The organism is Rhodovastum atsumiense, from assembly GCF_937425535.1.
In the GTDB taxonomy this organism is placed as follows: domain Bacteria; phylum Pseudomonadota; class Alphaproteobacteria; order Acetobacterales; family Acetobacteraceae; genus Rhodovastum; species Rhodovastum atsumiense.
Genome location: NZ_OW485601.1, coordinates 2990344 through 3046346, shown reverse-complemented (window position 1 = coordinate 3046346; position 56003 = coordinate 2990344). Strand labels below are relative to the sequence as shown.

Below are 56003 nucleotides of genomic sequence, written 5' to 3'. Positions count from 1 at the left end.
CGACCGCCCGGTCCGCTCGGCCCCCACCATCGCCGAGGGCCGCCTGTTCGTCGCCATCATGAACGACGAGCTGCTGGCGCTCGCCACCGATGACGGGCGCAAGCTCTGGTCGTACCAGGCCCGCACCCCGGAAACCAGCGTGCTCGGCCTGCCCGCCCCGGCCTATGCCGACGGGGTGGTGGTGGCCGGGTTCGGCTCGGGCGAGTTGGTCGGGCTGCGCGCCACCTCCGGCACCGTCGCCTGGAGCGACAGCCTCGCCTCGGCGCGCGGGCGCAACAGCATGCTCGACCTCTCGGCGATCCGGGGCCTGCCGGCCCTGGCGGACGGGCGGGTCTATGCCGGCAGCCTCGGCGGGCTGACCATCTCGCTCGACCCGCGCACCGGCCGGCGGCTGTGGGAACGCGACGTGGCCACCGGCGACACGCTCTGGGTGGCCGGCGAGTGGCTGTTCCTGCTGGGGACCGAGGGCCAGCTCGCCGCGATCTCCCGCAGCGAAGGGCGCGTCGCCTGGGTCACCCAGCTTCCCCGATTTGAGGACGAAAAGAAACAGGAGGACCCGATCCGCTGGATCGGCCCGGTGCTGGCCGGCGGCCGGCTGCTGCTCGGCGGCAGCGACGGCACCCTGGCGATGATCAATCCCATCACCGGCGAGGTGCTGGGTCGCCAGGAATTGCCCGGGCCACTTTCGGTGTCGCCGGCAGTGGCCGGCGGCATGGTGTATTTGGTAACGCAGGACGCGACGCTCGTCGCGCTGCGGTAAGAGGCTTATGCTCCCCATCGTGGTGATCGCCGGACGGCCGAATGTCGGCAAGTCCACCCTGTTCAACCGTCTGGCCGGGCGCCGCGCGGCGCTGGTGGCCGACACCCCTGGCGTGACCCGCGACCGCAAGGAGGCCGAGGCGACGCTGCGCGGCCGGCGGGTGCGCCTGGTCGATACCGCGGGCCTGGAGGAATCGGCGCCCGAGACACTGTACGGGCGGATGCGCGCCTCCTCCGCGACCGCGGTTTCCGGGGCGGACCTGGTGCTGTTCGTGGTGGACGCGCGCGCCGGCATCACCCCTCCCGACGCGCATTTCGCCGACTGGCTGCGCCGGCAGGGTCGGCCGGTGCTGCTGGTGGTCAACAAGGCCGAGGGCCGCGCCGGCGCCAATGCCGCGCTGGAAGCCTACGCGCTCGGGCTCGGCGATCCGGTCGCCGTCTCGGCCGAGCACGGCGAGGGCCTCGCCGACCTGATGCGCGAGATCGCCGACCGCCTGCCGGCCGAGGACGCGGCCGAGGGCGACGCCGACCGCCCGCTGAAGCTCGCCATCGTCGGCCGGCCCAATGCCGGCAAGTCGACCCTGCTGAACCAGTTGGTCGGCGAGGAACGCATGATCACCGGCCCGGAGCCGGGGCTGACCCGCGACGCGGTGGCCGTGCTGATCACCGACGAGCAGGGCCAGGTGGTCGAGGTGGTCGACACCGCCGGGCTGCGCCGCCGCGCCCGCATCGAGCAGGCGCTGGAGAAGATGTCGGTCTCCGCCGCCATCGAGGCGCTGAAGATGGCCGAGGTGGTGGTGCTGGCGGTGGACGGCACCGAGGGCCTGCACGAACAGGACCTGCAGATCGCCCGGCTGATCGAGCGCGAGGGCCGCGCCTGCGTGCTGGTGCTGAACAAATGGGACGTCGTCCCCGATCGCGCCGCCGCGCGCAAGGCGGTGGCGGACCGGCTGGAAACCAGCCTCGCCCAGTTGAAGGGGCTGCCGGTGGTGACGATGTCGGCGCTCACCGGCCACGGCGTGGACAAGCTGCTGCCGGCGGTGCGGCAGGCGCATGCGGTGTGGAACATGCGTGTCGCGACCGGCGCCCTGAACCGCTGGTTCGAGGCGGCGCTGGAGCGCCACCAGCCGCCGCTGGTGGACGGCCGGCGGCTGAAGCTGCGCTACATCACCCAGGCCAAGGCGCGCCCGCCCACCTTCGTGGTGTTCGGCACCCGCGCCGAGCAGACGCCGGACGCCTACCAGCGCTACCTGGTGAACGGCCTGCGCGAGAGCTTCGAGCTGCCGGGAACGCCAATCCGGCTGCAGTTCCGCGGCACCCAGAACCCCTACGCGGAAACCTGAGCGGCGCTTCCGGCGCCGCCCCGGTTACTGGAACGTCCGGTCGAGCTTCCGACCTGCGGCCTCGGCGGGGCCGGAGGGCGGATCGACCGTGTCACGCAGGTTCTGCCCGGCTTGGTCGAGGCTCTTGCCGGTCCGTTCGGCCGGGCCTTCGCTCTGGCAGGCGGCCAGCGGCAGCATCAAAGTGACCAGCAGGACGGCCGTCAGGGCGGTCAGCGTAGTGCGACGCATGCGTCTTGATTCTCCGGTTGTGGCAGACTGCGGCCAACGCGGCATCGCCATCCAGGTTCGCGGGCAATGCCCAAAAGCCGCCAGAGGAGCGTCCCCATGCCCCCCATCGAGGCACGCACGATCCGCAAGGTCTCGCTGCGCCTGATCCCGTTCCTGATGCTCTGCTACTTCGTCGCCTATCTCGACCGGGTGAACGTCGGTTTCGCCGCGCTGACCATGAACCAGGAGCTCGGCCTGACCGCGACGATGTTCGGCTTCGGCTCGGGCGTGTTCTTCCTGGCCTATTTCCTGTTCGAGGTGCCCTCCAACCTGTTCCTCGACCGGTTCGGGGCCCGCCGGTGGATCGCCCGGATCATGGTGAGCTGGGGCATCCTCTCCGGGATGATGGCCTTCATCCCGCAGATCGGCGCGGCCACCGGGCTGGGCAACGAATATGCCTTCTACCTGCTGCGCATCCTGCTCGGCGCCGCCGAGGCGGGGTTCTTCCCCGGCATCATCTTCTATCTCACCCTCTGGTTCCCCTCGCTGTACCGGGCGCGGATCATCGGCATGTTCATGGCGGCGATCCCGATCTCATCGGCCATCGGCTCGCCGGTCTCGGGGATGATCCTTGGCCTGCACGGCCTCGCCGGGCTGGCAGGGTGGCAATGGCTGTTCCTGATCGAGGCGGCCCCGGCGGTGATCCTGGCAGTGGTCACCTATTTTTACCTCACCGACCGGCCGGCCGATGCCGCCTGGCTCGCCCCGGACGAACGCGCCTGGCTGGCCACGCGACTGGAGGCGGAACGGCGCCAGCGCGAGGCGGTGCACGATCTCTCGGTGCGGGAAGCCATGACGCATATCCGCGTATGGGCGCTCGCGCTGGTCTATTTCGGCGCGGTCGCCGGGCTCTACGGCGTCGGCTTCTGGCTGCCCCAGATCATCAAGACCTTCGGCCTTTCCAACGCCCTGACCGGCTGGGTGGTCGCGATCCCCTACGCGGTCAGCGCCCTCTGCATGGTCTGGTACGGCCACCGCTCCGACGCACGGCACGAACGCAAGGGACACGCCGCGGTCGCCCTCGCGGTCGCGGCCGTGGGCATCGCCGCTTCCACCCTGACGCAGAATCCCATCCTGACCGTGCTCGCCTTTACCCTTGGCTCCTGCGGCGTGTTCGCCCTGCTACCGGTGTTCTGGACCCTGCCAACCGCCGTGCTCTCCGGCACCTCGGCCGCGGCCGGCATCGCCGTGATCAACTCGGTGGGGAACCTCTCCGGCTTCGCCGGCCCCTACGCCATGGGGTGGATCCGGGACGCGACCGGCAGCTTTGCCGGCGGGCTGCTGCTGATCGCCGGACTCGCCATCCTGGCCATGATGATCGTGCTGGTACTCGGGCATGACCGGGACCTGGAGAAGGCACCGCACCAGGCATCGGCGGCGGAATAACCAAAGCGCGGGGCGCCGCCCCGCCCCCGCCAGGGCGCTGCCCTGGACCTGCCAGGGGCCACAAGGCCCCTGGACCCCATTTCTGAAGATCCTGGCTTGCCTTCCCGCGGACGCGGGCCTGCGCTAAGACGCCGCGTCGGTCGGGAGGACTACCTTGGACGATCCCTTGATGCCTGGCACCCCCGGGGGCGCCAATTCCCTGCGAAACGGCCCGGACGGCCGCGGCAGGTTCGGAGAATTCGGCGGGCGCTTCGTCGCCGAAACGCTGATGCCGCTGATCCTGGAAGTCGAACAGGCGTACGAGGCCGCCAAGGCCGACCCGTCCTTCCAGCGCGAACTCGACGGCTACCTCAAGGATTACGTCGGCCGGCCCAGCCCGCTGTGGTTCGCCGAACGCCTGACCCAACACCTTGGCGGCGCGAAGATCTACTTCAAGCGCGAAGAGCTGAACCACACCGGCTCGCACAAGGTGAACAACACGATGGGCCAGATCCTGCTGGCCCGCCGCATGGGCAAGACCCGCATCATCGCCGAAACCGGCGCCGGCCAGCACGGCGTCGCCACCGCCACCGTCTGCGCCCTGTTCGGCCTGCCCTGCACCGTCTACATGGGCGCCACCGACGTCGAACGGCAAAAGCCCAACGTGTTCCGCATGCGCCTGCTCGGCACCGAGGTGAAATCCGTCACCTCCGGCGCCGGCACGCTCAAGGACGCGATGAACGAGGCGATGCGCGACTGGGTCGCCAATGTCCGCGACACCTACTACCTGATCGGCACGGTCGCCGGCCCGCACCCCTACCCGGCCATGGTCCGCGACTTCCAGAACATCATCGGCGTCGAGGCCCGCGCCCAGATGCAGGCCGCCGAAGGCCGGCTGCCGGATGTCTGCGTCGCCGCGATCGGCGGCGGATCCAACGCCATGGGCCTGTTCCACCCCTTCCTCGATGACGCCACCGTCCGGCTGATCGGCGTCGAGGCAGCCGGGCGCGGCGTGGAAACCGGCGAACACGCGGCGAGCCTCGCCGGCGGCCGGCCGGGCGTGCTGCACGGCAACCGCACCTACCTGCTGCAGGACGACGACGGCCAGATCATCGAGGCACACAGCATCAGCGCCGGCCTCGACTACCCCGGCATCGGCCCCGAACATTCCTGGCTGCACGACATCGGCCGCGTCGAATACGTCGCCGCCACCGACACGGAAGCGCTGGAGGCGTTCCAGCTCTGCACCCGCACCGAAGGTATCATTCCGGCCCTGGAGCCGGCCCATGCCCTGGCGCAGGTGATGAAGCTCGCCCCCACCCTCTCCCCGGACAAGATCGTGCTGATGGGTCTCTCCGGCCGCGGCGACAAGGACATCTTCGCCGTCGCCGAGCATCTGGGAGTGAAATTATGAGCCGCATCGCCGCCAAATTCGCGGCCCTCCGCAAGGAAGGGCGCGGCGCGCTCATCACCTTCCTGGAAGCCTGGGACCCCGACCCCGCCACTTCGATGGCGCTGCTGCGCGGCATGCCGGCGGCGGGCGCCGACCTGATCGAGATCGGCTGCCCCTTCACCGACCCGATGGCCGACGGCCCGACCATCCAGCTCGCCGGCAAGCGCGCCCTCAGCGCCGGCGCCAACATGGCGCACACCCTGGCGATGGTGCGCGAGTTCCGCCGCGAGGACGACACCACCCCCATCGTGCTGATGGGCTACCTCAACCCGATCCTGTCCTACGGGACGGAAAGCTTCTGCACCGACGCCGCGGCGGCCGGGGCGGACGGGCTGATCGTGGTCGACCTGCCGAGCGAGGAAGCCGACCTGCTCGCCCCGCACGCGGCGGCGCGCGGCCTGGACATCATCCGCCTGATCGCCCCCACCACCGACGACGAACGCCTGCCCAAGGTGCTGCACGGCAGCTCGGGCTTCGTCTACTACGTCAGCATCACCGGCATCACCGGCACGCGCACCGCCAGCGCCGACGAACTCGCCGCCGCGATCCCGCGCATCCGCCGCCACACCGACCTGCCGATCGCCATCGGCTTCGGCGTGCGCAGCCCCGCCCAGGCCGCCGCCGCGGTGCGCGCCGCCGACGCCGCCGTGGTGGCGTCGTCGCTGATCGACACCCTGGCGGGGCACCTGGACGAGAAGGGCCATCCCCGCCCCGACGCCATCCGCCTCGTGCTCGACCAGGTCCGCGACCTTGCCGAGGGCGTCCGGTCCGCACGGGTAACCGCCTGACAGAAGACCCCCCTTCCCCACGGGAAGGGGCTGGGGCGGGATCGTTCCCGCCCCCGAGGAGAAGACTATGAGCTGGCTGACCGAATACGTCCGCCCGAAGATCCGCACCCTGCTCGGCCGCCGCGAGGTGCCCGACAATCTCTGGGTGCAATGCCCCGCCTGCCAGCAGATGCTGTACCATACGGAGCTGGCCCGGAACCTGAAGGTGTGCAGCCATTGCGGCCACCACCTGCGGGCCTCGGCCGAGGAACGGCTGGCCTGGACCTTCGACGGCGGCGCCTATACCCGCATCGAGCTGCCCAAGGTGCCGCTTGATCCGCTGCGCTTCCGTGACGGCAAGCGCTACACCGACCGCCTGCGCGACGCCCGCGAGAAGACCGGGCTCGATGACGCGCTCGCGGTGGCGCACGGGCTGGTCGGTGGCCAGAAGACCGTGGTCGCGGCCATGGCCTTCGAGTTCATCGGCGGCTCGATGGGCGCCGCGGTCGGCGAAGGCATCGTCGCGGCGGCGAAGCTCGCCGTGCTGCAGGAAGCGGCGCTGGTGATCTACACCGCCTCGGGCGGGGCGCGCATGATGGAAGGCGCGGTCAGCCTGATGCAGATGCCGCGCACCGTGATCGCGGCGCAGATGGTGAAGGAAGCCGGCCTGCCCTTCATCACCGTGCTGACCGACCCGACCACCGGCGGCGTGACCGCGAGCTTCACCATGCTCGGGGACGTGCACATCGCCGAACCGAACGCCGAGATCGGCTTCGCCGGCGCCCGCGTGATCGAGCAGACCGTGCGCGAGAAGCTGCCCGACGGCTTCCAGCGCGCCGAGTACCTCTACAGCCACGGCATCGTCGACATGGTGGTGAGGCGCCAGGACCTGCCGTTGACGCTCGGACGGCTGATCGGCCTGCTGCGGGTGAAGGAACTGCCGCCGCTGCTGGAAGGCCCGGAAGAGCCGCCGGCACAACCGGCGCAGCCGGCCGCCGCCTGACCCGTCCCGCCACCACGCCATGAGCGACAACCCGCCCCGGGAGGGCCGCTTCGCCGAGATCGTGGCGCGGCTGCACGCGTTGCATCCGCGCCTGATCGACCTCAGCCTCGGCCGGCTGGAAGCGCTGCTGGGCAAGCTTGACCATCCCGAGCGGCGCCTGCCTCCGGTGATCCACGTCGCCGGCACCAACGGCAAGGGCAGCACCTGCGCCTTCCTGCGCGCCATCGCCGAGGCGGCGGGGACGCCGGTGCACGTCTTCACCTCGCCGCACCTGGTGCGCTTCAACGAGCGCATCCGGCTGGCCGGCCGCATCGTCGACGACGACACCCTGGCCACCGCCATCGAGGAGGTGGAGCGCCGCAATGCCGGCGCGCCGATCACCGTCTTCGAGGTGATCACCGCCGCCGCCTTCCTGCTGTTCTCCCGCGTCCCCGCCGGGCTGGTGGTGCTGGAAGTGGGACTGGGCGGACGCTACGACGCCACCAACCTGATCCCGCCCCCCGCCGCCGCGGCGATCACCTCGATCTCGTTCGACCACCGCGACTTCCTCGGCGACACCATCGCCCAGATCGCCGGCGAGAAGGCCGGCATCATGAAGCCCGGCGTGCCCGTCGCCACCGGGGTGCAACTGCCGGAAGCGGCGGAGGTGCTGCGGCAGGAAGCCGCCCGCACCGGCGCCCGCCTGCTGCAACGCGACCGCGACTGGCGCATCGCCCGCACCGCGTCCGGACTGCTCTACGCCGACGCGGCGGGCTCGCTCGAGCTGCCGCCGCCGGGTCTGCCCGGCCCGCACCAAGCCGACAATGCCGGCATCGCCGTGGCGGCCATCCGCGCTGCCGGGCTGGGCTTCGGCGCCGAGGCGATCGGCCGCGGCCTCGCCACGGTCTCCTGGCCGGCGCGGCTGCAGCGCCTGACCGGGCGCCTCGCCGCGACGCTGCCGCCGGGCTGGGAGCTATGGCTGGATGGCGGGCACAATCCCGGTGCCGGGCAGGTCCTGGCCGAGCATCTCGACACCTGGGGCGACCGCCCGGTGCACCTGATCGTCGGCATGAAGCAGGGCAAGGATTCGGGCGAGTTCCTGCGTCCGCTGCTGCCGCGCGCCGCCGGCATCTGGGCAGTGGCCGAGCCGGGCCAGCATCTGGCCATGCCGGTCGCCGACGTGATCGCGGCCTCTGGCGGCGTCGCCCATCCCGGCCCCACCGTCGCCGCCGCCCTCGCCGCCATCCCGAAGGACCGGCCCGCGCGGGTGCTGATCTGCGGCAGCCTCTACCTTGCCGGCGAGGTGCTGAAGGCCGACGGGACCGAGATCACGTAGCGCGGCCCTTCCCCTCATCCCTTGACCGCGCCGGCGGTCAGGCCAGCGACGATGCGGCGCTGGAACACCAGCACCAGCACGATCAGCGGCACGGTGACCAGCACCGAGGCCGCCATGATGTTGCCCCAGGGCAGCTCGTACTGGCTGGCGCCGGTCATCTGCGCGATCGCGACCGGAACGGTGCGGGCGCGGTCGAGGGTGAAGGTCAGGGCGAACAGGAATTCGTTCCAGGCGGTGATGAAGGCCAGCAGCCCGGTGGTGACCAGGGCCGGCGCCAGCACCGGCAGGAACACGCGCAGCAGTACCTGCAACGGCGTGGCGCCGTCGATCACCGCCGCTTCCTCCAGTTCACGCGGCACCTCGCGCATGAAGGTGGTCAGCACCCAGATGGTGAAAGGCAGGGTGAACAGCATGTAGCTGAACACCAGCCCGGCCAGGGTGTTGTACAGGCCGAAGGCCCGCAGCAGCTCGAACATGCCCGCCAGCACGGCGATGCTGGGAAACATCGACACGCCCAGCACGATCAGCAGCAGCACGCCGCGGCCACGGAAGCGCACCCGCGCCAGCGCGAAGGCGGCGCCGAGCGAAAGCGCCAGCGACAGCATCACCACCGACAACGCCACCACCACCGAATTGACGATGTTCCGGCCGAAGGGCTGCTCGCGGAAGATGGCGAGGTAGTTGCCCCAGGCCGGGTGCAACGGCAGCAGATCGGCGCGGAACAGGTCGGAGCCGGCCTTCAACGAAGAGACCACCGCCCAGTAGAACGGGAACACCGCGTAGAGAACGATCGCCGCGAGCAGCAGGGCGAAGCCGATGCCACGCAGCCGGGAGCGCCGGCGATACGCCATCTCAGTCCTCGTCGAAGCGCACCCGGCCGACCACGATGTAAAGCGCGGTCAGCAGGATGATGATCAGGAACAGGCAGGTCGCCGCGGCCGAGCCGGCGCCGACGTCCTGGAAATCCACCAGGCGCTGCCGGGCGAACATCGACATCGACATGGTGTTCTCGTTGTTGCCGGTGAGGACGTAGATGATGTCGAAGACGCGCATGGCGTCGAGCAGGCGGAAGATCACCGCCACCGCCAGCGCCGGGCGGAGCAGCGGCAGGGTGATCAGCCGGAAGGTCTGCACCGGCCCGGCCCCGTCGATCGCCGCCGCCTCGTAGCATTCCTCCGGAACGAGCTGCAGCCCGGCCAGCAGCAGCAGCGCCACGAAGGGCGTGGTCTTCCAGACATCGACCAGGATCATCGCCCCGAGCACGAGATGCGGATCCGCGGTCCAGGCCAGGGGTGCGCCGATCAGCCGCAGGTCGAGCAACACCTTGTTGATGACGCCGTAGATGTCGTTGAACATCCAGTTCCAGAGCTGGGCGGAAACGATGGTGGGGATCGCCCATGGCACCAGCACGGCGGCGCGGACCAGCCCGCGCCCCGGCATGCGGGCATTCATCACCAGCGCAATGACCAGGCCCAGCACCGTTTCGATGGCGACCGACACCAGCGCGAAGATCAGCGTGTTGCCGACCGCGCGCCACCAGCCCGGATCGGCGAACAACCCTGCGTAATTCTCGAATCCGACGAAATGCGGCGGCTGATCCGACACCAGCCGGGCATCGGTGAAGCCGAGCCAGACGGTGCGCAGCAGTGGCCAGCCCGCCACCAGCAGCAGCACGAAACCGGCCGGGGCCAGGAAGCGGCGCGCCGCCCGCCGGTTCTCCGCCTGCAGCCCGCCGCGCCTGGCCGGCGCGGGTGCCGCGTGCAGGACCGGAATTCGCCTCAACCGCGACAGGCCGCCGCTCACCAGCGCCCGCCGCGGCTGAGCCGCTCGAGCTGACGCGCCAGCGCCGCCAGCCGCTCCTGCGCGCTGCCATGTCCCTCCAGCACGGCATGCACCGCGTTGAAGAACTGGCTCGATGCCTGGTTGTAAAGGGCGCCCGTCGCGCGCGACGGGCGCGCCACCGCGGTGTCGAACACGCCCTCGACCTGGAAAGGCAGCGCCCGCAGCACCTCCGGATCGCGATAGAGCGCCGGAATCGTGGGCTGGTAGCCATAGGCAACGGCGTGGCGTTTCTGCTCCGCGGCCCCTGTCAGGAATGTCACCAGGGCGATCGCGGCCTCCTGGTTCCGGGAGTATTTCGACACCGCGAGTTGCCAGCCGCCGAGCACCGCCCGGGGCCGGTTCGCCGCCCCGTCCGTGGGCAGCGGCACCACGCCGACCTTGCCCCTGACCGGGCTGCCCTCGCCCTGTGCCAGCGCCCAGGCATAGGGCCAGTTGCGCATGAACACCGCCCGGCCCGACTGGAAGACGCCCCGCGCCTCTTCCTCGGCATAGTTGAGCACGCCGGTCGGGCTGATGCCGCCCACCCAGGCGGCGGCGCGCTGCACGGCCTGCACCGCCCCGGGATTGTCGATGGTGATTGTCCCGTCCGCCTCGACGATGGTGCCGCCCCCGGAGGAAGCGATCCATTCCAGGGCGTTGACGGTCAGCCCCTCATAGGCCTTGCCCTGCCAGACGAAGCCCTGCAGGTCGCGGTTGCCGGTGGCGCGCTCGGCGGCAAGCACCTGCGTCGCCTGCGCGGCCAGTTCGTCCCAGGTGGCGGGCGGCCGCAGGCCGTATTTGTCCAGCAGGTCGGCGCGATAGAACAGCAACGCGGCATCGGTATAGAGCGGCAGCGCCACCAGCCGGCCCCGCACCGTGCTGGCCGCGATGATGGCGGGGAAATGCGCCTCCAGGGCGGCCGGATCGACGCGCCGGGCGAGATCGATGAAATGGGAGGCGAGCAGGCCGGGCCAGATGACGTCGATCGCGTAGGCATCGATGTCGGGCGACCCGGCGGCGAGAACCTGTTGGTAGAGTGCCAGACGTTCGGTGGCCGAACCCGGGGACGCCACCACGATGACATCGTGACCGGTCTCCCGCCTCCAGGCAGCCGCGCCGCCCTGGCAGATCTGCAGTTCCTGGCCGACGCTGCCGCAGGAGAGCACGACCGTTGCCGCCTCGGCGTGCAGGACGCAGGCTGTCGCCAGCAGAACGAGGGCACCGAGACATCGGTGTGTCCGGGCCATGTTGCGTTCCTCCGGTTTGCTCCGGAGGAATTATCCCTCACGCCGATGCCGATGGCGCAGCGTGATAGCGATAGCCCGCCAACACGTTATTCCGCGCTGTGCCGCGCAGCGAGACTGGGGTGCAGGGGCCCTGTGGCCCCTGCCGGGTCCAGGGCAGAGCCCTGGCCTTCCTTTTCCCTTACGCCAGCGAAGTCTCGACCCACTGCTTCAGCGCGCTCTTCGGTGCCGCGCCGACCTTCTGGCTGACCGGCTTGCCGTCCTTGAACAGGATCAGCGTGGGGATGCCGCGAACGGCGTAGGTATTCGGCGTAATCGGATTGTCATCGATATTGACCTTGGCGACGGTCAGGCGCCCGGCGTATTCGCTGGCGATCTCGTCGAGGGCCGGTGCGATCGCCTTGCAGGGTCCGCACCACTCAGCCCAGAAATCCACCAGCACGGCCTCCTTGGCCGCCAGCACCTCGGTCGAGAAGCTGTCGTCCGTTACGGCCTTGGTGTTTTCGCTCATCCCGGATTTGCCCTTTCCTGGCTTCTGCCGCCATGTACGAACCCGAAATCGCCGGTCAAGCCGCGCCGGGAGCATGGCCGTCCAGCAGCGCGTCGGGAAGCATCATCACCTGCACCCCGGTGGTCCACACCAGGATGCAGGACACCTCCCGCCCCGGCAATGCCGCGCGCAGCACGGCGCGGTAGGCCGCCATCTGCCGCAGGTACATCACCGGCACCTCCTCGACGCCGGATGGCGGCCGGCGATTCGTCTTGTAGTCCGCGACCAGCACGCGGCCCGGCAGCACCGCCAGCCGGTCCACCAGGCCGCCCACCACCACGCCGTCGATGATACCCGTCAGCGGCACCTCGGCGCGGCCTTCCGGTCCGAACAAAGGCGCGAGGTCGGGGTGGTCGAGCACGGCCATCACCTGCCCGGCCAGGGTCGATGCATCGTTCACCCCGAGTCCCGGCCGCGCCAGGTAGCGCAGGGCGGCGGCGTGCCGGATGGGGGGCGGCAGCGTCGGCAGGTGCTGCAACAAGGCATGCGCCACCTGGCCGCGGCGGAAGCGCGCGCCGCTGGGATCGCGGGCGGCGAGTGGGCTGGCCGCTTCCGGCACCGGGCCCAGTTCGATGCCTTCCGGACGGCTCGGCGCCAAAGGCTGCGGCGGTGCCGGCTCGTCCGGCAGCCGCCCCGGCAGCCAGCCGGGGGCGTGGCCGGCCCAGGCGGGCAGCGTCGCCACCGGGGCGTCGGCCTGTTTCGTCGTGGCGCGTTCGGGCGGGCGGGCCTGGGCGCAGCCATGCGCGACCATTTCGCCTTCCCAGGGATCCGGCACCGCGTCGAAGGCCGTGGCCGTCACCCCCAGCCGCTCGAAGCCCCGCCGCACCAGCCGGTGCCAGGTGCCCTCGGGCGGTTCGCGATAGGGTTGCCAGCCGCACACCACCAGCCGGTCCTCGGCGCGGGTCAGCGCGACGTAGAGCAGCCTGTTGTGCTCCTCGCGCCGGCGCCGGGCCGCCCGCTCGCGCAACTGGTCGGAGGCGATGCAGCGCAGTTCCTTGCGCGGCGACCAGATCGGCACGTCGGGACCGCCATCGGGGTCCTCGGCCCAGACCAGCGGCCCGTCCTCGGGCGGCAACGCGGTGGTGTCGGGCAGGATGACCAGCGGCGCCTGCAGCCCCTTGGCGCCGTGCACCGTCATGATGCGCACCAGCCCGCCGGCGCCTTCCGCCTCGCGCTTCACCTCGGCGCCGGACTGGCGCAGCCAGTGCAGGAAGCCTTGCAAGGACGGCGGGTGCGAGCGCGCATAGGCCAGGGCGGCGGCCAGCAATTCATCCACCGGTTCGGCCGCCTCCGGGCCGAGCCGCGCGAACAGCTTCGCCCGCCCGCCCAGCCGGCCCAGCGCCTCGACCAGCAGCGCATGCGGCGAGGCGTAATCCACGCGCCCCAGCAGCACCGTGATGAAGTCGTGTGCCTGCGCCCAGTCCGGCCGCTCATGCGCCCGCGCCCGCAGCGCCGCCCACAGGGATCCGCGCCGCCGCAGCGCCAGCGCCATCATCGAGTCGTCGGTGAGCCCGCCGAGCGGGCTGGTCAGCACGGCGGCGAGCTGCAGGTCATCCTCGGGCAGCAGCAGCACGTCGCACAGCGCCAGCAGGTCGGCGACGGCGGGCTGCTCGGTCAGCACCAGCCGGTCGAGCCCGGCCACCGGCACGTCGCGCGCCTTCAGCGCCCGCACCAGCGCGCGGGCAAAGGCGTTGCGCCGGCGCACCAGCACCAGCACGTCGCCCGCCCGCAACGGCCGGCCGCGACTTTCCAGCATGGTGTCGCCCGCGGTCTCGCGCGCGATCCAGTCGGCCAGCGCCACCGCGAGGCGCTGCGGCGCGCTGGTCTGGCCCAGGTTGCGGTCGGGCACGCTCCAGGGCTCGGAGGGCGGCGCCTCCGGCTCCGGGGTCAGCGGCCATAGCTCGACCCGGCCGGCATGGCCGGCACGGTCGGGCAGATGCCGCAGCGCGCCGGCCTCGGTGACGCCCTCGGCGGCATCCGGATCGGCGAACACCGCATCCACCAGGTCCAGCACCGGCGCCACGGAACGGAACGACACGTCCAGCGTCACGTCGCGCCAGGACTGGTCCACCGCCTCCACCCGCTCGCGCAGCAGGCCGCGCCAGCGCTCGAACTCGTCCGGGTCGGCGCCCTGGAAGGAGTAGATCGACTGCTTGCGGTCGCCGACCGCGAACACCGTCCGCCGCTGGTCCTCCCGCGCGCCGCCGCCGGCGAAGAACTCCTCGGTCAGCTTTCCGGCGATCTGCCATTGCGCCGGCGCGGTGTCCTGCACCTCGTCCAGCAACAGATGATCGAGCCCGCCATCCAGCTTGTAGAGCACCCAGGCAGCGCCGGGATCGACCAGCAGCCGCCCGGTGCGGCCGATCAGGTCGTCGTAGTCGAGCTGCGCCCCGGCTTCCTTGCGCCCCGCATAGAGCTGCGCCACCGGCCCGGCCAGCCGCACCAGCGCCGCCGAGGCCGCGGCGGCACGGGCCGCCCGGCAGGCATCCTCGACCGCCAGCACGCGCTGCTGCTCGGCCAGCAGCGCCTCGGCGAGATCGGGGCGCTGCTCGGCCAGCTTCTTGTTGACCAGCGTGGTGGGGCCGCGCGGCGAACCATCCTCCAGCAGGAAGGCCAGCCGCCAGGCGCTCCATTGCCCGACCCGCTCCTGTTCCGGGCCGGACAGCCATTCCAGCAGGAACACCGCCTTCTCGGCGCAGGTCGCGGCGCCCTTCTTCGCCACCACCTCCAGCGCCGCGCGCAGGGCCGAGCCATCCCAGGCGCAGGCGGCGGCCAGCACCTCCGCCTCTTCCCCGGTGACCGCCAGCACACGCCGCTGCGCCGCCGCCACCGCCGCGTCCTCCATCGCCAGCAGCGCGGCCAGCCGCTCACGATCCTGCTGCAGGTCGCGCACCAGCCGGCCGAACTGCTCGGCCGAGGCAAGCCCGGCCAGCGCCGCCAGCGCCGCACGGCTCTCCTCGCCCTGGGCACCTTCCAGCATGGCTTCCCGCGCCTCGCGCCAGGCAACGTCGGCGTCGATGTCCTCCAGCAGGCGGAAATGCGGGGATAGCTGCGCCTCGATGGGGAAGCGCCGCAGCAGCGACTGGCAGAAGGCGTGGATGGTGCCGATGCGCATGCCGCCGGGCAGGTCCAGCACCTCGGCGAACAGGGAGCGGGCCTGGGCGAGACGCTCCGCCGTGGGCAGCACCGACACCGCCTGCAGCTCCGCGCCCAGCGTGGCGTCGTCCATGGTGACCCAGGCACCCAGCCGGCGCTGCAATCGCACCGCCATTTCGGCGGCGGCCGCCTTGGTGAAGGTCAGGCACTGGATGCGCGCCGGCGGGGCCCCCTGCAACATCAGCCGCAACAGGCGGTCGGTCAGCAGCTTGGTCTTGCCGGACCCGGCGGAGGCGGCGACGAAGGCCGAAACATCGGGGTCCGAGGCGAGCCCCTGGTTGGCGACGGCACGGTCGCGGGGGGGTTCACCTGATGGCGGGCGAAAGGCCAGGATCGGCGCGCTCATCGGGGCGCTGCCCGGCCATGCGCAGGGGATCCCGGGGGACGTAGGGCGGATAAGCGTAGCGCCATCCGCCATTGCAACGCCCCGCGAGGTTGCCACCTTGCGTTGGCGGATGGCGCTGCGCTTATCCGCCCTACGTTTGCCGTGCCGCGCGGCGCGATCATTCCCCGCCTCCCGACAGGTCCCACTCGGCGACCCGCGCCAACTGGGCGTAATCGGAGAAGCGCGGCACGCGACCGGGATGCGGCTGCGACAAATAGGGCCGCTTCGGGTCGTCGAACGCCGTCACCAGGGTCATCAGCTTCTCCCGCGCGGTGGCCACCGCCGCGGCGATGCGGGTGGCATCACCGCGGAGGATGCTGCGCTCCTCCGCCGGCACGAAGCCGCCGCTCAGGTGCCAGTAGACCAGCTCGGCAGCGGTCCCGGTCAGCTCCGGGCCGAAGGCACCCGCCTCGGCCATCGCCGCTTCCAGCGGCAACTGCGGACGGAACCCCGCCTCGACATCCTTGTCGGACGGGGGCGCCCCGGTCTTGTAGTCGATGATCGTGAGTCGTCCATCGGCCCGGCGCTCGATGCGGTCGGCCCGGCCGACCAGGGTGAAGCCACCCGGCACCGCCAGGGTCCACTCGCCCTTGACCTCGCCACGGATCAACTGCGGCCCGGCGACGCGGCGCTCGCGCTCGTGCGGGGCGAGCCAGACGGCGATGCGCGCCAGCCTGGGCCGCCACCATTCCTGCAGCGCCGGCCGCAGCCCGGCCTCGGCCAGCGCCCGGTCCATCGCCGCCGCCAGACGCTGCGGCGCATCCGCCGGCCAGTCGGCGCCGACCTCGTCGAGGAAGATCTGCATGCCCCGGTGCACCAGGGCGCCGTAATCGGCGGCGTCGGTCGCCTCCTCCAGCGGCTTGAGCGGCCTCAGCTTCAGGATGTGCTTGGCGTGGATGGCGTAGGGATCGGTGAGCCAGGTCTCGATCTCGGTGACGCTCAGCCGGCGCGGGCGCAGCCGCACCGGCGGACAGGGCGCCGGCGGACGCACCGGCGCGGGCGGCCCGGCGGGCTGGTCGAGCAGCCGCGCCCAGCCGGCGGCCGGATGCGACGGAAGACGCTGCCCCTGCCCGGCCAGGAAGGCTTCCAGCCGGGCGAGCCAGCGCGCCGGCACCGCCGGGGCACGGTCACGCCGGCGCGGGCAGGACAGCACCACGGTCGGCGCCGAACAGGCGGCCATCAGGAAATCATGCGCGGCCAGCCCGACCACCTCCTCGGTGCCGGGCAGCCCCGCCTTGATGCGCATCGGCCGACTCATCCACGGCCCCGGATCGGTGGCCGGCGGCCAGACGCCCTCGACCAGCCCGCCGAGCACCACCACCTCGGCGGTCTGCAGCCGGGCTTCCAGCAGGCCCCAGATGAAGACACGCGGATGCTCGGCGCCCTCGCGGCCACGCAGGGCGCGACGGCTGCGCACCACCGCGCCTTCCAGCAACGCATCCAGCAGGCCGGGCAGCACCGTGGGCGGCGCATCCGGCAGATGCGCCAGCGCCGGCTGCGCACCGGCCAGCAGCACCGCCAGCGCCTCGCCTTCCTCGTGCGCCCAGAGCCGCGCCGGCCCCGGCAGGGCCTCGCTGGTCGCCAGCGCCTCGCCGGCTTCGATCAGGGCGGCGAGCAGGGTGGCGGGGGGCAGCGCCGCCGCCGTGGCGGCGCGCAGCAGCGGGTCGAGGCAGGTCTCCAGGCGCGCCAGCAGGTCGCGCGCCGGCTCCGGCGCCGCCTGCGCGCGCTGCCGCAGCCCGCCCAGCCCGGCGGCGGGCCGGGGGCCGCGCAACGCTTCCACTTCCAGCAGGCGCGCCGCCATCCGGCAGGCGACCGGCTCCAGCCCCGCCGCGGCGAGCGGATGCTTGAGCAGCCCGAGCAGGGGCACCGGCGCGAAGCGGGAAGTGACCGTCTCGGCCAGCAGGCGCAGGAACACCGCCGGCGGGGACTCGGCCAGTGCCTCGCCGGCACTGTCATCGGCGACCACGCCCCAGCGCAGCAGCTCCGAGGACACCCGTCCGGCAAGCTGCCGGTCGGGCGTGACCAGCGCCGCGCGGGCGCCGCGTCGCTCCAGCGTGTCGCGCAGGATCAGCGCGATCGCCGCCGCTTCCTCCTGCTCGTCGGCCGCTTCCAGACGGAACAGGCCGGTGGTGGCGACCGGGCCGGCCTCGCGCCATGTCGGCAGGGCGGCGGCCGGCAGCAATGCCCGCGCCAGGGTGCGGACCCGGCCGGCCGGCGCCGCCGCCGCGCCGTCCCAGGACACGACATCGCCGCGGGTCGCCCCGAGCCCGGCCAGCAGACGCTGCAGGCCGCATTGCGGATGCGCCTCCCCGATCGCCTCCCAGGCCTCCTGCGGCAAATCGAGATCAAGTCCGGGCAGCACCACCTGCCCGTCCGGCAGCCCGGCGACCACGCGCAGCAGCGCCGCCACCGCGGGAATGCCGGCGGTGGTGCCGGCAGCCCAGACCGGCTCGGCGGGCGGATGCGCCGCCCATTCCGCCGCCTGCGCCTGCAACAGCGCGACCTGGCGGGCGGCCGGGTTGAGCACCCCCTGCGCGGCCAGCCAGTCCGGCCAGTGCCGGGTGACGATCTCCAGGAAGCGCAGCGTCGCCTGCCAGTGCTCGGCATGCGCCGCATCCGCTGCCTGCTGCAACGCCGAGGCGAGGTCGATCTCCGCCCGCTCGGCCTCGTCCATCAGCCGCGCCAGTTCGCGCGCCAGCATCAGCGCCCGGTCGACGCTGCCCGCCCCGCCCTGCTCCGGCGGCAGCTTCATCACCAGCGCGGCCAGCGCCGCCAGCCGCTCCTGAGGGTCGATCGCCGGCAACAGGTCGAGCGCGCCGGTCATGGTCAGCGGCGCCTCGTCCAGCGCGCCGAAGGCGGTGATGCGCGGCAGCACCAGCGCCCGGCCGCCGCTCGCGCGCAGGAACGCCTCGGCGAGCGCGCGGGCGGCGCGGCGGGTCGGCAGCAGGATCAGCCCGCGCCCGAGCGCGTCCCCGCCATGCTCGGCCAGCCAGCGTGCGGCCAGCACGTCGAGGAACGGCACGTCGGGGGGGATGGTCGCCAGGCGCAGACGGCGCGGCGACGCGGCCGCCTCTGTCACTTCGTCTGGCCCGTCCGGCGCTCGTAGAGCATGAACTCGGCCTCGGCGAGGTCGGCGGGGGTGGAGAGGTGCCACCACAGCCCGTCATGCACCAGCGCCCGCACCCGCCCGGCCTCGATGGCGCGGTCCCACAGCAGGTTCATCGAGAACGCTCCCTCCGGCGCGTCGGCGAGCAAGGTGGGAGACAGCAACTGGATGCCGGCGAAGATGTAGGGGACGATCTCCCGCTCCTCCGGCCGGCGCACCATCCCCCAGGGATCGAGGGCGAAATCGCCGTTGCCGACCTCCGCCTGGGTCTGGAAGGTGCGATGCACCAACAGCACCGCGTCGTGCTGCTCCGGGTCCCAGGCGGCGGCGAGCCGCGCCAGCGCCGGCGTCGGCCCGTCCAGCCAGAACGAATCACCGTTGACGACGAAGAACGGGTCGCTCCCCAGCACCTCCCGCGCCGCGCACACGGCGCCGCCGGTATTCAGCAGCGTCTCCTCGCGCAGCAGCACCGGCCGCGGCAGCGCCTCGCGGGCCTGCAGATGCGCGGCGATGCGGTCGGCATGCCACCAGGTGTTCACCACCACGCGCTCCACCCCGGCCGCCTGCAGCCGGTCCAGCGCGTGGTCCATCAGCGGGTGGCCGCCCAGCGGCAGCAGCGGCTTGGCGGTCCCTTCGGTCAGCGGCAGCATGCGGGTGCCGCGCCCGGCGGCCAGCAGCATGGCCGTATGCGGCCGGATCATGCCAGCGCCCCGATGCGGCCGGCCCAGCCCGAGAGCGTGGCGCGGCGGGCCTCCCCCGCCAGCAACGCCAGGTCCACGCCGAGCGCGTCGGCGGGGCGCAGCGCGCCCAGGCGCTGCGGCCATTCCACCAGGACGATGTCATCCCGCATCTCGTCCCAGCCCAGCTCGGTCAGTGCGGCCGGCCCGTCGAGCCGCCAGAGGTCGAAATGATGCACGCGGCCTTGCCTCGTCTCGTAGGTCTGCACAAGGGTGAAACTGGGGCTGGGCACGTCCAGCGCGGCATCGCCGGTGGCGGCGCGCAGGAAGGCGCGGGCAAAGGCGGTCTTGCCGGCGCCGAACGGCCCGTCCAGCAGGATGGCGTCGCCGGGACGCGCCAGCGCGGCGACCGCGGCAGCGAGCGCCGCCGTGGCATCGAGATCCGGCAGCTCGCGCAAAACGGTCGCACTCGGTTCGGACATGGCGGCAATCTGCTCCGGGTTCGGCGTGGCCTCAACTGCCTGCTTGCCTCGGCGGCGCACCAGTCTAGTTTCCGCGCCATGACGCAGCAGATCGAGACCGATGTCGCCATCGTCGGCGCCGGGCCGGTGGGCCTGTTCGCCGCCTTTGAACTGGGCATGCTGAAACTGTCCAGCGTGCTGATCGATGCCCTTTCCGAAATCGGCGGCCAGTGCACGGCGCTGTACCCGGAAAAGCCGATCTACGACATTCCGGGACATCCCGCGATCGAGGCCGGCGATCTGATCGCCAATCTCGAGCGCCAGATGGCACCGTTCCGGCCGGCCACCCTGCTCGGCCGCCGGGTGGAGACGCTGGAAGGGACGCAAGGCGGCTTCACCCTCGGCACCGACCGCGGCGAGTCGATTCGGTGCAAGGCCGTGATCCTGGCCGCCGGCGCCGGCGCCTTCGGGCCGAACCGGCCGCCGCTCGCGGGGCTGTCGGCCTACGAGGGCAGCGGCGGCGTGCAGTACTACGTGCGCCGGCGCGAGGACCTGCGCGGCCGGCGCGTGGTGATCGCCGGCGGCGGCGATTCGGCGGTGGACTGGGCGCTGGCGCTGCGCGGCATCGCCGCCTCGATCCAGGTGGTGCACCGCCGGCCGAAGTTCCGCGCCGCCCCGGAAAGCGCGGCGCAGCTCGACCGCGCCGCCGAGCGCGGCGAGGTGGAAATGGTGATCCCCTACCAGTTGCACGCCCTGCACGGCACCGACGGGAAGCTGGAAGCGGTGGAAGTGGCCGACCTGGATGGCGGCACGAAATTGTTGCCGGCCGACGTGCTGCTGCCCTTCTTCGGGCTGTCGATGGATCTGGGGCCGATCGGCGGCTGGGGGCTCGACCTTGAACGCCACCACCTGAAGGTGACGCCGGCCACCTGCGAGACCTCGCGCCCCGGCGTGTTCGCGATCGGCGACATCGCCACCTATCCGGGCAAGCTGAAGCTGATCCTGCAGGGCTTCTCCGAGGCAGCGATGGCGGCGCATGCCATCCACCCGATCGTGCGCCCGGATGTCGCGCTGCATTTCGAATACTCGACCAGCAAGGGCGTGCCGGCCGGCACCGATGCTGCGCCTCACTGAACTCCGCCTGCCGCTCGACCATCCGCCGGAAGCGCTGGCGGACGCGGTCGCGCGCCGGCTCGGCGTGGCGGAGACCGCGCTGCGCGGCCTGACCGTTGCCCGGCGCGGCTATGACGCGCGGCGGAAAAGCGCGATCGTGCTGGTCTACACGGTGGATGTCGAAGTCACCGGGGAAGCGGCGGTGCTGCAACGCTGCGCCGGCGATCCCCATCTCGGGCCGACACCGGACACCCGGTACCGCTTCGTCGCCCGTGCCCCCGAGGGCTTCGCCCGCCGCCCGGTGGTGATCGGCGCCGGTCCCTGCGGGCTGATGGCGGCGCTGACCCTGGCGCAGATGGGCTTCCGCCCGATCATTCTCGAACGCGGCACCATCGTGCGGGACCGCACCAAGGACACCTGGGGCCTGTGGCGGCGTGGCGAGCTGAACCCGGAATCGAACGTGCAGTTCGGCGAAGGCGGCGCCGGCACCTTCTCCGACGGCAAGCTCTATTCCGGCATCAAGGACCCGCAGCACCTGGGCCGCCGCGTGCTGGAGGAATTCGTCCGCGCCGGCGCGCCGGAAGAGATCCTGTATCTCTCCAAGCCGCATATCGGCACCTTCCGCCTGGTCTCCATGGTCGAGCACATCCGCGCCACCATCGAGGGCCTGGGCGGCGAGTACCGCTTCCGCACCCGCGTCGCCGATTTCGACATCGAGACGCAGCCGGACGGCACGCGCCGCCTGCGCGGGCTGCATCTGGCCAATGGCGAGCATCTGCGCACGGATTGCGTGGTGCTGGCGATCGGCCATTCCTCACGCGACACATTTGCCGCCCTGCACGCGCGCGGCGTGTTCCTGGAAGCCAAGCCGTTCTCGATCGGCGTGCGCATCGAACATCCGCAATCGCTGATCGACCGCGCCCGCTTCGGCAGCTTCGCGAAGCATCCGTTGCTCGGCGCCGCCGACTACAAGCTGGTGCATCATTGCGGCAACGGCCGCAGCGTCTACAGCTTCTGCATGTGCCCGGGCGGGCGCGTGGTGGCGGCCACCTCCGAACCGGGCCGCGTCGTCACCAACGGCATGAGCCAGTATTCGCGCGCCGAATTCAACGCCAATGCCGGCCTCGTCGTCGGCATCACGCCCGCGGACTATCCGGGGCATCCGCTGGCCGGGGTGGATTACCAGCGGCTGTGGGAATCGCGCGCCTTCGCGGCGGGGGGCGGCAGCTACGCGGCGCCGGCGCAGCGTGTCGGCGATTTCCTCGCCGCCCGCGCCTCCACCGCGCTCGGTGAGGTAACGCCGTCCTACAAGCCGGGCACGACGCCGGCCGACCTCGCCGCCTGCCTGCCGGATTTCGCCATCGCGGCGATGCGGGAGGCGCTGCCGCGCTTCGACCGCCAGATCGCCGGCTTCGCCATGGCGGATGCGGTGATGACGGGGGTGGAGACGCGCACCTCCTCGCCGGTGCGCATCCGCCGCGACGCCGACTGCCAGAGCATCAACACGCGCGGCCTGTTCCCGGCCGGCGAGGGCGCGGGCTATGCGGGCGGCATCCTCTCGGCCGGGGTCGACGGCATCCGGGTCGCCGAGGCCGCGGCGATGGCGCTTACCGGCGAGCTGCCCCACAGACCAGAGCCGGCCTGAATGAAACCGGGCTCCCGCAGCCGTGCATGGCCCCGGGAGCCCGATACCGGCGTGGTCTCCGCGCCGGCGGCGGCAGGCGCATTTCCAACCGCCCGTCTCGACGCGGGCTTGGGTTGAAAAGCCGTGTGAAACCGCGGCGTCAGCGGGCCGGCGTGCAGGACGCCCGGCGGTGCTCGTGCACCGGCCCCTCATCGTGGCTGGCCTCGGAGCGGGCACGGGTGCGGGCGCGGGCCGTGGTCACCGCGGACACCGTGGATTTGCGCGGGCTGTAACCAAGCGGCTCGCTCGCCCAGCGATGCCCATGCACCAGCCCGTCGTCATACCCATGATCTTCCATAATTCCCCTCCTGAACGGCTGCACCGTCAGCGTGCTTTGGATGTCGACCCATCCAACAGACCTAGCTGGCGGGTCGGGATCAGTGAAGTATTGACGTGCCACGTGGGAAAAGGTGAGCGAAAAACCCATCGGCGCGCACGAAAACTGTGCGCAGACCGACAGACCCGCCTGTAAATCCGAAAATTTTGTAAAGGCCGGCGCGTCAGTGCGCCATCACCACCGGCAGCGCGGCCTGTTTCAGCACATCGGTGGTCATCCCGCCGCGCAGCAGGTGGCGGATGCGGCCATGCGTGTAGGCGCCCATCACCAGCAACGAAACCCCGGCCTCGACGGCGGCGCGCAGCAGCGCCGGGCCAGCCTGCGCATCCGCGTCCTGGGTGGTCACCGGCGCGGCCACCAGGCCATGCCCGGCCAGGTACGCCACCAGCTCGCCCGCGCAGGCGGGGCTGGCCCCTTCCTCCTGGGCCGCGGTGAAAACGGAAATCCGCCCGGCGCCCCGCAGCAGCGGCAAGGCCCCGGCGACCGCACGGGCCGCCTCCAGGCTGCCGTTCCAGGCGATCATCACGTGCCGCAACATGGCATCGGCGGGCGGCACCGGGGCCAGCAGCACCGGGCGCCCGGTTTCAAGCAACGCGACGTCGAAGGCATGGCCGGTCACCAGATGCGGCATGCCCGGGAACCCCAGCACGATCAGGTCGGCAAGCCGGCCGGCGCGCGCCAGCACCGTCTGCAGGGGGCCGACCCGGCTGGACCAGCCGGCCGAGACCCCGTCCGCCCCGGGTGCCTCGGCGGCGAGGCCCTGGCGGGCGCGCCAGGCGGCGAACCCGGCTTCCGCCTGGGTGGCTTCGGCGCTGGCCTCGGCCTCGTAGCGGGCCCGCTCGGCGCCCGCGGTCAGCAGGGCTTCGGGAATGGTGGCGAACAGCGCCTCGGGATCGGGGCGGATGTGCAGGGCGGCGATGTGGGCGCCCAGGGCCCGCGCGAGCTGCAACGCCGCATCGAGCTGCGGCGAAGGCGGCACGTCGGGCAGGACCGGGACCAGGATGCGACGGAGTGACATGGCGCGACCTCTTTCGCGACAGCATTCCAGCGACGGGACGAGACCGCCTTGATGCCGGTCAAGCGCCGGCCCGGCCGCCATGCCCGTCACATCAGCCATTGGATGCCGAAGGCGCCCGGTGCCAGGATTCCAGCCGCCCACAGCAGGGCCGAGGTGACATTGGCGAGCTGGAACGGCAGCGGCTTCATGCCGGCGATGCCGGCGGCCAGCGGCACCGTCGCCCGCAACGGCCCGAAGAAGCGGCCGAAGAACACCCCCAGCACGCCCCAGCGGCGGAAGAACGCCTCGCCACGTTGCAGCAACCCGGGATGGCGCGACAACGGCCACAGCCCGGTGATGGCATAGTCGTAGCGCCGCGCCAGCCAGAACGACAGCCAGTCGCCCAGCGCCGCCCCGACCGCCGCGGCCAGCCAGTTCACCCAGAAGCTCAGCCCGGCCGCGCCGATCAGGCCCCCCGCCCCGATCAGGATGACGGTCGCGGGCACCAGCAGGGAGATGAAGGCCAGGGACTCGCAGAACGCCAGCGCCCACACCACGATCGGTGCCCAGGCCGCGTGATCGCGGATCCAGGCGAGCAGCAGATCGGAAAACCCGGAGATCGGCACCTCCCACGCGTCCACCGGTCGGGTCGGTCCGCTGGTGTGCCGATCGCGACGGAATCGTCCTTTCTGTTGCGTGGATCAGGCCGCCGGATCAAGGCCCCGTTGCCGGATCAGGTATGCGGCGGCGGCACGAACCCGCCGATCTGCCGCTCCACCATACGCGCGAAGCCGATGGCGGTACGGTCGCGCCCATGGCCGGCGATCGCCTGGTAGCCGACCGGCAGGCCGGAGCGCAGCACTCCGGCCGGCCCCACGCTCGCCGGCAGGTAGGCGAGGCTCGCATGGGCCGCCCAGAACAACTGGTCGGTGCCGGGCACGCGCGTGCCGTCGACCTCGATGGTGCGCTGCCAGCGCTCGCCGTCCTGGTCATGCGGAAAAGCCGCCGAGGACGCCACCGGACAGAACAGCACGTCCCATTTCTCGAAGAAGGCGGCAAAGGCCTGGCGGATCAGCTGGCGTTCGTTGTCCAGCGCCAGCCATTGCCGGTGCGACAGGCCGTTGCCTTCCACCAGCGCCTTCAGGAAACGCGGATTGGCCTCGGGCTGCGCCGCCCGGATCGCGCGCCAGCGTTCGATCTCCTCGTCACGCACCCGGGCCGAGGTCGCCGCCCGCAGCAGCAGCAGATACACTTCCAGCAGGCGCTCCGACTCCACCTTGGGCGCCACCTTGTCCGACACCTTCGCCCCCGCCCGCGCCAGCGTCTCCACCACCGCCTGCAGCCGCGCGGCATATTCGGATTCGATCGGGGCACAGGGGTCGTCCAGCTTCACCGCCACCCGCACGCCGCGCAACGACCGCGGCGGGAATTTCGGCAACTCGACCGTCCAGGCAGCTTCCTCGGGACCATCCGGCCCGACCAGCGCATCAAGCAGCACGTCCAGGTCGCGCGCGCTGCGCGCCATCGGTCCCGCCACTTCCATGTCCTTGCCGGCCACCCAGCCCGGCAGGGCCTGGCCCCGCAAGGGCACCAGCCCCCCGCTCGGCTTGTGGCCGAACACGCCACAGTAATGCGCGGGGTTGCGGATCGAGCCGCCGATGTCGCTGCCCAGCTCCGCCCCGGTCAACCCCGCCGCCAGCGCCGCCGCCGCGCCACCGGAAGATCCCCCCGGCACCCGATCCGGGTTCCAGGGGTTGCGGGTGGTGCCATGCACCGGGTTGAAGGTCTGCCAGTCGGCCAGCATCGCCGGCACGTTGGTCTTGCCGAACACCACGGCGCCGGCCGCCTCCAGTCGCTCCACGGCGGCGGCATTGGCGGCGGCGACGTTGTCACGCAGCTCCGGCAGCCCCCAGGTGGTGGGCGCACCGGCCAGGTCGAAGCTTTCCTTCACGGTGATGGGAACGCCATGCAGCGCGCCCCAGATCTCGTCCCGCGCCAGCGCCGTGTCGGCGCGGCGGGCGCGCCGACGGGCACGGGCGCGATCGCTCCAGACGATCGCATTCAGGGACGGATTGAGCCGATCGATGCGCCCGAGAAAATGATCGAGCATCTCGAGGCAACTGATCTTCCTGGCACGAAGCAGAGCGGCCAACTGCGTGGCGGAGCGATGATGCAGCTCGGTCACGGAACGTTCCCCTGTAGTCCGCAGTCCAGGGTCATCCCATTCCGCGCGGCGAATCAAGTGAGCATCGAGCGTCACCCACCCGGCCGCCAGCAGGGGCACGGTGGCCCCTGCCAAGGCTCAAACAACCTGGAAGTTTCTGATATCATTCAGCTCTGACGTTGCCGACTCTGTGCCGTCTGCCCCCCTTTGCGACCAGCCCGGGCCGCGAGTTCGTGATTCCGCGCAAAGGGTCTTTTCTCTGGCGGAACACTCGATCCCCCCTTCGAGGCGATCTCCCGCTGCCGGGCGGCATCCATCGAGGCAAAGCCCTGTCGTCCGCGCCGCCCCGTTTCTTCCGGCATCAACTCCTCCTGCATGACCCGATCCTCCTGCCGGAGAGAAACGGGATTTCAGCCGGCGGGGTTGCCTGATGCGACGGAAAGCACGGCATGCGATATGATGCAGGGCGTGCCGCGGCCCCCGCGAGGGACGTATGGGGCACATGCCCGCGCGGCGCTTCCCACGAAGGACCCGGCACGCCACATGCAGACGATGATCCCTTCCCTCCTCCTGAACCGCCGCGCCCTGCTGTTGCTGCCGCTGCTGGCGCCGGCGGCGGCGCGGGCCCAGGGCATCGCCGCCGCGCCCTCGCCGCGCGACCGGGCCGATCTCGCGCGCATCGAAACCTATCTGGACGGGCTGCGCAGCCTGAAGGCCCGCTTCCTGCAGGTCGCCCCGGACGGCAGCACCGCCGAGGGCACGGCCTGGCTGGAACGGCCGGGCCGCATGCGCTTCGAATACGATCCGCCCAGCCCACTGCTGATGGTCGCCGGCCACGGCCTGTTCTTCTTCCATGACAGCCAGCTCCGGCAGACCACCAACCTGCCGCTGAGCGCCACGCCGCTCGGCCTGCTGCTGCGCGACAACCTCCGGCTGTCGGGGGACGTCACCGTCACCGGCGTGTCGCGCCTGCCCGGCCAGATTCAGGTTGCCATGGTGCGCACCAATTCGCCGCAGGACGGCAGCCTCAGCCTGGTGTTCGCCGACAATCCGCTGCAACTGCGGCAATGGTCGGTGGTGGACAGCCGGCGGCAGGAGACGCGGGTGACGCTGTTCGACATCCGGCTCGGCGGCAGCTTCGACCCCAAGCTGTTCACCTTCACCCCGCAGGACGGCAGCGGGCAACCCAACGGCGGCGGCTGAGGGATCGCCTGCCGGGGGCAGGACGGCAGCCGATGAGTGCGTGGATGCCACACCCTGCCCCGGCCGGCGGTGCATTTGCGCCAGGGCCGCACGTTTTGCTTCATTTTGCGGCCACTTTCCCTGATCATGATCTGCATCATGAAGCCTCTGGTTGGTATTTCCTGCTGCACGAAACTGTTCGGCGCGTACGGGATGCCGAATCACGCGGCCTCGGACACCTATGTCCGGGTGACCGATCTGGTGGTCTGCGGCGTTCCCGTGCTGATCCCCGCCAACGGCACCAAGGCCGACATCGCCACGCTGCTGGCGCGGCTTGACGGGCTGATCCTGACCGGCAGCCGCTCCAACGTGTGTCCCAGCCTCTATGGCGGCCCGCCGCATGCCGAAGGCACGCCGGAGGACGCCATGCGCGACGCCGTGACGCTGCCGCTGATCCGCGGCGCCGTCGCCGCCGGCATCCCGGTGCTGGCGATCTGCCGCGGCATGCAGGAATTCAACGTGGCGCTTGGTGGCAGCCTGCACCAGCGCCTGCAGGACCTGCCCGGCCGGCTCGATCATTCCACGCCGCTGCAACCCAATCCGCTGGTGCGCACCGGCAAGGCCCACAAGGTCCGGATCACCCGCGGCACCTGGCTGCACCGGCTGGCCGGCGCCGCCGAGATCGGGGTGAATTCGCTGCACAACCAGGGCGTCGATGGCGTCGCCCCCGGCCTGGTGGTGGATGCCGTCGCCCCCGATGGCACCGTCGAGGCGATCCGCGCGGTGAACACCCCCGGTTTCGCCATCGGCGTACAATGGCATCCCGAATATGACTGGGACCACGATGTCGTGTCCCGGGGGATCTTCGAAGCCTTCGGGCAGGCCATCCGCGACCGGCTCGCCCCGCCGGAGGTCGCCGCCGCCGACTGATCGCGTCTTGCCGACGCACCGCCGGCCGCCAATGTGAGCGGCCCTGTACCGCCCGGCGGAGACCGCTTGTGACTCATGTCGTCCTGATCGCCCCGCCTTACGTCGGGCATATCACCCCGATGCTGGCGATCAGCGCGGCGCTGGCGGCACGCGGCGCGCAGGTGACCTTCCTGCACGATTTCGACCTGCCGGCGCCGCCCCCCGGCGTGGCGACGCTGCGCGTGACACCGGCCCCGGCCCGCGAGGTACCGTTCTCGCCGCTGCCCGCGGTGCGCGGCACCGCGACCCGCACCGCGGCCCTCGCCGATCCGCTGCTGGCGGCGCTGCGGCTGCTGGCACCGGACGTGGTCGCGGTCGACCAGTTGGAGCCGGCGGGCGCCCTGGCCGCGGCGACGCTCGGCCTGCCCTGGGTCTCGGTCGCCAATGCACTGGCGATCAACCGCGAGCCGGGCGTGCCGCCCCCCTTCACCGCCTGGCGCTGGCGCGATTCCCGTTTCGGGCGATGGCGCAATCACGGTGGCTGGCGCGTGCATGACCTGCTGATGCACCCATTGGACACCGTGATCGCCCGCCGGGCTGCCGCCGCGGGACTGGAGATGCGGGGCATCGACGACACGCTTTCTCCTTTCGCCCAGGTCAGCCAACTGGTGGCGGGGCTGGACTTTCCCCGCCGCGCCCTGCCGGATGGCTTCCACTATGTCGGGCCGATCCGTGCGCCGGAGCCGGCACCGGCCTGGCCCCCCGGTGGCGGGCGCAGGCTGGTGTTCGCCTCGCTCGGCACGCTGCAGGGCCACCGCGCCGGAATTTTCCGCGCCATCGCCGCCGCCTGCGCCGGGCTGGGGCTGGAACTGGTGATCGCGCATGGCGGCCGGCTGCCGGCCGAGGCGATCGCGACCCTGCCGGGCACCCCGCAGGTGCACAATTTCGTGCCACAACGCGCCGTGCTCGCGCGCGCCGCCGCCCTGGTCGGGCATGGCGGCATGAACACGGTGATGGACGCGATGGCGGCGGGGGTGCCGGCGGTGATCCTGCCGCTGGCCTACGAACAGGGGGCGATCGCCGCCCGGCTGGAGCGCGCCGGGGCCGGCATCGCCCTGCACGGCCCCTTCGACCGCGCCCGCCGGCTGCGCGCGGCACTGGCGGCGGTGACCGGCGATCCGCGCTTCCGAACGGCGGCGGCCACGCTGCAGCGGGAATGCACTGCGGCGGGCGGGGCCGAGCGCGCCGCCGAAATCATCCTGCGCACGCCGGGCGCCGCAAGCCGGGTGGCCGCCTGACATCCCGGCTCCGCGCGACCGTTCCGGGCCACGGACGGCCCCCTATATCATGACCGACATCAACGATCCGGGGACCGAACGCGCCATGAGCCTTGCCTTCAACCTGCTGCTCGGCATCGCCGCCTTCACCGCCATGGAGGTGGCGGCCTGGGCCACACATCGCTGGATCATGCACGGCTTCGGCTGGGGCTGGCACGAATCCCACCACCGGCCACGCACCGGCCCGTTCGAGCGCAACGACCGCTTCGTGCTGATCTTCTCCGGCATCGCGGTGGCGCTGTTCGCGATCGGGAAATATGGGACGGACTGGGCCTGGCCGCTCGCCTGGGGCGTCACCGCCTATGGCATCGCCTATTTCCTGATGCACGACGTGCTGGTGCACCGGCGCATCCGCCTGCCCTTCCACCCGACCCGGGGCTACCTGGGGCGGCTGGTGGCGGCACACCACCTGCACCACGCCGTGAACACCAAGGACGGCGCGGTTTCCTTCGGCTTCCTCTACGCCCCGCCGTTGCCGCGGCTGCGCGCGCAACTGCGCGCGCTCAGGCATCCCGCGAGCCAGGCGTAACCAGCGCGGCGGCAAGTCCGGCCGGCTGATCGCGCGTCGGCATGCGGAACGGCGGGGCGGTGATGCAGCGCACCGCCTCGCCGATCGGCACAGGCGGACGGCCGGTCAGCACGCGGGCACGATCGAGCGCCGTGCTGCGTCCGGCAAAGAAGCGTTCCACCAGCGGCTGGCGCAGGGTGAAGAAGCGCTCGAACACCCGCCAGCGCTGGTCCGGCCGGCCGGCCTGGAACAGCAGCCGGCTGAGCAGCCGGTAAAACCCCTGGTCACGCCAGCGCACGCGCGAGGTGTGCTCGATCATGTCCCGCAACGCCTGCGGCCGCATCGGCGTCACCCGCGCGATGACATCGGCCATCATCACCGCCGAGGGCAGGGAATAGCCGGTGAGCGGATGGAACAGCCCGGCCCGCATGCCCATCGGCGCGGCCGGGCCCGCCTCGGCCCAGAACGCGGCGATGTCGCCGTCCAGCACCACCGGCAGAACCCCGTGCTCCTGGGCCAGCAGCTCGGCCACCTCCCAACCCTGGGCGGCGATGTAGGCGGCGATCTCGGCCTGGGCCATGCCGGGGGCGAGGACCGGGGTGTCGCTGTAGCGGGTATCCTCGACCAACAGCCGATCCGGGCCGAACGGCAGCAGGTACATGAACCGGAACCCGTCGAACTGGTCGACGCAGGCATCCATCAGCACGGGATGGCGCAGCCCGTGCGGCCGGGTCAGCCGGATCTCCTGGCCCATGAATTTCTGCCAGCCGCACTGCAGCGCCTCGCTCGGGCGGGCGCCACGGCCATCCAGAACCATCCCCGCCTCGATCACCGCGCCATCGGTCAGGATGACGTGATCGGGATGCACCTCGCGGATCTCGCCATGATGGACGATGCCGGTCAGCGCCTGCTGCAGCGCCGGCCCGGAGAGGGTGCAAAGCGGCGTGTCCAGCAGCCGCCGCAGGCCGGGGAAGCGCACCTCGTAGGCCGGCCATTCCTGCCGCAGCAGCGGCCGCAGCCAGGCGAGCTGCGCGGGCGTCACGTCGGAGGCGAAGAACGACCAGGTGCGGCCGGCGCCAACCGCCGGGTTGGGATCGAAGCCAGCGATCCGCAGATACGGATGCCGGGCGCGAATGCGCAGCGCGGTCAGCGCGTTCGCCAGGCCCATGCCTGCGAAGACGACGTCGTATCGGTGCGTCCGCTCATGCGCGGACGGCCACGGCGCCTGTGCCATGCCGGGCAACCCCCTTTCTCTTGTCCTGCCCCGACATAAGCCGGGACCAAACACGTGAGACGGTTCGGCCGAGTGTCAATCTCCGGGCGGCGCCGTGCCGTCGAGACGTGACAATGATTGGACCGGCCTGGGGTTCCCAAAAAGCGCGGGGCGCTGCCCCGCCCCCGCCAGGAGGCTTTGCCTCCTGGACCTCCACCAAGGGCTTCGCCCTTGGAACCCGCCGCGCAGCGAGAATGGGCTTGGGCCGCGAAGCGGACCAAGGGGCCGGCCCTTGGTGGGTCAAGGGCGAAGCCCTTGCCTTAAATCTTACCTGCCATTGCCTTCGAAGAATTCCCGCACCTTGGCGAAGAACCCCTCGGATTCAGGGCTGCCCTTGGCGTTCCCCTTGGCTTCGGCCTCGAATTCCTCCAGCAGTTCGCGCTGGCGGCGGGTGAGGTTCTGGGGCGTTTCCACCGCGACCTGGATGTACATGTCGCCGCGAGCGGCGCTGCGCAGCACGGAGAAGCCCTTGCCGCGCAGGCGGAACTGGTCCCCGGCCTGGGTTCCCGGCGGGATCTTCACGCGGGCCTTGGTACCATCGATCGCCGGCACATCGATCTCGGCGCCGAGGGCCGCCTGGGTCATGCGCAGGGGCACGCGGCAGAAGATATTGGCGCCGTCGCGCTGGAAGATGTTGTGCGGGCGGATGGAGACGTGAACGTAGAGGTCGCCGGCCGGTGCGCCGGGGCCGCCGGCCTCGCCCTCGCCCGGAAGGCGGATACGGGTGCCGTCTTCCACGCCCGCGGGCACCTGCACCTGCAGGGTGCGCTCGCGCTGGACGGTGCCGGCGCCGTGGCAGATGCGGCACGGGTTGCGGATCACCTTGCCCTGGCCGCCGCAGGTCGGGCAGGTGCGCTCGATCAGGAAGAAGCCCTGCTGGGCCCGCACCTTGCCGGTGCCACCGCAGGTGCTGCAGTTGTCGACGCCGCGATCCTTGCTTTCCGAACCGGTGCCGTTGCAGGCCTCGCAGCCGACGCGGGTGGGCACGCGCAACTGCGTCCTGGTGCCGGCGAAGGCTTCGGCGAGGTCGATCTCGATCGCGGCGCGGATGTCGTTGCCCTGGCGCGGGCCGCGGCCACCGCCGCGACGGCCGCCCATGAACTCGCCGAACATCTGGTCGAAGATGTCGCCGAGCCCGGCGCCGCCGCCGAAATCGAAGCCGCCGGGCGGGGCGCCGCCGCCCTGCTCGAAGGCGGCATGGCCGAAGCGGTCATAGGCGGCGCGCTTCTGCTCGTCCTTGAGGACGTCGTACGCCTCGTTGATTTCCTTGAACCGGGCCTCGGCCTTCTTGTCGCCCGGGTTGCGATCCGGATGATGTTGCATGGCGAGCTTGCGGTACGCCTTCTTGAGGTCATCCGCGCTCGCGTCGCGCGCGACACCAAGGGTCGCGTAGTAATCCTGCTTCGCCATTTCAGCCCTCTGCCCGGCGCCGAAAGAAGCGACGCGCCCGCCTCTCCAGGAAGCGCGGGCGCGTCACCGTCTGCATGTCCGCGATGACCGAAATCAGGCGGACTTCTTCTTGTTCGGGTCGACTTCCTCGAATTCGGCGTCGACCACCTTGTCGTCCTTGCCACCCGGCGCCGCGCCGGCGTCCGGACCAGGGCCGGCCTGCGGGCCGGCGGCACCGGCATCCGCCTGCGCCTTGTACATCGCCTCGCCGATCTTCATCGCGGCCTGACTCAGGCGCTCGGTCGCCGACTTCAGGGCCTCGAGGTCGCTGCCCTCAAGCGCCGACTTGGTGGCGGCCAGGGCCGCCTCGGCCTCGCCTTTGTCCTGTGCCGAGATCTTGTCGCCGTGATCCTTCAGGTTCTTTTCCACCTGATGGACCAGGGCGTCGGCGTGGTTCTTGCCCTCGACGAACTCACGACGCTTCTTGTCGGCCTCGGCATTCGCCTCGGCCTCGCGCACCATGCGCTGGATGTCGCCTTCGGACAGCCCGCCGCTGGCCTGGATGCGGATCTGCTGCTCCTTGCCGGTGGCCTTGTCCTTGGCCTGCACCGAGACGATGCCGTTGGCGTCGATGTCGAACGTGACCTCGATCTGCGGCACGCCGCGCGGGGCGGGCGGGATGCCGGTCAGGTCGAAATTGCCGAGCAGCTTGTTGTCGGCCGCCATCTCGCGCTCGCCCTGGTAGACCTTGATGGTCACCGCGGTCTGCCCGTCATCGGCGGTCGAGAACACCTGGCTCTTCTTGGTCGGGATCGTGGTGTTGCGGTCGATCAGCCGGGTGAACACGCCGCCGAGCGTCTCGATGCCCAGCGAAAGCGGGGTCACGTCGAGCAGCAGCACGTCCTTGACGTCGCCCTTCAGCACCGCGCCCTGCACGGCGGCACCGATCGCCACCACCTCGTCGGGGTTGACGTTGCGGGCCGGCTCGCGCCCGAAGAAGGTCTTCACCGTCTCGATGACCTTGGGCATGCGGGTCATGCCGCCGACCAGGATCACCTCGTCGATCTCGGAGGCCTTCACCCCGGCATCGCGCAGCGCGGCGCGGCACGGGTCGAGCGTCTTCTGAATCAGGTCGTCGACCAGGCTTTCCAGCTTGGCCCGGGTCAGCTTCATCACCAGGTGCTTCGGCCCGGAGGCGTCGGCGGTGATGAAGGGCAGGTTGATCTCGGTTTCCTTGGAGGAAGACAGCTCGATCTTGGCCTTCTCGGCGGCTTCCTTCAGCCGCTGCAGCGCCAGCTTGTCGCGGCGCAGGTCGATGCCCTGCTCACGCTTGAATTCATCGGCGAGGTAGTCGATCACGCGGGCGTCGAAGTCCTCGCCGCCGAGGAACGTGTCGCCGTTGGTGGACTTCACCTCGAACACGCCGTCGCCGAGTTCGAGCACGGAGATGTCGAAGGTGCCGCCGCCGAGGTCATAGACCGCGATGGTGCCGCCCTTCTTCTTGTCCATGCCGTAGGCGAGCGCCGCGGCCGTCGGCTCGTTGATGATGCGCAGCACCTCGAGCCCGGCGATGCGGCCGGCGTCCTTGGTGGCCTGGCGCTGGGCGTCGTTGAAGTAGGCGGGCACCGTGATCACGGCCTGGGCGACCGGCTCGCCGAGATAGGCCTCGGCGGTCTCTTTCATCTTGCCGAGCGTGTAGGCGCTGATCTGGCTGGGGGCGTAGCGCTCGCCGCGGGCCTCGACCCAGGCATCGCCGTTATCGCCACGGGTGATCTTGTAGGGGACCAGGGACATGTCCTTGGACACCATCGGGTCCTCGAAGCGGCGGCCGATCAGGCGCTTCACCGCGAAGAGGGTGTTCGTGGGGTTGGTGACGGCCTGGCGCTTGGCGGACTGGCCAACCAGCCGCTCGCCGCTGTCACTGAACGCCACGATGCTCGGCGTGGTGCGGGCCCCTTCCGCGTTCTCGATCACGCGGACATCCTTGCCCTCCATGATCGCGACGCAGGAATTCGTGGTGCCCAGGTCGATGCCGATGACCTTGCTCATACGTTACTCCTTTCAGCGGATCCTGGCAGCCCGAAGCACCGCGCTGGATCCCCGGTGTGATGTCCCCGATGTATTCACCAACGCGGTGCGGGACAAGGGCGCCGCGCCTCTTTCCTTTGCAGTCCTGTGTCGCCGGCCGGTCCGATCGGTGAAGGTGGGGCCGATCAGCCGGGCGTAGCCGGCGCGTTCAGCTCCGGCGCCGGCGCCCTGGACACCACGACCATGGCCGGGCGCAGCAGCCGTCCGTTCAGGGTCCAGGCCGCCGTCCAGGCCTGGATGACGGTGCCGGGCGGGTGCTCGGCGCTTTCCTGCTCGGCCATGGCCTGGTGCAGGTTGGGATCGAACAGCGCGCCGGTCGGGTCCTCGCGGCGGATGCCGTTGCGCTCGAGCAGGGAGACGAAGCTGCGCTCGACCCCCTCGAAGCCCTGGCGCAGCTTGGCCACCAGCTCCGGCTCGTCTTCGCGCACGGGGGGAATGGAATCGAGACCGCGACGGAGGTTTTCCGCCGCTTCCACCACGTCGCGGGCGAATTTCTGCACCGCGTACTGACGGGTCTCGTCCACCTCGCGCTTGGCGCGGGCGCGCACATTGGCGATCTCCGCCTCCGAGCGCATCCAGCGGTCCTTGGTGTCCGCCAGCTCGGTTTCCAGCGCGGCGATGCGCGCGAGCAGCGCCATCGCCCCCTCGGGAGCGGGGGCCTCAGGTGCCTCGGCCTGGGGCGGGGCTGCGTCCGCCGGGGACGCGGTTTCGACAATCGACTCCACCGCGGGCGCTTCGGCCCCGGTGGGGACGGTTTCGGGAGAAGTGTCCTGCGTGCTCATGGCGCCATCAGTTAGTCGGCCCCCTGCACGGACACAAGCGGGACCATGCGGGACAAGTCCTGCGGGCCGGTAACACCCGCCGGCATGGGATCACCCGAGCAGGCGGCCGATCACGCGCGCCGTGTAGTCCACCACCGGGATGATGCGGCCGTAGTTGATGCGGGTCGGGCCGATCACGCCGATGGCACCGACGATGCGCCCGTTGGCGTTGCGGGCCGGCGCCACCACCATCGACAGGCCGGAGGCGCCGAACAGGCCGCTCTCGGCGCCGATGAAGATGCGCACCCCCTCGCTGCTCTCGGCCAGGTCGAGCAGGCGCAGCATGGTCTCCTGCGTCTCCAGCCGCTCGAACAGCACCTGGATCGCCGAAAGCCGCTCGATCTGGGTGACGTCCTGCAGCAGTCGCGCCTGGCCGCGCACGATCAGCGAGCCGCCGCGGGCATCGCCGGTCCAGGTCGCCAGCCCCGCCTCGACCACCTGCGAGGACAGTTCGTCCAGCTCGGTGCGGTTGGCCGCCATTTCCTCGACCACCAGGCTGCGCAGATCGGCGATGCCGCGGCTGCCGATCCGGGCATTGAGGTAGTTGCCCGCCTGCTGCAGCGCCGAGGGAGGCACGCCGGCGGGGATCTCGATGATCCGGTTCTCCACCTGCCCGTCGGCATTGACCAGGATGACCAAAGCGCGACCGGAGCCGAGCGGCACGAACTCGATGTGCCGCAGCGCCCCCTCGGATTTGGGCGCGAGCACCAGCCCCGCCGCCGCCGACAGCCCCGACAGCATGGTCGAGGCCTCGGCCAGCGTGTCCTCCAGGCTGCGGCCGGCGGCGGCCAGGGCGGCGCCGATCGCCTCGCGGTCTTCCTCGCCCAGCTCGCCGAACTGCAGCAGGCCGTCGACGAACAGGCGCAGCCCCTGCTCGGTGGGCAGGCGGCCGGCGGAGGTGTGCGGCGCGAACAGCAGCCCCGCCTCCGTCATGTCGGCCATGACGTTGCGGATGGTGGCCGGCGAGAGGTTCATCGGCAGGCGGCGCGAGAGCGTGCGACTGCCGACCGGCTCGCCGGTTTCCACGTATTGTTCGACGATCTCGCGCAGCACCGCCGCCGAGCGGGCATCAAGGGTCGGCGGCAGCGAGGCCTGCCGGCCGGAAATCTTGGCGCGCAGGCCAGGTGCGCCGAGAGGCGTGTCGGGCGGGGTCACGGGCCGCACCATGTCAAGTAACGGAATCCTATGGTCACTAGGTAGGAAATGGCGCTGACGCGTCAATGTCCATCCTCGGCCAGAATGGCTTCCACCACCGACTGCACCTCGAACGCCTCCGCGAGCGTGGCGAGGGCATGCGGCTCGCCGGCGACCAGGTGCGCCACCCCCTCCAGCTGCCGGCGCAGCACCAGCGGGCGGATGCGGGCATTGGGCAGGGCATCCGGGTCGGGATGCCAGGTGCCGGCCTGCAGCCGTTCGGCGATCGACCAGTCGCGCAGCCGCACCGATCCCAGGCTGCCGGTCAGGGTGAAGACGTTGTGGTCGTCATGCACCGTGGTACCCACGGTGCCGCTGAGCGTGACCGGCACCCCGCCCGCCGTCAGCCGCGCCGACAGCCCGCGCTCGCTGAGACCGGGCTCGGGGAAGCGCGCGCGACCCGATTGCAGCACCAGCTCGCCCAGCAGCCGGCGGGCCAGGAACAGGAAATGCGACACCACCTCGCGGGTGAAGCCGCCCTGCGCCGGGCCATCCAGCCAGGCGGCGGCATCGCGCTGCCAGGACCGCGGCCAGGTGGCGAAGGCGACCTCGATGCCAAGCGAGCGCGGGGTGCCGATCACCCCCTCGGCAATCCAGGACTGCAGGTGCTGCACCGCGAAGGAGGATGCGAAGGGGAAATTCACCGCCGCCCGCGCCGCCCCGGCCTCGGCGACGAAGGCGCGCGCATCGGCCGGATCCACCGCCAGCGGCTTCTCACAGAACAGCGCGCGGCCGGCGGCCAGGGCCCGCCGGGCATGGCCCAGGTGCGACGCCGGCGGCGAGGCGACATAGACGCAGTCCGCCGCCGCGACCACCGCTTCCGGAGAGTCGAGCAACGGCACCGGCGGCAATTCGCGGGAGATGCGTGCCAGGGATGCCGGCGAGGGATCCCACACGCCGGCCACCCGCACCACGTCGGCCGCGTGCTCAAGGGCGGCGCGCATCAGGCGCTCCCCCATGATGCCCGCGCCGATGACGCCGATGGAGATCAACCTGTCTGCCATTCACGTCTCCATCCGCCGGGTCCGGGCCGGGCGGGAAGGGTTGCGCATCGCCGGAAACAACGCCCCCGTCCATGTCGCGGCCAATCCGGGGATACCCCGGAGTCCGACAGGCGCGGCAGGTTGCCCCCGCGCAGGAACATGGCACATCGGCGTCGAAATCCGGTCCACGATGACAATATCATTTTCCCCGTGTGACAGCGGCTTGTCCATGCCAAGGCTTGCCTCCCCGGCCGCGGGCGGCCATAGCGCGCGCACACAGCCAGCAACGGACCTGCCCATGCGCCCCTCCGGCCGCGCCACCGATGCGCTTCGCGACGTTTCCATCACCACCGGCTTCGCCCATCACGCCGAGGGCTCCTGCCTGATCCGCATGGGCGGCACCGAAGTGCTCTGCACCGCCAGCGTCGAGGCCAAGGTGCCCCCCTTCATGCGCAATTCCGGCCTCGGCTGGGTCACCGCCGAATACGGCATGCTGCCCCGCGCCACCCATACCCGCGGCGACCGCGAGGCAGCCCGTGGCAAGCAGTCCGGCCGCACCCAGGAAATCCAGCGCCTGATCGGCCGCTCCCTGCGCGCGGTGACCGACCGCACCGCCATGGGCGAGATGTCGATCACCCTCGACTGCGACGTGCTGAACGCCGATGGCGGCACGCGCTGCGCCTCGATCACCGGGGCCTGGGTGGCGCTGAATCTCGCCTTCCGCCACCTCGTGCGCATGAACGTGCTGAAGGCGGTGCCACTGATCGGCCAGGTGGCGGCGGTGTCCTGCGGCCTGGTCGACGGCACCGCGGTGCTGGACCTGGACTACGCCGAGGATTCCGGGGCGGAGGCGGACGCCAATTTCGTGCTGACCGACGCCGGCGGCATCGTCGAGATCCAGGGCACGGCGGAGAAGGCCCCCTTCACCGAGGCCCAGTTCCAGGAACTGCTGACGCTGGCGAAACTGGGCACCACGCGGCTGTTCGCCGCCCAGCGCGCGGCGCTGGAGGTGGGCTGATGGCCCGCCGGCTCGCCCGCGGGTCACGGCTGGTCATCGCCACCCACAACAACGGCAAGCTGCGGGAGATCGCCGAGCTGCTGGCGCCGCACGGGATCGACTGCGTCTCGGCCGGGGAACTCGGACTGCCGGAACCCGAGGAAACCGCGGACGACTTCCTCGGCAACGCCCGCATCAAGGCCACGGCCGCGACCCGGGCGGCGGGGCTGCCGGCACTCGCCGACGATTCCGGCTTCTCGCTCGCCGCCCTGGGCGGCGCCCCCGGCGTGCTGTCGGCACGGTGGGCGGGGCCAGGGAAGGATTTCACGCTGGCGATGCAGCGGGTGCAGACGGAACTGGGCGACACCACCGACCGGCGCGCCTGGTTCACCGCCGCCCTCTGCCTGGCCTGGCCGGATGGAGAGACGGCAACGTTCCTTGGACGAGTCGAAGGTGCCGCCGTGTGGCCGCCGCGCGGGGAACGCGGCTTCGGCTACGACCCGATGTTCGTGCCGATCGGCGGGCACCAGACCTACGGAGAAATCGAGCCGGCGGCCAAGCACGCCAGCAGCCATCGGGCGCGGGCCTTTGCCCAGTTGGTGAAGGCCTGCTTCTGACGCGGGGCGCCGCCCCATAGGCGTTCGAAGGGGGGAATGTAGGGCGGACGCAGTCCGCCAACGCAAGGTGGCCATCTCGTGGTGGCATGCGGTGGCGGATGACGCTGCGCTTATCCGCCCTACACCTTCCTCTCCGTTCCCGTTCCACCACAGCACGAGGATCCACAGACCATGCCGGACGAGACCGAACTGCCGAGCGAACCCCGGGGAGAACTGTCCGTCCGCACCCTGGCGATGCCGGCCGACACCAACCCGGCCGGCGACATCTTCGGCGGCTGGATCATGTCGCTGATGGACGTGGCCGGCGGCATCAGCGGCGCCCGCATCGCCGACGGACGCGTGGTCACCGTGCGCGTCACCGACATGACCTTCCATCTGCCGGTCAAGGTCGGCGACGTGGTCTGCTGCTACACCGACCTGCTGCGCGTCGGCACCACATCCCTGACCCTGCGGGTCGAGGCCTGGGTGCTGCGCCAGCGCCGCGGCGAACGCATCCGGGTGACCTCCGCCGAGTTCACCTACGTCGCCCTCGACGAGAACGGCCGACCGCGCCGGGTCAAGCGGGATTAAGCAACCGACGCGGGCGGGGCCGCGCCGGCCAGTAACCTCAGCCGATCTGCACCAGACGGTGCAGCTTGCGGCCGGAGGACAGCTTCACCCCGGCCCGCAGCGCCTCCAGCGGCACCACCTGGCCCTCGTCGCTGACGACCGCATCGTCCAGCCGGGCACCGCCGCCACGGATCAGCCGCCGCGCCTCGGCATTGCTCGCGGCCAGCCCGGCCAGGGTGAACAGGCGGAACACCGGCACTCCCTCGCCTGCTTCCGCCGCCGGGATGGTCACGCGCGGCAGGTCCCCGGCCGCCTGCCCCTGCTCGAAGGTGCGCCGCGCCGTTTCCGCCGCCGCCTCGGCCGCCGCGCGCCCGTGCACCAGCGCGGTCGCCTCGGTGGCCAGCACCTTCTTCGCCTCGTTGATCTCCGCCCCGCCCAGCGCCGCCAGCCGGGCGATCTCGTCCAGCGGCAATTCAGTGAACAGCCGCAGGAAGCGGCCGACATCGGCGTCCTCGGTGTTGCGCCAGAACTGCCAGTAATCGAACACCGGCAGCTTGTCGGCGGCGAGCCACACCGCCCCCTTCGCCGTCTTGCCCATCTTGGCGCCCGAGGCGGTGGCGAGCAGCGGCGTGGTCAGGCCGAAGACCGTCTTGCCCTCGGTGCGGCGCACCAGGTCGATGCCGGAGACGATGTTGCCCCACTGGTCGGAGCCGCCCATCTGCAGCACCACCCCGTAGCGGCGGTTCAGTTCCCGGAAATCATAGCTCTGCAGGATCGAGTAGTTGAATTCCAGGAAGGTCAGCCCCTGCTCGCGCTCCAGCCGGGTGCGGACGCTGTCGAAGCTCAGCATGCGGTTGACGCTGAAATACACGCCGACATCGCGCAACAATTCGATATAACTGAGCTTGTCGAGCCATTCCGCGTTGTTGGGCATCACCGCATCGGTCGGGCCGTCGCCGAGGCGCATCAACTGCTCGATGTTGCGGCGGATGCCCGCCATGTTGGCGGCGATCTGCGCATCGGTCAGCAACTGGCGCGCTTCCTCGCGGAACGAGGGGTCGCCGATCCGCGTGGTGCCGCCGCCGAGCAGCGGCACCGGGCGATGGCCGTGGCGCTGCAGCAGCCGCAGCAGCATCAGCGGCAGCAGGTGCCCCACATGCAGGCTGTCGGCGGTGCAGTCGAAGCCGATATACCCTGACACGATTCCCGCCTTCAGCGCGGCCTCGAGGCCCTCGGTATCGGTGCACTGGAAGACGAAGCCGCGCTCGGTGGCCTCGTGCAGGAAGTCGGCGCTGGGCATTGTCGCTGGTCCGGTCTGCTCGAAGGAGGTGCGGGCTAGCACAGGAGAACAACCGATGGAAATGCTGCGGGCGATCGGGCTGATGAGCGGCACCTCGCTGGACGGGGTGGACGCGGCCTGGATCGAGACCGACGGCGAGCGCGTCGGCCGGACCGGGCCGGCGCTCACCCTGCCCTATCCGGCGGCGCTGCGGGCGGAATTGCGGGCGCTGCTCGACCGTGCCCCCGGGCTCGGGCGCCACGACCCTGAGGTGGCCGCCATCGCCGCGCGGCTGACCGCGCGCCATGCCGAGGCGGTGCGGGCGATCGGGGCAGAGGCCGACATCCTGGGCTTTCATGGCCAGACCATCCTGCACCGGCCGCAGCAGCGCCTGACCTGGCAGATCGGCGACCCGGCGGGGCTGGCCGCGGCGACCGGGCTGCCGGTCGCCTGGGATTTCCGCAGCGCCGACGTCGCCGCCGGCGGCGAGGGCGCACCGCTGGTGCCGGCCTTCCACGCCGCCCTGGCGTGCGACCTGCCGAAGCCGCTCGCGGTGCTGAACATCGGCGGCGTCGCCAACGTCACCTACCTGGGCGCCGACGGCAGCCTGCTGGCCTGCGACACCGGCCCCGGCAACGGGCCGCTGGACGACTGGGCCGCCCGCCACGGCAACCAGGACTGCGACCGCGACGGCGCGCTTTCGGCGGCGGGGCGGGTCGATGCGACGGTGCTGCGGCGGCTGCTGGCCGATCCCTACCTGGCCCGTCCCCTGCCCAAGTCGCTGGACCGGCTGGATTTCGGCCGCACGCTGGCGGCCAGCGGGCTGGAGCGGCTGTCCCCCGCCGATGGCGCCGCGACGCTGGTTGCCTTCACCGCCGAGGCGGTTGCCCGCGCCCCCCTGCCCGCCGCGCCACGGCGCTGGCTGGTCTGCGGCGGCGGCCGGCACAACCCGTCGATCATGGCCGCCCTGCGGGAGCGGCTGGGCGCGGTGGCGGCGGTGGAAAGCGTCGGCTGGGATGGGGATACGCTGGAAGCGGCCTGTTTCGGCTTCCTGGCGGTGCGGGTGCTGCGCGGGCTGCCGCTGAGCTTCCCCGGCACCACCGGGGTGCCCCGGCCGCTGCCGGGCGGCACCGTGGTCCGTCCCGTGGCGGAGCAGCCGGTCCCGGCCGGCGGTTGACGCTCCCGACCCGAGCGAAAGGCCCGGGGACCGGCAACGGCCCGGGCCTTTCGCTGGGATCGGGGGAGGTCAGTCGGCGGCGAGCGCCATGGCGCGGCGCGCGACGGTCTTGCGCACGTAGTCCTCGAGATGCTCGGCGATCACGTCGGCATGGCTGGCGAAAACATGGTCGGCCCCGGGCAGGATGCGATAATCGACCGACACGCCCTTCTGGGTGTTGAGCTTGTCGACCAACTTCTTCACGGCGGGCTCAGGCACCAGTTCGTCGCTGTCGCCATGCAGCATGAGCCCGCCGCATGGACACGGAGCGAGGAAGCCGAAATCGTAGTGGTTGGCCGGCGGCGCCACGCTGATCCAGCCGGAGATCTCCGGGCGGCGCATGAGCAACTGCATGCCGATGAACGCGCCGAAGGAATAGCCGGCGATCCACAGCCCGCCGGAATTCGGGTTGACCGCCTGCATCCAGTCCAGCGCCGCCGCGGCGTCGCCGATCTCGCCGATGCCGCCGTCATACCGCCCCTGGCTGCGCCCGACCCCGCGGAAATTGAAGCGCATCACCGAGAAGCCCAGGCGCTGGAAGGCCTGGTACATCGTGTAGGTGACGCGGTTGTTCATGGTCCCGCCGTGCAGCGGGTGCGGATGCAGTATCAGCGCGAGTGGCGCTCCGGTCTCCTTGGAGTGGTGGTAGCGACCCTCCAACCGGCCATCCGGGCCGGCGAACATGACTTCAGGCATGATGCTGCGAAATCCGTTTCCTGTAAGCCCCGGCCACGAACGACCGGGCTGACACCCTCGGGAGATGACCGGTCCGCCCGGGCCGGCCGGACCATGGGGTTTGACGGGACCCGCGATCGCTTAACGATACCACAAGCCCTGCCCGATCAGTGATCGATGACCCCAGATAGGCACGCCTCTTGCAAAGACTTGTTTTCCCAAGGCTCTTTTTGCAAGAGTTTTTGCAAGAGGTCAGGCAGCCCCGCCCCCTGCGGGAGGAGAATCCCTTACCGCGATCCCCTGAACCGCGCGAATCACATGCAGGATCAGGCGCGAATTCTTGACCGACGAACTCAGGAATGCTTGCCTGCCGCCAACCCTGGATGTGCCCGAACCATTGGCCGCGAGCGATCCCATTTCTGACCTGAACCGTTCTGCCCGTCCGTTGCAATTGACGAAGACCGGCCCCTCCCCTCGAACCGCCCAGGGCGGGACCGAATGCCCCAGGGCTGCCGGACTATAGGTCGGAGCGCGCAACTTTCATAATGGAAAAGTGTCGCATGGGATTCATGTTTTTGCGGGACGCCATCCACGCCTATCAGGAGCGCGATCCGGCGGCACGGTCCTGGCTGACGGTTTTGCTGTGCTACCCCGGGTTGCACGCACTGATCTGGCATCGCATGGCCCATGCCTTGTGGGAATTACGCTTGTTCCTGCTGGCGCGAATGCTTGCGCATCTCGGCCGTTTTTTGACCGGAATCGAAATCCATCCCGCCGCGCGCATCGGCCGGCGCCTGGTCATCGACCACGGCCTGGGCGTGGTAATCGGGGAAACGGCGGAAATCGGCGACGATGTCCACCTGTATCACCAGGTGACGCTGGGGGGGACGTCGCTGGCCCGCGGCAAGCGCCATCCGACCATCGGCAACAACGTCATCATCGGGGCCGGCGCCAAGGTGCTGGGCAACATCACCATCGGCGACAATGCCCGGATCGGCGCCAATGCCGTCGTGCTCGCGCCGGTGCCGGCCGGGACCACGGTGGTCGGCATCCCGGCCCGGCCGGTGGATCGCCGCCACCTGCCGAACCTGCGGCCATGCTTCGACCCGTATGGCACCCCGGCCGAAGGCGTGCTGGACCCGCTGCTGCACGACATCGAGCAACTGCGCACCGAGCTGACTGAAATCGAGGCAAGGCTGGCCCGGATCGACCCCGACGGCAGGGCGACGACACGGCCGGGCCACGGCGTGACGATTGGAACCTAGGCGATGCATCTCTCGACGCGCGCGCGTTATGCGGTGATGGCAATGGTGGACCTCGCCTGTCGGGATGGCGGCGAGGCCCCGGATGGCGGGCCGGTGACGCTCGCCCAGATCGCGGCGAGCCAGCAGCTCAGCCTGTGCTACCTGGAACAGCTTTTCGTCGGACTGCGCCGGGCCGGGCTGGTGCTGTCCGCCCGCGGCCCTGGCGGTGGCTACCGGCTGGGGCGGCCGGCCGTCGAGATGGTGATCGCCGACATCGTCGATGCGGTGGAGGAACCAATCCGGGCAACGCGCTGCGCCGATGAGGCCGGCTGCATGAAGGACAAGGACGGCGGCACCGCGACCTGCAGCACGCATGACCTCTGGTGCGAGCTGGAACGGCAGATCCGCCTGTTCCTCTCCGGCGTCACCCTGGCCGACGTGGTGCACGGCCGCGTCTCCGGCCGGGCCGTCGCGCCGCTGCTGCTGGAGGCGGTGTGACCTACCTCGATGCCAATGCCACCGAGCCGCTGCGCCCCGAGGCGCGCCGGGCGGTGCTGGAGGCGCTCGACCTGACCGGGAACCCCTCCTCGGTGCACGCCGCCGGGCGGGCGGCGCGGCGCCTGTTGGAGGAAGCGCGGGAGCGGCTCGCCACCCGCTTCGGCGCCCGGGCGCAGGACGTGATCTTCACCTCGGGCGGCACCGAGGCCAACGCGCTGGCGCTGCACGCGCTCGGCGCCGGGCGGCGCCTGATCGTCGGCGCCACCGAGCATGCCGCCATCCGCGCCGCCGCCCCCGGCGCCACCGTGCTGCCCGTGGATGCCGAGGGCGTGGCCGACCTCGACGCCCTGCGCCGCCTGCTGGCCGGGGGGCCGCCGGCGCTGGTCTGCCTGATGCTCGCCAACAACGAGACCGGCACGATCCAGCCGGTGGCGGAGGCGGCGGCGCTGTGCCGGGACGCCGGCGCGCGGCTGCATGTCGACGCCGTGCAGGGGGCCGGGCGCATCGGCGCGGACCTGGCCGGGCTCGGCGCCGACAGCCTGGCGCTGTCCGCCCATAAGCTCGGCGGCCCGCCGGGGGCGGGGGCGCTGCTGGTGGCGCCGGCGCATTCGGCCGGGCTGGCGCCGCTGATCGGCGGCGGCGGCCAGGAACGCAACCGCCGCGGCGGCACCCCGGCCCTGCCCGCCATCGCCGGCTTCGCCGCCGCCGCGACAGCCCTGGATGTCGCCGCCATGGCGGCGCTGGCGCGGCTGCGCGACACCGCCGAACACGCCGCCATCGCCGCCGGCGCCCGCCCGCTCGGCGCCGGGGCCGCACGCCTGCCCAACACCACCTGCCTCGCCTTGCCGGGGGTGCGGGCGGATACCCAGGTGATCGCGCTCGACCTCGCCGGCATCCAGGTCTCGGCCGGGGCCGCCTGCTCCTCGGGCAAGGTGGAGCGCAGCCACGTGCTGGACGCCATGGGCGCCGGCGCGCTCGCCGCGGAGGCGATCCGGGTGTCGCTGCCCTGGAACGCCACCGAAACCGATATCAGCGCTTTCGTGAACGCATACCAATCCATGGCCGCGCGGCTTTGCCGCAACGCCGCCTGAGCCTACATCGATCGCATGATCGCCCGCCCCAACCGCCCGGTCTACCTGGACAACCAGGCCACCACCGCCTGCGACCCGCGCGTGGTGCAGGCCATGCTGCCTTTCTTCACCGAGCATTTCGGCAACCCGCACAGCGCCGAGCACGCGCTCGGCCGGCAGGCCGAGGCGGCGGTCGAGGCGGCGCGCGCCGAGGTCGCCGCCGTGATCGGCGCCACCGCCCGGGAGATCGTCTTCACCTCGGGCGCCACCGAGAGCAACAACATCGCCATCAAGGGCGCGGCCCGCCACGCCGCCCGCGGCGGCGACCCGCGCCGGCGCATCGTCACCCTCGCCACCGAGCATAAATGCGTCCTGGAATCCGTGGCCGACCTGCGCGAGGAGGGGTTCGAGCCGGTGGTGCTGCCGGTGCGCGCGGACGGCACGCTCGACCCCGACCGGCTGGCCGAGGCGCTGGCCGTGCCGACCCTGCTGGTCAGCATCATGGCGGTGAACAATGAAACCGGCGTGGTGCAGGACCTGCGCCCCCTGGCCGCCCTGGCCAAGGCCGCCGGCGCGCTGGTCCATACCGACGCCGCCCAGGGCTTCGGCAAGGTGCCGCTCGACGTCGAGGCGCTCGGGCTGGATCTGGTGTCGATCAGCGGCCACAAGATCTACGGGCCGAAAGGCGTCGGTGCGCTGTATGTGCGGCGGCGGCCGCGCGTGCGGCTGGCCGCCCTGTTCTCCGGCGGCGCACAGGAACGCGGCCTGCGCTCCGGCACGCTGCCGGCACCACTGATCGTGGGGCTGGGCGAAGCCGCAAGGCTCGCCCGGATGGAAATGGCCGAGGACGCTGCCCGCATCGGCGCCCTGCGCGACACGCTGCTCGCCCGGCTGCGGGCCGGCATCCCCGGCCTGGTCGTCAACGGCAGCCAGGCCGCCCGCCTGCCCGGCAACCTGAACCTGACCTTCCCCGCCGCCAGCGCGGCCGAACTGATCGCCGCCCTGCCCGACCTGTGCGTCTCCACCGGCTCGGCCTGTTCCTCGGCCGAGGTGGAACCGTCCTATGTGCTGCGCGCATTGGGCCTGTCCGACGACGCAGCCGGGCGCACCTTGCGCATCGGATTGGGACGCTTTACCACCCCGGCCGACATCGATTTCGCCGGGGCGGCCCTGATCGCGGCACACACCCGGTTGGCCAACGCACATATCGAGGCCCAAGTCACCTGATGCCCAACATGACCTTCATCGAGCGCGACGGCACGCGCCGCGTCGTCGATGCGCCGGTTGGCCTGTCGGTTCTGGAGATCGCCCACAAGCACGGCATCGACATCGAAGGCGCCTGCGAGGGATCGCTCGCCTGCTCGACCTGCCACGTGATCGTGGATCCGTCCTGGTTCGGCAAGCTCTCCGGCCCCACCGAGGACGAGGAAGACATGCTCGACCTCGCCTTCGGCCTGGAGAAGACCTCCCGGCTGGGATGCCAGATCGTGATGACCGAGGCCCTGGACGGGCTGGTGGTGCGGCTGCCTCCGGGCACCCGCAACATGCAGGCCGGCTGAACCGCCGCGCCGGGGCGCTGCCCCGGCCCCGCCAGGAGGCTTTGCCTCCTGGACCTCCACCAAGGGCCATAGGCCCTTGGATCCCCGTTTCGGGGAATGGCCTCCTATATAAATGGGATCCAAGGGCGAAGCCCTTGGCAGGTCCAGGGCGGAGCCCTGGCGGGGTCGGGGGCAGAGCCCCCGGGGGAGCGCTGGAATGCGGGTATTGGTCGCCATGTCGGGCGGAGTGGACAGCAGCGTCGTGGCGGCGTTGCTGTCGCGGGCCGGCCATGACGTCATCGGCGTCACCCTGCAATTGTACGACCACGGCGCCGCAACCGGCCGCAAGGGCGCCTGCTGTGCCGGCCAGGACATCCACGATGCGCGGCGGGTCGCCGATCACCTGGGCATCCCGCATTACGTGATCGATGCCGAGGCCAGGTTCCGCGACGCGGTGATCGCCGATTTCGCCGACAGCTATGCCGTGGGCGAGACGCCGGTGCCCTGCGTGCGCTGCAACCAGAGTGTGAAGTTCGGGGATCTGGTGGCCCTGGCCGCCGATCTCGGGGCCGAGCGTCTGGCGACCGGCCATTATGTCCGTCGGCTGGACGGCCCCGAGGGGGCGGAGCTGCACCGGGCGGTGGATCCGGCGCGTGACCAGAGCTGGTTCCTGTTCGCGACCACGCGGGCGCAGTTGGAACGGTCGCTGTTCCCGCTCGGGGAGATGCCGGACAAGGCGGCGGTGCGGGCCGAGGCGGGGCGGCTTGGCCTGCCGGTGGCGGCCAAGCCGGACAGCCAGGACATCTGTTTCGTGCCGCAGGGCAGCTATGTCGACATGGTGGCGCGGCTACGTCCGGAAGCGGTCGCAGCGGGGGAAATCGTGACCGAGGCCGGCGAGGTGGTCGGCCAGCACGACGGCGTCGCCCGCTACACCGTGGGCCAGGCGAAGCGGCTGGGCATGGCAGCGCAGGCCGGCGGGTCCCGCCGGGTGGTGGTGGCGCTGGATGCGGCGCGGCGACGGGTCGTGGTGGGCGCTCCGGGCGCGGGGACGCGGCTGGTGCGCCTGCGCGAAGTCAACTGGCTGACGGCGCCACGGCCGTTGCGCTGCGCGGTCAAGCTGCGGGCGCGGGATTCGCTGCATCCGGCGGAAGTGGTGCCGACCGCGGACGGGGCGGAGGTGCGGCTGGACGCACCGGTGTTGCCCGCCCCGGGCCAGGGCTGTGTCTTCTATACGGGCGAGCGGGTGCTGGGGGGCGGATTCATTCGTCCGATCCCGGCGAGTTCCGGTTGACGCGCCGGGATCGGGACGCTATGTCCCCCGCCTCCGCGATGGATGGCGGCGTAGCTCAGCGGTAGAGCAGGGGAATCATAATCCCTTGGTCGGTGGTTCAAATCCGCCCGCCGCTACCATCCTCCCCCTGCTCAACGGCCCATCTCCGCCGGGAAGACGAAGCGCATCGCCCGGCTGATCGCAGCCGGCACCACCGAGCCGTGAGTCTCGCCGGCGAAGGTGACGAACTCCACCTGCGGGCCGTTTTCCCCCATCTCCGCCAGCCGCTGCGCCAGATCGCGCGCGCGGTCCACCATGCGGGCCATGCGCAGCCGCCCGGTATGCGCATCCTCCCCCGGCGCGACCGGCCCGGGTGGGGGTTGTTCGAGCCCGCCGACCGTGATCAGCACGCCGCGCCCGGCCGTGCCGGGGGGCGGGTGGTCGATGAAGCGGCGCGCGCTGTGCAGCACCGCCGTGTCATGCCACCAGATCGAGGGGCTGGCGGCCACGTGGCGTGCGAACAGGCCGGGGCGGGTGAACAGCGCGTGCAGCACGCACAGCCCTCCATAGGAATGGCCGAAGATCGCCTGGCGCGCGGCATCGACCGGAAACGCCGCCGCCAGACGCGGCATCACCTGCCCCGCCAGCGCATCGAGGAACGCATCCGCGCCGCCACTGCCGGGCGGCGCCCCGGCGGCAGGCGGCGTGTAGTCGCGCTGGCGGCGCCGCATGATCGTTGCGGCATCGTCGGTGGGATAACCGAGCGCGACGATCACGCCGGGCCGGACACCGGTCACATCGCCCCGCCGCGCCTGCAGCCGTATCGCCTCCACCGCCGTGCCGAAATGGGCGTTGCCGTCGAGCAGGTACAGCACCGGGAAACCACTGGGCGGCGGCTCCGTCTCCGGCCAGCCGACCTGCACGCGCCAGCCGCCCTCGCCCACCGGCAGGTCCCAGTACAGGCTGCGGGGAATGGCGACAGGCGCCGGGACCGGCGCGGCCCCCATCGCCAGCAGCGCCGCCGCGCCGAGGCCCAGCCCCCGGCGCGGCACCTGCAGGCCGCTCACCATCGATAGCTCAGCGAACCGATGACGGTCCGGCGATTGCCGAAGAAGCAGGTGGTCGCGGTGGAGCAACTGGAGATGTACTCCTTGTCGAAGAGGTTGCTGGCATTGAGCGCGAGCTGCGTGCCCTTCAGCTTGTCGTGCAGGGCGCCGAGATCGTAGCGGATGGCGGCGTCGAACAGCGCGAAGCCGGGCACGCGGAAGCTGTTCGCCTCGTCGCCGGGGGCAGAGCCGATGTAGCGGATGCCGGCCCCGATCCCGAAGCCGGCAAGCCGGCCTTCGCGAAAACTGTAGTCGGCCCAGGCCGAGGCCATGTGCTCGGGCACCGACGGAGCCTGGTTGCCGCTGACCCCGGCCACGGTGGAGCGGGTGATGCGGGCGTCGGTATAGGCGTAGGTGCCGATGAGATCGAGGCTGTCCGTCAGGCTCGCCCGCCCTTCCAGTTCGAAGCCGCGGGACCGGATTTCGCCGGTCTGGGTGCTGTAGCTGCTGTTCAGCGGATCGGTGGTCAGCACGTTCTGCTGGGTGATCTGGAACAGCGCCGCCTGCACGAAGCTGTTGTACCCGGCTGGCTGGAATTTCACGCCGGTCTCGAACAGCTCGCCGGTGGTGGGCTTGAAGGCACCGCCGCCGCGCGCGGGCGAATAGGTGCCGCTGTTGGGCAGGAACGAGGTGGCGTAACTGACATAGGGCGCGAGCCCGTTGTCGAACAGGTACAGCAGGCCGGTCCGCCAGGTGACGGCGTTGTCCGTCTGGGTGGTGCGGGCCCCGGTGGCGACCGTCACCGTCTCGGTGGTGGCACGGTCGAGCCGCACCCCGATGTTCAGGCGCCAGCGGCCGAAGGCCATCTGGTCCTGCAGATAGCCACCGAGCTGGTCCTGGTCCTGCAGCGTGGTGGCCAGCGGAATCACCGGAATCCTGACATTGTAGACCGGCGCGAACAGATCGAGCGAGGGCGCGGTCACGCTGCCCAGCTTGCGGCTGGCGGAACTGTAACTCCAATCGAGCCCGGTCAGCACGGTATGGAACAGCGGGCCGGTGGCGAAGCTGGCCTGCACCTGGTTGTCGAGCGCCACCGTGTTGGCTTCCTCGATCGACTGGGTGGCGATCCGCGTCAGCGTGCGCTGGTTGGCGGCGACGGCGCGGCCGGACACCGCACGGAACTCGCTGCTGATGTGCTGGTACCGGAAATTCTGCCGCACCGTCCAGACATCGTCGATGCGGCGCTCGAACTGATAGCCGATGGAGCCGGCGCGGCGCTGGTAGCGGTTCCAGTTCGGATCGCCGGCGAAGAAACCGGACGGCAGCGTGCCATAGGGGTTGGCGGTCACCGTGCCGGTCGCCGGCACGAAATTGTAGAAGCCGCCATCGGGATCGTACTGGTAGTTGGCAAGCAGCGTCAGCGTGGTGTCCTGGTCGGGCTTCCAGGTCACCGCCGGCGCGATGGCAAGGCGGCGCTCCTTGCTGAAGTCGTACTGCGTGTCGCTCATCTGGCCGACGCCGGTCAGGCGATAGAGGAAATCGCCATCCCCGGTCAGCGGGCCGCCGAAATCGAAGGCACCCTGGGCATAGCCGTCATTGCCCACGTCCACCCGCACCTCGTGGGTGGGCATTTCGGTGGGACGACGGCTGACGAGATTGACCAGGCCACCCGCGCCGGTCTGGCCATAGAGCACCGAGGCGGGGCCGCGCAGCACCTCGATACGCTCAAGCAACCATGGATCGACATTGGGAATGGCATAGGAAACGCCCCGTTGCTGCCGCAGCCCGTCGAGGAAGCCCACATAGGCCGCGTTGGTGCCCTGCCCGCCGAAGCCGCGCACATAGACCGTGTCGTAGCGCGCGCTCGGCCGCACTTCCGGCAGCACGCCGGCGGTGTAGCGCAGCGCCTGCGCCACCGTCCGGGCGCCCTGGTCGTCGATCTGGTCGCGCGTGACCACGCCCACGGATTGCGGCGCCTCGATCAGCGGCGTGTCGGTCTTGGTGCCGGTGGTGGTCAGCGGCGCGACATAGCCGGAGATCGGCTGCCAGGCGTGCCAGGCGGTCGCCTGCACATTGACTTCCGGCAACGTCATGTCGCCGGCATTGCTCATCGCCGGCAGCAGCGTCACCGTCTTCGGATCGGTGAATTGCCCGCTCAGGCCGGTGCCCATCAGCAGCCGTTCCAATGCCTGCGACGGCGTGAGCCGACCGAGGACGGCAGTGGACTGCCGCCCCCGCACCAGCGTGTCCGCCGCGACGATCTGCAGCCCCGACTGTCGGGAAAAGCCGATCAAGGCATCCTGCAAGGGCTGCGCCGGAATATCGAAATCCGGCAATGTTGCCACCCCGGCCGGCGCGGGGATGGCAGGCGCGGCCGGGCCTTGCGCCTGCGCGGGAAAAGCCAGCACCGCCGCCGCCAGTGTCAGCGCCGTGGAAGCAAGCAATATCCGGTTTCGTCCCCCGACGGCCTTTCGCCGGGATGCACCTGCAGCGCCACGCTGTTCGAACGTCATGCCGTCCTGCCTCACCTCCGCCGGTTACGGCGGATCCCAGATTGCGAGTGACTATCATTCGCGATACTGGTTGAGACGTGCCACGCGGCGTTCCCCCCTAAGTCGGGCAGCGCGTTTTTTGCTCCTCCCGTCCCGGGTCAGGCGGCGCCGATCAGCACGACGATTCCCGCCACCCGTCGGACCCGCACCGGCAGAACCCGTTCGATGCCCGCAAGCGCCGCTTCCACCCGATCCGCCTCGAAGACCGCCGTCAGCGTCAGCCCGGCCACCGCCGCGCTGGTGATCAGGATGGGACCGCGATGATAACGTTCCAGCGTACGCGCCACCTCGCGCAGCGTCGCGCCACGGAACACCAGCCGCCCCTGGCGCCAGGCGCCGATATCAGCGGGATCGGCCGGCGGCATCCGGTGCAGGCGCGCACTATCGTAAGTCAGCCCCTCGCCGGCCCGCAGCATGGCCTCGCCGGCCGGGCAGCGGACCGCCAGTTCGCCGGTGGCGACCGTGACGGCGACGCCCTGCGGACCGATCCCGATGTCGAAGGCGCAACGCGCGGCCTGTACTTCACCCTCACCGGCGGCGACGATGAAGGGCTGCGCCGCCGGCGCTACGGTGAAGAAGCCGCGTCCTTCCAGCAACACCACGCGGCGCCGCGGCGGCACGATGTCGAGGGCCAGGGCGGAAGCGGCATCCAGTTCCGCCTGCGATCCGTCGGCCAGCTCCAGGTGCCGCCGCTCGCCGATGCGGGTGCTGACATCGGCCGAGAGCACCGCCGGCAGCCACCCGGCCCGGCTGCCGACCAGCCCGCCGGCCCCGAGCACCAGCGTCACCCCCGCCGCGATCGCCGCCGGGCGCCAGAGCGCGCGCCGGCCCAGGCGCGCCGGCACCGCCCCGGCCATCACCCTGCCGGCCTCCGGGCGCAACACCTCCACCACGTCCCACAGATGCCGCAGCTCCGCCCAGGCGGCGCGATGCATGGGATCGGCGGCCAGCCAGGCACGGCAGCGGGCGCGATCGGCCTCGCTGGCGTCCCCGGCCCGCAACCGGACGAACCAGGCCAGCGCCTGTTCCTCGGCGATGACCTTGGGATCCTCGCTCACGGCCGGACTCCGGCCGCAACCACGATGGGGAAATCGAAGGGCGATGACATGCCCCTCAAGACGCCCCGCTCCGCCGTCACCCCTACGGCATCGGGGAGAATATTTGCGCGGGCAACGGTCCTGCCCCCGACCGGGCGGGGCGCCGGCCCCTGATGTCGGACGATCTGGACGCGCTGTTTCGCCTCTATGGCCCCGAACTGACCCGGCTCGCCCGCAATGGCCTGGGCAACCGGGAGGCGGCGGCCGATGCCGTGCAGGAGGTGTTCGCCCGGTATGCAGCGCTCGACGGACGCACGCGCACGGGCGAGACGATCGGCGCGGCACGGGCCTTCCTGCATCGCATGCTGCGCAACCGTATCATCGACACACAGCGGCAGGCGCTGCGCCATGGCGCGGGCGCACCCTCCGAGACGGTGCCCGACCTGCTGGCCGACCCGGCACCGGGCCCGTTCCGCCAGGCGCTCTCGGCCGAGGCCGCGACGGCGCTGCGCGCGGCGCTGGCGGCGATGCCGGCGCGCCCGCGCGAGGTGTTCATCCTGCACCGCTTCCACGGCCTCGGCTACGCCGAGATCGCCACCCGCCTCGGCATCGCGCGCAACACCGTGGAAATCCACATGGCGCGCGCGCTGGCGCTGCTGCGCGACCGGCTGCGGGACTTCGCCGACACCCCCCTTCCTTGACGTTGCATCGCAGGTCCAATGCCCAGTGAACCAAAGACCGGTACAGCCGGAATGAAACTGTCACGGGCCGGCTTCGTGTCCGGCCTGCTGGCCACGCTGCTGCCGGGCGGCGGGGCGGGCGCCGCGGAGGCGGACACCGTGACCGTCGCGCACGCGCACGGCCGCACCACGCTGCGGCGCCTGCCCGCACCGGTGCTGGTGTTCGATCTGGGCGCGCTCGATACGCTGGATGCGCTCGGCGTGCCGGTCGCCGGGGTGCCGGACTGGCGGATGCCGCCTGCCCTCGCCCGCTACCAGGCCCGCAGCTACGCGCGGATCGGCTCGCTGTTCGAGCCCGATTTCGAAGCCGTGGCGGCAGCGCGGCCGGGACTGGTCATCACCGGGCCGCGCATGCACGACAAATACGCCGCCCTCTCCACCATCGCCCCCACCATCGAGCTGTCGCTCGACCCCGGCGACTTCACCGGCAGCATGGAACGCAACGCCATCGCCCTCGGCCGTATCTTCGGCAAGGAGGAGGAGGTGGCAGCCCGGCTCGAACGGCTGCGCGCCACCACTGCTGCGGTGCGCGCGCGTGGCGAGGCGGCGGGCACGGCCCTGATCGTGCTGACCAGCGGTGGGCGGATCAGCGCCTATGGGCCAGGCTCGCGCTTCGGCATGCTCCACGACATGTTCGGGCTGCAGCCGGCCGATCCGGCGCTGCCGCCCGCCACGCACGGCCAGCCGGTCTCCCCCGAATACATCGCCCGCACCGATCCCGACTGGCTGTTCGTGGTGGACCGCGACACCGCGGTGGGCCGGCCGGGCCGGCCGGCCGCCGTCCTGCTCGACACGCCGCTGGTCGCGGCGACCAAGGCCGGGAAAGCCGGCCGGATCGTCTTCCTCGATCCCGTCCGGTTTTATTTGACCAGTGGTGGCCTCGCCAGCGAACAGGCGATCGTCGACGACATGGCCCACGTGCTGGGGGGCGCCTGAGGGTGCCGCGGCAACCGCCCGCCGGCCTGGAGAGCCTGCTGCCCGCCATCGCCGCGGTCTTCGTCTGTGCCGTCATCAGCGTCTGCATCGGCGTCGCGGACCTGCCGGAGCTGTGCGGCCCCGGCGGCGACACCGCGCGCCTGCTGATGCTGCTGACCACCAGCCGCGTCCCGCGCACGCTGGCGCTGATCTTCGCCGGCGCCGCAACGGCGGTGGCGGGGCTGATCCTGCAGATGATGGTACGCAACCGCTACGTGGAGCCGGCCATGGCCGGCACGGTCGAGGGCGCCTGCCTGGGCATGGTGCTGGTGATGCTGTTCGCGCCCGACCTGCCGGTCTGGGGCCGCATGCTGGTCGCCGCCGCCGGCGGCCTGGGGGCGACCCTGCTGTTCCTGGCGATCCTGGGGCGGATCCGGCTGCGCTCGATGCTGGTGGTGCCGCTGACCGGCATCGTGCTGAGCGGCATCATCGACGCCGCCACCACCTTCATCGCGTATCGCACCGACCTGATGCAGTCGCTGGTGGCGTGGCGCACCGGCGATTTCTCCCAGGTGCTGGCCGGGCGCTACGAATTGCTGTGGATCGCCGGCGCGCTGACCCTGCTCGCCGCCGCCATGGCCGACCGCTTCACCGTGGCCGGCCTCGGCCGTGACACCGCGATCGGCCTGGGTGTGGACCATCGCCGGGTGGTGGGGATGGGCCTGCTCATCGTCGCCGGGGTCTCGGCCAGCGTGGTCGTCACCGTCGGCATCATCCCCTTCCTCGGGTTGGTGGTGCCCAATGTCATCGCCCTGCTGGTCGGCGACAACCTGCGCCGGTCGGTGCCGCTGGTGGCGCTGCTCGGGGCGGGCACCGCGCTGGCCTGCGACATCACCGGCCGCCTGATCCGTTTTCCCTACGAAATCCCGATCGGCGTGGTGATCGGCAGCCTCGGCGCCGCCGCCTTCCTGTGGCTGCTGGCGCGCGAACGCCGGCACCTGGGATGACGGCGATGCAACGACGCTGCCTGCGCGTGCTGGCGCTGCTGGCCGTGCTGACCCTGCTGGCGATCGCGGCCTTCATGACCGTCGGCGCGCGGGGCGACTGGG

At 71.3% G+C, this 56003-nt stretch carries 52 protein-coding genes and 1 tRNA gene (2 of these 53 only partly in view); 28 read left to right on the top strand and 25 right to left on the bottom strand.

Translation table 11 applies throughout. The annotated features are described in order from the left end of the window. Positions 1–760: the 3' portion of a PQQ-binding-like beta-propeller repeat protein gene (locus tag NBY65_RS13775; protein WP_162530639.1), read on the top strand. 584 nt of this gene lie to the left of the window's left edge; only the last 760 of its 1344 coding nucleotides appear in the window; its start codon lies off the left edge, out of view; the stop codon is at positions 758–760. Between the two features lie 7 nt (positions 761–767). Further along, positions 768–2102 carry a ribosome biogenesis GTPase Der gene (gene der / locus NBY65_RS13770; protein WP_150041996.1) on the top strand — a complete coding sequence of 445 codons (1335 nt, stop codon included), beginning with the start codon at positions 768–770 and terminating at the stop codon, positions 2100–2102. 24 nt (positions 2103–2126) lie between these two features. Here the strand turns inward: der and NBY65_RS13765 are convergent, their stop codons facing one another. Beyond that, positions 2127–2330, bottom strand: coding sequence for a hypothetical protein (locus NBY65_RS13765; RefSeq protein ID WP_150041997.1), 204 nt, complete (start codon positions 2328–2330; stop codon positions 2127–2129). A 96-nt stretch (positions 2331–2426) separates the two neighbouring features. Between NBY65_RS13765 and NBY65_RS13760 the strand changes: the two genes are divergently transcribed. The 5 genes from NBY65_RS13760 to NBY65_RS13740 all read left to right on the top strand — a co-directional run bounded on the left by NBY65_RS13760 (position 2427) and on the right by NBY65_RS13740 (position 8272). Continuing rightward, positions 2427–3755 carry an MFS transporter gene (locus tag NBY65_RS13760; RefSeq protein WP_150041998.1) on the top strand — a complete coding sequence of 443 codons (1329 nt, stop codon included), beginning with the start codon at positions 2427–2429 and terminating at the stop codon, positions 3753–3755. Between the two features lie 169 nt (positions 3756–3924). Beyond that, a complete protein-coding gene (trpB, locus tag NBY65_RS13755; protein ID WP_150042061.1) occupies positions 3925–5148 on the top strand; it encodes a tryptophan synthase subunit beta in 1224 nt (407 codons plus the stop codon). Beyond that, entirely contained in the window at positions 5145–5975 is an 831-nt protein-coding gene (gene trpA / locus NBY65_RS13750) for a tryptophan synthase subunit alpha (RefSeq protein ID WP_150041999.1), read from the top strand. Before trpB ends, trpA begins: the two co-directional genes overlap by 4 nt. A 67-nt stretch (positions 5976–6042) precedes the next feature. Next, a complete protein-coding gene (gene accD, locus NBY65_RS13745; protein WP_150042000.1) occupies positions 6043–6957 on the top strand; it encodes an acetyl-CoA carboxylase, carboxyltransferase subunit beta in 915 nt (304 codons plus the stop codon). A 19-nt stretch (positions 6958–6976) separates the two neighbouring features. Beyond that, positions 6977–8272, top strand: a complete 1296-nt coding sequence (locus NBY65_RS13740) for a bifunctional folylpolyglutamate synthase/dihydrofolate synthase (RefSeq protein WP_150042001.1) — start codon at positions 6977–6979, stop codon at positions 8270–8272. Positions 8273–8286: 14 nt separating this feature from the next. Here the strand turns inward: NBY65_RS13740 and NBY65_RS13735 are convergent, their stop codons facing one another. The 8 genes from NBY65_RS13735 to tsaE form a co-directional block, all read right to left on the bottom strand. Next, a complete protein-coding gene (locus NBY65_RS13735; protein ID WP_150042002.1) occupies positions 8287–9123 on the bottom strand; it encodes a carbohydrate ABC transporter permease in 837 nt (278 codons plus the stop codon). 1 nt (position 9124) lies between these two features. Next, positions 9125–10075 carry a carbohydrate ABC transporter permease gene (locus NBY65_RS13730; protein ID WP_338110421.1) on the bottom strand — a complete coding sequence of 317 codons (951 nt, stop codon included), beginning with the start codon at positions 10073–10075 and terminating at the stop codon, positions 9125–9127. Then, positions 10072–11340 (bottom strand): ABC transporter substrate-binding protein, encoded by a 1269-nt coding sequence (locus NBY65_RS13725; RefSeq protein ID WP_150042003.1) that lies wholly within the window; start codon positions 11338–11340, stop codon positions 10072–10074. The genes NBY65_RS13730 and NBY65_RS13725 overlap by 4 nt, the downstream gene beginning before the upstream one ends. A 178-nt stretch (positions 11341–11518) precedes the next feature. Then, positions 11519–11848, bottom strand: coding sequence for a thioredoxin TrxA (gene trxA / locus NBY65_RS13720; RefSeq protein WP_150042004.1), 330 nt, complete (start codon positions 11846–11848; stop codon positions 11519–11521). Between the two features lie 55 nt (positions 11849–11903). Beyond that, positions 11904–15389 (bottom strand): double-strand break repair helicase AddA, encoded by a 3486-nt coding sequence (addA, locus tag NBY65_RS13715; RefSeq protein WP_150042005.1) that lies wholly within the window; start codon positions 15387–15389, stop codon positions 11904–11906. Positions 15390–15546: 157 nt separating this feature from the next. Further along, positions 15547–18507 carry a double-strand break repair protein AddB gene (addB, locus tag NBY65_RS13710; protein ID WP_150042006.1) on the bottom strand — a complete coding sequence of 987 codons (2961 nt, stop codon included), beginning with the start codon at positions 18505–18507 and terminating at the stop codon, positions 15547–15549. Beyond that, positions 18504–19235: a nucleotidyltransferase family protein gene (locus tag NBY65_RS13705; RefSeq protein WP_150042007.1), complete on the bottom strand. Its 732-nt coding sequence runs from the start codon at positions 19233–19235 to the stop codon at positions 18504–18506. Before NBY65_RS13705 ends, addB begins: the two co-directional genes overlap by 4 nt. Then, complete coding sequence (gene tsaE / locus NBY65_RS13700) at positions 19232–19693, bottom strand: tRNA (adenosine(37)-N6)-threonylcarbamoyltransferase complex ATPase subunit type 1 TsaE (protein WP_150042008.1); 462 nt, start codon at positions 19691–19693, stop codon at positions 19232–19234. The genes NBY65_RS13705 and tsaE overlap by 4 nt, the downstream gene beginning before the upstream one ends. Before the next feature lie 78 nt (positions 19694–19771). Here tsaE and NBY65_RS13695 point away from each other — a divergent pair, with 78 nt between their 5' ends. Further along, a complete protein-coding gene (locus tag NBY65_RS13695; protein WP_150042009.1) occupies positions 19772–20806 on the top strand; it encodes an NAD(P)/FAD-dependent oxidoreductase in 1035 nt (344 codons plus the stop codon). Continuing rightward, positions 20790–22430, top strand: coding sequence for an NAD(P)/FAD-dependent oxidoreductase (locus tag NBY65_RS13690; protein ID WP_150042010.1), 1641 nt, complete (start codon positions 20790–20792; stop codon positions 22428–22430). Before NBY65_RS13695 ends, NBY65_RS13690 begins: the two co-directional genes overlap by 17 nt. A gap of 139 nt (positions 22431–22569) precedes the next feature. On the opposite strand, the gene NBY65_RS13685 is transcribed toward NBY65_RS13690, so the two are convergent. The 5 genes from NBY65_RS13685 to NBY65_RS13665 all read right to left on the bottom strand — a co-directional run bounded on the left by NBY65_RS13685 (position 22570) and on the right by NBY65_RS13665 (position 26329). Next, positions 22570–22767 (bottom strand): hypothetical protein, encoded by a 198-nt coding sequence (locus tag NBY65_RS13685; RefSeq protein WP_150042011.1) that lies wholly within the window; start codon positions 22765–22767, stop codon positions 22570–22572. A 202-nt stretch (positions 22768–22969) separates the two neighbouring features. Continuing rightward, complete coding sequence (locus tag NBY65_RS13680) at positions 22970–23824, bottom strand: universal stress protein (protein ID WP_162530640.1); 855 nt, start codon at positions 23822–23824, stop codon at positions 22970–22972. 86 nt (positions 23825–23910) lie between these two features. Next, positions 23911–24444, bottom strand: a complete 534-nt coding sequence (locus NBY65_RS13675) for a DedA family protein (RefSeq protein ID WP_203330546.1) — start codon at positions 24442–24444, stop codon at positions 23911–23913. 92 nt (positions 24445–24536) lie between these two features. Beyond that, a complete protein-coding gene (locus NBY65_RS13670; protein WP_150042013.1) occupies positions 24537–25988 on the bottom strand; it encodes an amidase in 1452 nt (483 codons plus the stop codon). 146 nt (positions 25989–26134) lie between these two features. Then, complete coding sequence (locus tag NBY65_RS13665) at positions 26135–26329, bottom strand: KGG domain-containing protein (RefSeq protein WP_150042065.1); 195 nt, start codon at positions 26327–26329, stop codon at positions 26135–26137. 181 nt (positions 26330–26510) lie between these two features. On the opposite strand from NBY65_RS13665, the gene NBY65_RS13660 reads away from it, so the two are divergent. The 4 genes from NBY65_RS13660 (at position 26511) to NBY65_RS13645 (ending at position 29924) form a co-directional block, all read left to right on the top strand. Next, positions 26511–27170, top strand: a complete 660-nt coding sequence (locus NBY65_RS13660) for a LolA family protein (RefSeq protein ID WP_150042014.1) — start codon at positions 26511–26513, stop codon at positions 27168–27170. 138 nt (positions 27171–27308) lie between these two features. Beyond that, positions 27309–28079, top strand: a complete 771-nt coding sequence (locus NBY65_RS13655; RefSeq protein WP_150042015.1) for a gamma-glutamyl-gamma-aminobutyrate hydrolase family protein — start codon at positions 27309–27311, stop codon at positions 28077–28079. Between the two features lie 68 nt (positions 28080–28147). Next, positions 28148–29356, top strand: coding sequence for a glycosyltransferase (locus NBY65_RS13650; protein WP_150042016.1), 1209 nt, complete (start codon positions 28148–28150; stop codon positions 29354–29356). 49 nt (positions 29357–29405) lie between these two features. After that, positions 29406–29924 carry a sterol desaturase family protein gene (locus NBY65_RS13645; protein WP_203330547.1) on the top strand — a complete coding sequence of 173 codons (519 nt, stop codon included), beginning with the start codon at positions 29406–29408 and terminating at the stop codon, positions 29922–29924. Here NBY65_RS13645 and crtY read toward each other — a convergent pair. The 6 genes from crtY to NBY65_RS13615 all read right to left on the bottom strand — a co-directional run bounded on the left by crtY (position 29899) and on the right by NBY65_RS13615 (position 37672). Further along, the gene (gene crtY / locus NBY65_RS13640) at positions 29899–31137 is read right to left on the bottom strand and encodes a lycopene beta-cyclase CrtY (protein WP_150042017.1); all 1239 of its coding nucleotides are present in this window, start codon (positions 31135–31137) and stop codon (positions 29899–29901) included. The two genes, NBY65_RS13645 and crtY, sit on opposite strands and share 26 nt — an antisense overlap. Positions 31138–31443: 306 nt before the next feature. Beyond that, entirely contained in the window at positions 31444–32586 is a 1143-nt protein-coding gene (gene dnaJ, locus NBY65_RS13635) for a molecular chaperone DnaJ (RefSeq protein ID WP_150042018.1), read from the bottom strand. A gap of 93 nt (positions 32587–32679) precedes the next feature. Further along, positions 32680–34614, bottom strand: coding sequence for a molecular chaperone DnaK (gene dnaK, locus NBY65_RS13630; RefSeq protein ID WP_150042019.1), 1935 nt, complete (start codon positions 34612–34614; stop codon positions 32680–32682). Between the two features lie 164 nt (positions 34615–34778). Next, the gene (locus NBY65_RS13625) at positions 34779–35435 is read right to left on the bottom strand and encodes a nucleotide exchange factor GrpE (protein WP_150042020.1); all 657 of its coding nucleotides are present in this window, start codon (positions 35433–35435) and stop codon (positions 34779–34781) included. Positions 35436–35525: 90 nt separating this feature from the next. Continuing rightward, positions 35526–36629 (bottom strand): heat-inducible transcriptional repressor HrcA, encoded by a 1104-nt coding sequence (gene hrcA / locus NBY65_RS13620; protein ID WP_408895382.1) that lies wholly within the window; start codon positions 36627–36629, stop codon positions 35526–35528. A 62-nt stretch (positions 36630–36691) separates the two neighbouring features. Beyond that, positions 36692–37672, bottom strand: a complete 981-nt coding sequence (locus NBY65_RS13615; protein ID WP_150042022.1) for a Gfo/Idh/MocA family protein — start codon at positions 37670–37672, stop codon at positions 36692–36694. Positions 37673–37949: 277 nt separating this feature from the next. Between NBY65_RS13615 and rph the strand changes: the two genes are divergently transcribed. The 3 genes from rph to NBY65_RS13600 all read left to right on the top strand — a co-directional run bounded on the left by rph (position 37950) and on the right by NBY65_RS13600 (position 39835). Next, entirely contained in the window at positions 37950–38669 is a 720-nt protein-coding gene (gene rph / locus NBY65_RS13610) for a ribonuclease PH (protein WP_150042023.1), read from the top strand. After that, complete coding sequence (locus tag NBY65_RS13605; protein WP_150042024.1) at positions 38669–39265, top strand: non-canonical purine NTP pyrophosphatase; 597 nt, start codon at positions 38669–38671, stop codon at positions 39263–39265. The genes rph and NBY65_RS13605 overlap by 1 nt, the downstream gene beginning before the upstream one ends. Before the next feature lie 171 nt (positions 39266–39436). Next, positions 39437–39835, top strand: coding sequence for an acyl-CoA thioesterase (locus NBY65_RS13600; RefSeq protein WP_150042025.1), 399 nt, complete (start codon positions 39437–39439; stop codon positions 39833–39835). 37 nt (positions 39836–39872) lie between these two features. On the opposite strand, the gene tyrS is transcribed toward NBY65_RS13600, so the two are convergent. Continuing rightward, complete coding sequence (gene tyrS, locus NBY65_RS13595; protein WP_150042026.1) at positions 39873–41114, bottom strand: tyrosine--tRNA ligase; 1242 nt, start codon at positions 41112–41114, stop codon at positions 39873–39875. Positions 41115–41178: 64 nt separating this feature from the next. On the opposite strand from tyrS, the gene NBY65_RS13590 reads away from it, so the two are divergent. After that, positions 41179–42270, top strand: coding sequence for an anhydro-N-acetylmuramic acid kinase (locus tag NBY65_RS13590; protein ID WP_150042069.1), 1092 nt, complete (start codon positions 41179–41181; stop codon positions 42268–42270). A 69-nt stretch (positions 42271–42339) separates the two neighbouring features. Here NBY65_RS13590 and NBY65_RS13585 read toward each other — a convergent pair whose 3' ends face one another. Then, positions 42340–43005, bottom strand: a complete 666-nt coding sequence (locus NBY65_RS13585; RefSeq protein ID WP_150042027.1) for an alpha/beta hydrolase — start codon at positions 43003–43005, stop codon at positions 42340–42342. A gap of 539 nt (positions 43006–43544) precedes the next feature. Here NBY65_RS13585 and cysE point away from each other — a divergent pair. The 7 genes from cysE to NBY65_RS13550 all read left to right on the top strand — a co-directional run bounded on the left by cysE (position 43545) and on the right by NBY65_RS13550 (position 48744). Continuing rightward, on the top strand, positions 43545–44249 hold the full coding sequence (gene cysE, locus NBY65_RS13580) for a serine O-acetyltransferase (RefSeq protein WP_150042028.1): 705 nt from the start codon (positions 43545–43547) through the stop codon (positions 44247–44249). Between the two features lie 3 nt (positions 44250–44252). Next, positions 44253–44726 carry an Rrf2 family transcriptional regulator gene (locus NBY65_RS13575; protein WP_150042029.1) on the top strand — a complete coding sequence of 158 codons (474 nt, stop codon included), beginning with the start codon at positions 44253–44255 and terminating at the stop codon, positions 44724–44726. Next, positions 44723–45817 carry a cysteine desulfurase family protein gene (locus NBY65_RS13570; RefSeq protein ID WP_150042030.1) on the top strand — a complete coding sequence of 365 codons (1095 nt, stop codon included), beginning with the start codon at positions 44723–44725 and terminating at the stop codon, positions 45815–45817. Before NBY65_RS13575 ends, NBY65_RS13570 begins: the two co-directional genes overlap by 4 nt. A gap of 15 nt (positions 45818–45832) precedes the next feature. Further along, on the top strand, positions 45833–47023 hold the full coding sequence (locus tag NBY65_RS13565) for a cysteine desulfurase family protein (RefSeq protein WP_150042031.1): 1191 nt from the start codon (positions 45833–45835) through the stop codon (positions 47021–47023). Beyond that, on the top strand, positions 47023–47355 hold the full coding sequence (locus NBY65_RS13560; RefSeq protein WP_150042032.1) for a ferredoxin family 2Fe-2S iron-sulfur cluster binding protein: 333 nt from the start codon (positions 47023–47025) through the stop codon (positions 47353–47355). Before NBY65_RS13565 ends, NBY65_RS13560 begins: the two co-directional genes overlap by 1 nt. Positions 47356–47551: 196 nt before the next feature. Next, on the top strand, positions 47552–48625 hold the full coding sequence (mnmA, locus tag NBY65_RS13555; RefSeq protein WP_150042033.1) for a tRNA 2-thiouridine(34) synthase MnmA: 1074 nt from the start codon (positions 47552–47554) through the stop codon (positions 48623–48625). A gap of 44 nt (positions 48626–48669) precedes the next feature. Further along, positions 48670–48744: transfer RNA gene (locus NBY65_RS13550), tRNA-Met, on the top strand. A 12-nt stretch (positions 48745–48756) separates the two neighbouring features. Here the strand turns inward: NBY65_RS13550 and NBY65_RS13545 are convergent. From NBY65_RS13545 to NBY65_RS13535, 3 genes are all read right to left on the bottom strand, one after another. Continuing rightward, entirely contained in the window at positions 48757–49674 is a 918-nt protein-coding gene (locus NBY65_RS13545; RefSeq protein ID WP_150042034.1) for an alpha/beta hydrolase, read from the bottom strand. After that, positions 49668–52094 carry a TonB-dependent siderophore receptor gene (locus tag NBY65_RS13540; protein ID WP_203330548.1) on the bottom strand — a complete coding sequence of 809 codons (2427 nt, stop codon included), beginning with the start codon at positions 52092–52094 and terminating at the stop codon, positions 49668–49670. Before NBY65_RS13540 ends, NBY65_RS13545 begins: the two co-directional genes overlap by 7 nt. Positions 52095–52300: 206 nt before the next feature. After that, positions 52301–53260 (bottom strand): FecR family protein, encoded by a 960-nt coding sequence (locus tag NBY65_RS13535; protein WP_162530641.1) that lies wholly within the window; start codon positions 53258–53260, stop codon positions 52301–52303. 152 nt (positions 53261–53412) lie between these two features. Between NBY65_RS13535 and NBY65_RS13530 the strand changes: the two genes are divergently transcribed. The 4 genes in view from NBY65_RS13530 to NBY65_RS13515 are tightly spaced (at most 51 nt apart) and all read left to right on the top strand, a layout consistent with a single transcriptional unit that may run on beyond the window. After that, positions 53413–53940, top strand: a complete 528-nt coding sequence (locus NBY65_RS13530; protein ID WP_150042036.1) for an RNA polymerase sigma factor — start codon at positions 53413–53415, stop codon at positions 53938–53940. A 51-nt stretch (positions 53941–53991) separates the two neighbouring features. Beyond that, entirely contained in the window at positions 53992–54915 is a 924-nt protein-coding gene (locus NBY65_RS13525; protein WP_150042037.1) for a siderophore ABC transporter substrate-binding protein, read from the top strand. A 2-nt stretch (positions 54916–54917) separates the two neighbouring features. Further along, entirely contained in the window at positions 54918–55901 is a 984-nt protein-coding gene (locus NBY65_RS13520) for an ABC transporter permease (protein ID WP_239002863.1), read from the top strand. Between the two features lie 5 nt (positions 55902–55906). Beyond that, positions 55907–56003, top strand: partial view of an iron chelate uptake ABC transporter family permease subunit gene (locus NBY65_RS13515; RefSeq protein ID WP_150042038.1) — the 5' end (the start) only. 851 nt of this gene lie beyond the right edge of the window; 97 of the gene's 948 nt are visible here — the first part of the coding sequence; it begins with the start codon at positions 55907–55909; its stop codon lies off the right edge, out of view.

What these genes read in the sequence shown, in the direction of transcription:
- der (WP_150041996.1), top strand. Translation starts at nt 768, where the DNA reads ATGCTCCCCATCGTGGTGATCGCCGGACGGCCGAATGTCGGCAAGTCC.
- NBY65_RS13765 (WP_150041997.1), bottom strand. Translation starts at nt 2,330, where the DNA reads ATGCGTCGCACTACGCTGACCGCCCTGACGGCCGTCCTGCTGGTCACT.
- NBY65_RS13760 (WP_150041998.1), top strand. Translation starts at nt 2,427, where the DNA reads ATGCCCCCCATCGAGGCACGCACGATCCGCAAGGTCTCGCTGCGCCTG.
- trpB (WP_150042061.1), top strand. Translation starts at nt 3,925, where the DNA reads ATGCCTGGCACCCCCGGGGGCGCCAATTCCCTGCGAAACGGCCCGGAC.
- trpA (WP_150041999.1), top strand. Translation starts at nt 5,145, where the DNA reads ATGAGCCGCATCGCCGCCAAATTCGCGGCCCTCCGCAAGGAAGGGCGC.
- accD (WP_150042000.1), top strand. Translation starts at nt 6,043, where the DNA reads ATGAGCTGGCTGACCGAATACGTCCGCCCGAAGATCCGCACCCTGCTC.
- NBY65_RS13740 (WP_150042001.1), top strand. Translation starts at nt 6,977, where the DNA reads ATGAGCGACAACCCGCCCCGGGAGGGCCGCTTCGCCGAGATCGTGGCG.
- NBY65_RS13735 (WP_150042002.1), bottom strand. Translation starts at nt 9,123, where the DNA reads ATGGCGTATCGCCGGCGCTCCCGGCTGCGTGGCATCGGCTTCGCCCTG.
- NBY65_RS13725 (WP_150042003.1), bottom strand. Translation starts at nt 11,340, where the DNA reads ATGGCCCGGACACACCGATGTCTCGGTGCCCTCGTTCTGCTGGCGACA.
- trxA (WP_150042004.1), bottom strand. Translation starts at nt 11,848, where the DNA reads ATGAGCGAAAACACCAAGGCCGTAACGGACGACAGCTTCTCGACCGAG.
- addA (WP_150042005.1), bottom strand. Translation starts at nt 15,389, where the DNA reads ATGAGCGCGCCGATCCTGGCCTTTCGCCCGCCATCAGGTGAACCCCCC.
- NBY65_RS13705 (WP_150042007.1), bottom strand. Translation starts at nt 19,235, where the DNA reads ATGATCCGGCCGCATACGGCCATGCTGCTGGCCGCCGGGCGCGGCACC.
- tsaE (WP_150042008.1), bottom strand. Translation starts at nt 19,693, where the DNA reads ATGTCCGAACCGAGTGCGACCGTTTTGCGCGAGCTGCCGGATCTCGAT.
- NBY65_RS13695 (WP_150042009.1), top strand. Translation starts at nt 19,772, where the DNA reads ATGACGCAGCAGATCGAGACCGATGTCGCCATCGTCGGCGCCGGGCCG.
- NBY65_RS13690 (WP_150042010.1), top strand. Translation starts at nt 20,790, where the DNA reads ATGCTGCGCCTCACTGAACTCCGCCTGCCGCTCGACCATCCGCCGGAA.
- NBY65_RS13685 (WP_150042011.1), bottom strand. Translation starts at nt 22,767, where the DNA reads ATGGAAGATCATGGGTATGACGACGGGCTGGTGCATGGGCATCGCTGG.
- NBY65_RS13680 (WP_162530640.1), bottom strand. Translation starts at nt 23,824, where the DNA reads ATGTCACTCCGTCGCATCCTGGTCCCGGTCCTGCCCGACGTGCCGCCT.
- NBY65_RS13665 (WP_150042065.1), bottom strand. Translation starts at nt 26,329, where the DNA reads ATGCCGGAAGAAACGGGGCGGCGCGGACGACAGGGCTTTGCCTCGATG.
- NBY65_RS13660 (WP_150042014.1), top strand. Translation starts at nt 26,511, where the DNA reads ATGCAGACGATGATCCCTTCCCTCCTCCTGAACCGCCGCGCCCTGCTG.
- NBY65_RS13655 (WP_150042015.1), top strand. Translation starts at nt 27,309, where the DNA reads ATGAAGCCTCTGGTTGGTATTTCCTGCTGCACGAAACTGTTCGGCGCG.
- NBY65_RS13645 (WP_203330547.1), top strand. Translation starts at nt 29,406, where the DNA reads ATGACCGACATCAACGATCCGGGGACCGAACGCGCCATGAGCCTTGCC.
- crtY (WP_150042017.1), bottom strand. Translation starts at nt 31,137, where the DNA reads ATGGCACAGGCGCCGTGGCCGTCCGCGCATGAGCGGACGCACCGATAC.
- dnaJ (WP_150042018.1), bottom strand. Translation starts at nt 32,586, where the DNA reads ATGGCGAAGCAGGATTACTACGCGACCCTTGGTGTCGCGCGCGACGCG.
- dnaK (WP_150042019.1), bottom strand. Translation starts at nt 34,614, where the DNA reads ATGAGCAAGGTCATCGGCATCGACCTGGGCACCACGAATTCCTGCGTC.
- NBY65_RS13625 (WP_150042020.1), bottom strand. Translation starts at nt 35,435, where the DNA reads ATGAGCACGCAGGACACTTCTCCCGAAACCGTCCCCACCGGGGCCGAA.
- NBY65_RS13615 (WP_150042022.1), bottom strand. Translation starts at nt 37,672, where the DNA reads ATGGCAGACAGGTTGATCTCCATCGGCGTCATCGGCGCGGGCATCATG.
- rph (WP_150042023.1), top strand. Translation starts at nt 37,950, where the DNA reads ATGCGCCCCTCCGGCCGCGCCACCGATGCGCTTCGCGACGTTTCCATC.
- NBY65_RS13605 (WP_150042024.1), top strand. Translation starts at nt 38,669, where the DNA reads ATGGCCCGCCGGCTCGCCCGCGGGTCACGGCTGGTCATCGCCACCCAC.
- NBY65_RS13600 (WP_150042025.1), top strand. Translation starts at nt 39,437, where the DNA reads ATGCCGGACGAGACCGAACTGCCGAGCGAACCCCGGGGAGAACTGTCC.
- tyrS (WP_150042026.1), bottom strand. Translation starts at nt 41,114, where the DNA reads ATGCCCAGCGCCGACTTCCTGCACGAGGCCACCGAGCGCGGCTTCGTC.
- NBY65_RS13585 (WP_150042027.1), bottom strand. Translation starts at nt 43,005, where the DNA reads ATGCCTGAAGTCATGTTCGCCGGCCCGGATGGCCGGTTGGAGGGTCGC.
- cysE (WP_150042028.1), top strand. Translation starts at nt 43,545, where the DNA reads ATGGGATTCATGTTTTTGCGGGACGCCATCCACGCCTATCAGGAGCGC.
- NBY65_RS13575 (WP_150042029.1), top strand. Translation starts at nt 44,253, where the DNA reads ATGCATCTCTCGACGCGCGCGCGTTATGCGGTGATGGCAATGGTGGAC.
- NBY65_RS13565 (WP_150042031.1), top strand. Translation starts at nt 45,833, where the DNA reads ATGATCGCCCGCCCCAACCGCCCGGTCTACCTGGACAACCAGGCCACC.
- NBY65_RS13560 (WP_150042032.1), top strand. Translation starts at nt 47,023, where the DNA reads ATGCCCAACATGACCTTCATCGAGCGCGACGGCACGCGCCGCGTCGTC.
- mnmA (WP_150042033.1), top strand. Translation starts at nt 47,552, where the DNA reads ATGCGGGTATTGGTCGCCATGTCGGGCGGAGTGGACAGCAGCGTCGTG.
- NBY65_RS13545 (WP_150042034.1), bottom strand. Translation starts at nt 49,674, where the DNA reads ATGGTGAGCGGCCTGCAGGTGCCGCGCCGGGGGCTGGGCCTCGGCGCG.
- NBY65_RS13530 (WP_150042036.1), top strand. Translation starts at nt 53,413, where the DNA reads ATGTCGGACGATCTGGACGCGCTGTTTCGCCTCTATGGCCCCGAACTG.
- NBY65_RS13525 (WP_150042037.1), top strand. Translation starts at nt 53,992, where the DNA reads ATGAAACTGTCACGGGCCGGCTTCGTGTCCGGCCTGCTGGCCACGCTG.